Raw genomic sequence first — 54,765 nt, forward strand, 5'->3', positions numbered from 1 at the left:
CTTGCCGATCAGCGAGTCGTAGTAGGGCGGTACCGTGTAGCCGCCGTAGACGTGGGAGTCCACCCGCACGCCGTTGCCGCCGGGGGCGTGGAAGTAGCTGATGCGGCCGGGGCTGGGCACGAAGGTGACCGGATCCTCGGCGTTGACGCGCACTTCGATGGCATGGCCGAGGAAGGTGACGTCCTCCTGCTTCAGCCTGAGAGCGTTGTCGCCGGCGATGCGCAGCTGTTCCTTGACGATGTCGACGCCGGTGATCATTTCACTGACCGGGTGTTCCACCTGCACGCGGGTGTTCATCTCGATGAAGTAGAAGCGCTCGTCCTCGTAAAGGAATTCGAAGGTGCCGGCGCCGCGGTAGTTGATCTCCTTGCAGGCGTCCACGCAGCGTTTCGCCACTTCGTTCTTCAGATGCAGGGGGATGTCCGGGGCCGGCGCTTCCTCCACCACTTTCTGGTGGCGGCGCTGCAGGGAGCAGTCCCGGTCGCCCAGGTGAATGGCGTGGCCGGCGCCGTCGGACAGCACCTGGATTTCCACATGGCGCGGTCTCTGCAGAAACTTTTCCATGTAGACGGTGGCGTCGCCGAAGGCGTTCTTGGCTTCCGAGCGGGTCAGGGTGATGGCGTTGAGCAGCTGGTCGCGGCTTTCCACCACGCGCATGCCGCGCCCGCCGCCGCCGGAGGCCGCCTTGATGATCACCGGGTAGCCGATCTCCTCGGCCATCATCAGCGCCGCGTCGGCGTCGTCGCCCACCGAACCGCTGGAGCCGGGCACCGTCGGCACACCGGCTTTCTTCATCGCTTCAATGGCGGACACCTTGTTGCCCATCAGGCGGATGGTTTCCGCGCGCGGCCCGATGAAGATAAAGCCGGAGCGTTCGACGCTCTCGGCGAAGTCCGCGTTTTCCGCCAGGAAACCGTAGCCGGGATGGATGGCGTCGGCGTCGGTGACCTCCGCGGCGCTGATGATCGCCGGGATGTTCAGGTAGGAATTGGCCGACGGGGCCGGGCCGATGCAGACCGCCTCGTCCGCCAGGCGCACGTGCATCAGATCCCGGTCGGCCTTGGAATACACCGCCACGGTGCGAATGCCCATTTCCTTACAGGCGCGCAAAATCCGCAGGGCGATCTCGCCTCGGTTGGCAATCAGTACTTTTTCCAGCATGGGGAACCCCCGTTAAACGATGGAGAACAGGGGCTGGTCGAATTCCACCGGCTCGCCGTCCTCCACGAGAATGGCGTCGATGGTGCCGGATTTGTCCGCCTCGATCTGGTTCATCATCTTCATCGCCTCGACGATGCACAGCACATCGCCGGCTTTCACTTTCTGGCCCACCTCCACGAACGAGGCCGCGCCCGGGGACGGGGAGCGGTAGAAGGTGCCGACCATCGGCGAGCGCACCATATGGCCGCTGGGGGTGTCGTCCTGGGCCGGGGCTGCCGCTTCCGGAGCCGGGGCCGCCGGTGCGGGCGCGGGGGCCGAGGGCTGCGGGGCGTACACCGGCGCCGCGTGGCGGCTGCCACGGCTGATGCGCACGGATTCCTCGCCTTCCTGAATTTCCAGTTCTTCAATGCCGGACTCTTCCAGCAGTTCGATCAGCTTCTTGATTTTTCGAATGTCCATGCTCATTCCTGTGCCTGATCCAGTTTTTCCAGAGCGGCGGCCAGCGCCAGCCGGTAGCCGGTGGCGCCCAGGCCGCAAATGACGCCCTCGGCGATGTCGGAGAAGTAAGAGTGGTGCCGGAAGGTTTCACGGCGGTGCACGTTGGACAGGTGCACCTCGATGAACGGAATCCGCACCGCCAGCAGAGCGTCGCGCAGTGCCACGCTGGTGTGGGTGAACGCGGCCGGGTTGAACAGAATGAAATCGATGCCTTCCGCGGGGGCGCCGTGGATGCGTTCGATCAGTTCGTACTCGGCGTTGCTTTGCAGATGCTGCAGGTGGTGTCCGGCCTCGGCGGCCTGGTCCATCAGTGCCTGATCGATCTCCGCCAGGGTGGCGGCGCCGTACTGGTCCGGCTCGCGGCGGCCCAGCAGGTTCAGGTTGGGCCCATGCAGGACGAGGATGCTAGCCAAGGCGTATACCCCTGAATTTGTCGTTATCTGCGTTGAACGTGTGGCAAAAAGCCAGTTTGTCCGACTTTTCCCTATATTTGGGAGTCTAAGGGTATCTCATGAAGGAAAAAAGGACTTTACACCATTGGTTACAAGTAGGGTCGACTGGGCTCTCCAGCGGGGCGAGGTGCCGGGCAGGGCTGCCCAGGACACGCCACGAGTACCTCCCTGTAGGCTCGGATTTGGCCGTCCCTGGCCAAATACGGTCCTGGGCAGCCCTGCCCGGCACCTCGCTGGTGCGAAGAGGCCACCGCCACGGGTCGGAATAGGGCCTTGTGGGAGCGGGCCCTGCCCGCGAAAGGGTGGCTTCAGCCACCCGGCGGGATACCAGAGACGTTGTTGGCGCCCTCGTTCAAAGGTGTGGTGTTACCCGCCGCTCCAGGTGCTTGAGGAAACGCTCGCTGTCCATCTCGCCCAGCACGCGGGATTCGGGCACCTCTTCGCCGTCGGGGGCGAAGAACACGAAGCTGGGCAGGCCGAAGATGTCGTAGTCGGCCATGATGTTCTGGTTTTCCTGGTTGATCTCGGTGATGTCGACCCGGTAGAGGTCGTAGCCGGCCATGGCGTCGAGCACGCGCGGGTCGCTGAGGGTGGTGTCTTCCATGACCTTGCAGGCCACGCACCATTCGGCGAAGAAATCCACCAGCACCGGTTTGTCGGCGTCGGCGGAGCGGGCCAGGGCGTCGCGCAGGCCCTGGCGGCCGTCCACGTCGATCCAGGGGCCGTGCTGGCCGTCGTCCGCCGTGGCGGCGGTGTTGTCGCCGCCGGCCTGGCCGCTGCTTTCGGTTTGCGGCTGGGTGAGGGGTTTGAGCGGCTGCCAGGGGTCGCTGCCGCCGCCGGCGGCGCCCACCACCATGATCGCGCCGTACAGGGCCAGCACCAGGGCGAGGCCCCGTTTCAGACGCGAGCCGCCTTCGCGCACCGGTTCCAGGGCGCCCAGCTGCACGCCGTACACCGCCAGCAACAGGCCGTAGAAGGCCAGCGTCAGGGTGTCGCTGACAATGCGGTCGAGCAGCCAGATGGCCACGCCCAGCATGACGACGCCGAAGAAGCGTTTGATGTCTTCCATCCACTGGCCGGCGCGGGGCAGGAAATGGCCGCCGCCGGTGCCGAAGATGATCAACGGCACGCCCATGCCCAGGGCCAGGGCGAACAGCGAGGCGGCGCCGGTGACCGCGTCGCCGGTGCCGGCCACGTAGAGCAGGGCGCCGGCCAGGATCGGGGTGACGCAGGGGGACACCACCAGGGCGGAAATCACGCCCATCAGAACGGCGCCGCCCAGCCCGCCGCGGCCGTTGGGCCCGGCGTTGTTGAGCCGGTTGCGCAGCCGCTCCGGTAACTGAAGCTCATAGAGCCCGAACATGGACAGCGCCAGCAGCACGAAGATCACCACGCTGGTGAGGATGGCCGCCGGCTGCTGGAGCAGAAACTGCAGGTTGAGGCCGGCGCCGAACACCGCCACCAGCAGGCCGGCCAGGGTGTACGGCACCGCCACGCCGAGCACATAGGCGCAGCTGAGGATAAAGCCGCGGCGGGCGCTGGAATCGCTTTGCCCGGCGATGATGCCGGACAGGATCGGCACCATGGGGAACACGCAGGGGGTGAAGGCCAGCAGCAGGCCGCCGGCGAAGAACAGCGCCACGATCAGCCCCAGGTTGCGGTCGTGCATCCAGCTGTTGAAGGCGTTGGCGTCCTCGGAGAGCAGAATGCTGAAGAAGCCGTCCTCGCCGTCGCGGGGCTCGCCGGGTGCGGCGCCGTCGTTTGCCGAGACGTTGCCGGCCGCCGGCGCGTCGGCGGCCGGGGCGCGCTCCGGGCCGGGCGCGCTGAACGAGAAGGTGCGGACCTCCGGCGGGTAGCACAGCTTGTCCTCGATACAGCCCTGGTACTGCACTTCCAGCTCGGTGTCGGCCAGGGGCACGCTGTCCAGCGGCAGGCGCACGTCGAGCTGGCCGAAGAACACGTTGACGTCGCCGTAGATTTCGTCGGTCTTGGCCTCGCCAGGGGGCAGTTCCAGGTCGTCGAAGTCGTCCAGCAGGTTGCCGTTGGCGTCGCGCAGGGTGAAGTCGAGGCGGTGGCGGTAGAGGTAGACCCGGTCGAGCATGCTGAAGCTGACCAGCAGCTGCTGGCGGTCCCAGTCCGCGTCGGGTACCACCTGGATCGCTTCGTCCACGTTGGGCAGGCGGTCATCGCCGCCGCCGAACGGGCTGTCGCCGCCCCCCAGGGACAGCGCCGGGGCGGCCACGCTCAAAGCGAGCCCCACCACCGCGATCAGCATGCGCAGAGTCAACGTCATCTATTCCTCCCACTGGATACAGCCTTTCGATGCCGGACCGGAGGCCGGGTTCCCGAACGCGCCGGGAAAAACACCGCACAAGTATGCCCGAGCGCGGATTAGCACCGGGTTAAGCATTCTCGCCGTCCCGGCCCGGCGACGCAAAACTAAACGCCGCGGAGGTCGCCCTTCGCCGCTGCTTGACGTTACTCTGGTAGCCTCTTGGGACAAGACGACACTCGGGAACGATAATGACGGACGACAAATTCGGACAAAAGGTCGGGGACACCCTGCTGGACCCCAGGAACAATCGTATCTGGAAAGGCCTGCTGTGGCTGCTGGCGATCCTGCTGCTGGTGGATGTGGCGCTGGGCTGGTACTGGAGCTGGGAGCCGGACCTGTCGGAAGTGAACCGCCGTGACGGCGCGGTGGCCGGCGAGACCATGACCCGGGAAGTGATCCATGTGGCCAGCACCCTGCTCGACAAGCCCGGCGGCTACCTCAGCAACGACATGCTGCCGCACCGGCTGTGGCTGGATAACATGCCGTCCTGGGAGTTCGGCGTGCTGGTGCAGCTGCGCGACGTGACCCGGGTGATGCGCCGCGATATGAGCCGCTCCCAGTCGCAAAGCCAGGAAGACACCTTCCTGGCCATCGCCGAGCCGCAGTTCAACTTCGACGCGGAAAGCTGGGCGATGCCGGCCACCGAGAGCGAGTACCGGCGCGGCATTCGCGCGCTGGAGAATTACCTGGAAGCGCTTAAGCGCCAGGACGGCAGCGCCCAGTTCTATGCCCGCGCCGACAACCTCAACTACTGGCTCAATGAAGTGCAGAACCGGCTCGGCTCCCTGAGCCTGAGCCTCAGCCAGAGCGTCGGCCGCACCCAGCTCAACACCGACAACGACACCCCGGTGGGCGAGCTGGACAAGGAAGAGCGCTTCGTGAAGACCGGCTGGATGGAGATCGACAACGTTTTCTATGAAGCGCGCGGTGCCTCCTGGGCGCTGGTGCAGCTGATGCGCGCGGTGGAAGTGGACTTCGCCGACGTGCTGCGCCGCAAGAACGCCACCGTCAGCTTCCGGCAGATGGTGCGCGAGCTGGAAGCCACCCAGCAGACCCTGTGGAGCCCGGTGATTCTGAACGGCTCCGGCTTCGGGGTGTTCGCCAACCACTCGCTGGTGATGGCCAACTACATCACCCGCGCCAACGCTTCCCTGGTGGACCTGCGGAAGCTTCTTCAAGAAGGGTGATCAGGCCTTCACTCCTAAGAACCCAGCGAAGTTGTACCACTTAAAGAACATATCCACGTTATCCAGGCCGCTGCGGGCGAGAATCTTGATGTTCTCGTCCGGGCGGTAGGGAATCAGCACGTTCTCCAGCGCCTCCCGCTTCTTGGCGATCTCGGTTTCCGAGTAGCCGTTGCGCTTTTTCATGTCGTAGTAGAGCTTGATCCACAGCCGGTTGAGCAGGGCGTCGCTGCCCAGCACCTTTTCCACCAGGATCAGCACGCCGCCGGGGTTGAGGCCGTCCACCACCGAACGCAGCAGGCTTTCCCGATTAACCGGGCGCACGAACTGCAGGGTCAGGTTGAGCACCACCACGGAAGCGTTCTCGATCAGGATGCCGTCGTTCAGGTCGGCGTGTTCCAGCCGCAGGCGGCCGGACTGGTGCGGGCCGCTGAGGTTGTCGCGGGCCTTGTCCAGCATCGCCGCGGAATAGTCCACGCCCACCAGGGTGGCGCCGGGGTCCACGGTGCGGTCCAGGCTTTTCAGGGTGAGGCCGGTGGAGCAGCCCAGGTCGTAGACCCGCGAGCCGGGGGTGGCGAATTCGCCGGCCAGCTCGCCGATCATGCGTTGCAGTTCGCCGTACTGGGGGATGCTGCGATCCAGCATGTCGTCGAACACCCGGGCGGTGCTTTCGCCGAAATCAAAGTCGCTGATCGCCCGGTCCTGTTCGGCGAACAGCCGGTCCTTGCCGGAGGCAGGTTTGGAAGTGGGATCGTTGTTCGAAGTCATGGGTCCGCCTGACGCTGAAAACCGCCCCAAAGGATGAAGGGGCGGTTTTCAGCTGTCCATTTTTTTCGCGGACCGGTCAGGCAGCGGCGGACACCGCCGGCTCGGGCAGGGTGGCGCGCCAGTCGTCCAGCAGGTGGGTGTTGTCGTCCTGCCAGGGATGGAAATCCGGGCGCAGGTACTGGAACCAGGCCGGGATCGCCGCGCTCACCACGCCCCGGTAGCCGAACATCTTCCACAGGCCCTTGGCCAGCGTCAGCGGCTGGCGGTTAACGCCGTCCTGCTTCAGGAACTGCCAGGTGAAGTAGGCGCTGAAACCGATCAGATAGGCGGTGCCGGTAAAGAAGGTGCGCTGGCGGCGCCAGTAGCCGCCGTCCACGTCCTGATAGAGGTCGAAGGCCACCGCTTTGTGCTCGGTCTCCTCAATGGAGTGCCACACCCACAAATCCCGCACCGACGGGTCCATTTTCTCCACCATGTCGCCGCGCCGCAGAATGGTGTCGGCGAGAATCGCGGTGATGTGCTCCAGGCCGGCGGTGGCGGCCAATTGCTCCTCGGCGCTCAGGTGCTTGCGGCCACCGGCCAGCAGATGCCGGGTTACGCCCAGCGCTTTTTCCACCAGCGCCTCATAGCCCTTGCCGGACACCAGATCGTTGAACGCCTGGTGCTCCAGGGAGTGCATCGCCTCCTGGCCGATAAAGCCGGAAATGTCCTTCTGGCGCTGCGGGTCGTCGACCCGGTCGCGGAAGGCGCGCACCGCGTCCACGAAGAAGCGCTCGCCGTCCGGGAAGGTCACCGACAGCACGTTCATGAAATGGGTCAGCACCGGATCGTCGTCGAACCAGTAGCGGGTGTTCTCCAGGCCTTTGAAACGGAAGTTCATGCGGCGCGGCCGAATCGGCAAACGCTGAACGGCGCGGCGGGAACGGGAAAGCAGTTTCATGGCGACTCCGGGGTTTCTGCCATTGATTGATGTCAACAACTATGGTCCAGTCGTGCCTTCCCGTCTTGTTGTGGAGGGCCAACCTGTGGTCGTTTCAGGCCGGACCTGGTTCACCCCCGGTATTCCCGGCATCTATGTGGTGCTGCTGTGCGATGTCCTCCGCGATCTGGGGCATGACCCGGCGGCGCTGCTGAAGACGCTGGGCCTTAAGCGCGAGCAGCTGCTGGATTCGGAGTACCGGCTGCCCCTGGAGCAGGCGGACGCCGCCGCCGAAGCGGCGCTGGCGCTGGTCGGCGACGCCGGTCTCGGGTTCCGCTATGCCCGCGCCATGCGCATCACACTGCACGGGCCGGTGGGGCTGCTGGCGCTGTCCAGCCCCACCATGGACGACGGCCTGGAGGCGGCGCGCCGTTATCTGGGGCTGCGCGCGCCGTTTCTGAGCGTGGAGCGGGTGCCCCTGGCCGAGCGGCGCCAGGCGCTCGGCTTCCGCACCGACTTCAGCCCCGGCCCGATCCAAAGCTTCGTCATCGAGGCCATGGTGATCGGCTTCGTCTACATGCTGGAGCAGCTGCTGGAGGCGAGCCCGGAGGGCGCGGAAGTGCACTTCCAGGGCGCGCCGCCGCCGCACGCCGAGGCCCTGCGCAGGGCGGTGCCGGTGCCGGTCCACTACGGCCAGGCGCGGGACGCGCTGATCGTCTCCGAGGCGCTGCTGGCGGCGCGGCCGCGGCTGGCCGACCCGCAGGCGGAAGCCCTGGCCCGGGAGCAGTGCGAACTGGAATTCCGGCGCTGGCGCGCCAACCAGGAAGGGCCGTTGCCCGAGCGGGTGCGCGCGATACTGCGGGATCACGACGCGCCGCTGCCGGAGCTCGCCGAGATGGCCGAACAGCTGGCCACCTCGCCGCGCACGCTCAAGCGCCACCTGCAGCAGGCGGATCTCACCTATCGACAGTTGCAGGACGAAGCGCGCTACCGGCAAGCCTGCAAGCTGCTGGGGGAACGCGGCACGCGCATCAGCGAAGTCGCCTACGCACTGGGCTACAACGACGTGGCCAACTTCTCCCGCGCCTTCAAGCGCTGGAGCGGCAAAACGCCGAGGGAATATAGAGAGGGGATCTAGAGAAAGGCGGGATTTTTTTGGAACGATTTGTGCGAGCGGGCCCCGCCCGCGAAAGGGAGCGACGCTCCCGGCAGGATCCCAGAGGCCTTTAAAAACGGCACAAAACAGCGTCTCTGGTATCCCGCCGGGTGGCTAACGCCACCCTTTCGCGGGCGGGGCCCGCTCCAACAAGCGATTTCGAAAAGGGGTTACTTCTTCTCGAAGGCCGCGACGGACTTGAGGATTTCCTCTTTGGCGGCGGAGGCGTCGGCCCAGCCGTCCACTTTCACCCATTTGCCGGCTTCCAGCTCTTTGTAGTGCTCGAAGAAGTGCTTGATCTGCGCCAGCAGCAGCTCGGGCAGGTCGGTGACTTCCTTGACGTCGTCATAGAGCTTGGTGAGCTTGGTGTGGGGCACCGCCACCAGCTTGGCGTCCTTGCCGGCTTCGTCGGTCATGTTCAGGACGCCCACCGGGCGGCAGCGGATCACGGAGCCGGGCACCACCGGGTAGGGGGTGACCACCAGCACGTCCAGCGGATCGCCGTCTTCGGACAGAGTGTTGGGGATGTACCCGTAGTTGGCCGGATAGAACATGGGCGTGGCCATGAAACGGTCGACGAAGATGGCGTTGCTGTCTTTGTCGATCTCGTATTTGATCGGGTCGGCGTTGGCCGGGATCTCAATGGCAACGTAGATATCTTCGGGAACGTCTTTCCCGGCGGGTACCTTTGCAAAATCCATGGTCTGTCCTTTAAGCGATTGGGTCATCGGGCAGGGACCGTGGCGGTGCCCTGTTGAACGGGCGCGGATTATAGCAACCGCGCGCCCCGCCTGGCTAATCGCCGAAAGTCGTAGCGGACGGTGCCTCCCGGCGGCGTGGCGGGTACAATCGCCCCGCGTCAGTATGAGGAGCCCGACATCATGCATGTTCATGAAATTGCCCATCCACTGGTGAAGCACAAGCTGGGGCTGCTGCGTCAGAAGCACCTGAGCACCCGGAGCTTTCGCCAGCTCACCGCGGAAGTGGCCAGTCTTTTGACCTATGAGGCCACCAGCGACCTGTTACTGGAAAACTATCAGGTGGACACCTGGATGGGGCCGGTGCCGGCCCAGCGCATCAAGGGCAAGAAAGTGACCGTGGTGCCGATTCTGCGCGCCGGCATCGGCATGCTGGACGGCGTGTTGGAGCTGATCCCCAGTGCCAAGGTCAGCGTCGTGGGGCTCTACCGAGACGAGACCACCCTGGAGCCGGTGACCTATTTCGAGCGGCTGGCCCATGGCCTGGATGAGCGCCTTGCCCTGGTGATCGATCCGATGCTCGCCACCGGCGGCTCCATGGTCGCCACCATCGACATGCTCAAGAAGGCCGGCTGCAGCCAGATTCGCGCCCTGGTGCTGGTGGCGGCGCCGGAGGGCATCCGCCGTGTCCACGAGGCGCACCCGGATGTGACGCTCTACACCGCGTCCGTGGACAAAGGCCTCAACGAAGACGGCTACATCGTTCCCGGCCTGGGCGACGCCGGCGATAAGATCTTCGGCACCAAATGAATATCCTGATCGGCGCCCAGATGTTGTTCGTGGCGTTCGGCGCCATGGTGTTGATGCCGCTGCTCACCGGCCTGGACCCCAGCGTGGCGCTGTTCACCGCCGGGCTCGGCACCCTGCTGTTCCAGTGGATCACGCGGCGCTCGGTGCCGGTGTTCCTGGCGTCGTCGTTCGTGTTCGTGGCGCCCATCGCCCACGGCGTCGAGCAGTGGGGCATTCCCGCCACCATGGGCGCGCTGTTCTGTACCGCCGTGGTCTATGTGGTGCTGGGCGCCCTGGTGAAGTGGCGCGGCCCGGGCTTTCTGCACCGGCTGATGCCGCCGGTGGTCACCGGGCCGATCATCATGGTGATCGGCCTGAGCCTGGCGCCCACCGCGGTGAACTTCGCCATGGGGCTGACCGGCAACGGCGCCGAGCGGGTGTTTCCCTACGGCGAGGCCCTGCTGGTGTCGATGGTGGCGCTGCTCACCACCATGCTGGTGGCGACCCTGGCCCACGGGCTGTTCCGGCTGCTGCCGATCCTGTGCGGCGTGGTGGTCGGTTATCTGGCCGCGCTGGCCCTGGGCATGGTGGATTTCGGTGCCGTGCAACAGGCGAGCTGGCTGGCGGTGCCGGAGTTCGTGGCGCCCACCTTCCACTGGCCGGCGATTCTGTTCATGGTGCCGGTGGCGCTGGCCCCGGCCATCGAACACGTGGGCGACGTGCTGGCGATCAGCAACGTCACCGGCAAGGACTACATCAAGAAGCCGGGCCTGCACCGCACCCTCACCGGCGACGGCGTCGCCAGCATGGCCGCCGCCCTGTTCGGCGGCCCGCCCAACACCACCTATTCGGAAGTGACCGGCGCGGTGATGCTCACCAAGGTGTTCAACCCGGTGGTGATGACCTGGACCGCGGTGTTCGCCATCAGCCTGGCGTTCATCGGCAAGGTGGGCCTGCTGCTGCAGAGCATCCCCACGCCGGTGATGGGCGGCATTCTGATCCTGATGTTCGGCTCCATCGCCAGCGTCGGCATGAACACCCTGATCAAGGCGCGGGTGGATCTGCACGCCCAGCGCAACCTGGTGATCGTGGCGGTGACGCTGATCTTCGGCATCGGCGGCATGGTGATGGGCAACGGCGAATTCACCCTGCAGGGCATCAGCCTGTGCGGTCTGGTGGCGGTGATTCTGAATCAGATTCTGCCCGCCGCCCCGGCCACCGCCGACGACCTCCACGAAGAACAGGAATACGTCGACGACCTGCTCAACCACGCCCGGAAAGACCGCGACGTGTAGGCCCACTCCCACAGCCCGTCACAACTCGTCTTTCTTCACCCATTGCTTGGCCTGGGGCGGCTGGTAGTCGGCCATGCGTTCGAGCAGCGCGGCGGGCTGTGATTCCACGATCAGCATGCCCCGGTGGTGGGGGCGCAGGAATTGTTCTTCGGTGGCGTGATCCAGGAAGGTGCCCAGGCCGTCGTAGTAGCCGGCCACGTTGAGCAGCGCGCAGGGTTTGTGGTGCCAGCCCAGCTGCGCCCAGGTCCAGATCTCGAACAGCTCCTCCAGGGTGCCGACGCCGCCGGGCATGGCGACGAAGCCGTCCGCCAGCTCGGCCATGCGCGTCTTGCGTTCGTGCATGGAGCCGGTCACGTGCAGCTCGGTGAGGTCCGGGTGGGCCAGTTCTTTCTCCTGCAGCGCTTGCGGGATCACGCCGGTAACCCGGCCGCCCTCGGCCAGCACCGCGTCCGCCACCGCGCCCATGACGCCCACACTGGCGCCGCCGTAGACCAGCCCCATGCCGCGCGCCACCAGCTCTTTGGCGAATTCCCGCGCCGCCGCCACATAGTTATCGCGCCGCCCCGGACTGGACCCGCAATACACGCACAGATTACGCATCGGTTGTTTCTCCTTGGTGGATAAGGTCTCTACGAAGCCCGCTTTGTGGGAGCTTGCCTGCAAGCGAAAGGCCGGCCACGCCGGCCGGCAGGATACCAGAGGGGTGTATCGACGGTTACTGAAGACGTTTCTGGTATCCCGCCGGTGGCTTTTGCCACCTTTCGCGGGCCAGGCCCGCTCCCACAAGGCTCGCAGGGGCTATTCCGGACAGGCACCGGCCTGCCCGTGATCACGGATCTGCGCCATCACGCTCTTGGCGCGCAGGGTCATGAAGGTGCGGATGTCCACGCCGCCGTCGCGCAGCTGCTGGGCGGTCCAGGTGTTGCAGGTGCGCCCGAACCAGAAATGGCCCCGGGCGGGAAAGAAACGGCTGTCGCCGTACAGGCCCGGGTCCGCCGCCAGGGGCCGGCCGTCGGCGTCCAGTTTGAAATCCCCGGCCAAGGCGGCCTGCAACCGTTCCAGGCCCTCGGCGGACAGGCACAGTGCCTGCACGTCGCTGTTCGGCAGGTCCGCCGGGTGTTTGTCCAGCCCGACCACGTGCAGCACCGTGTCGGTGGGCCAGAACAGCGCCTTGCCCAGCAGCCAGAGGTTGTCTGTGCGGCGGTAGAAGTCGTTGTCGCCCCAGCCGATTTCGTACCACACCGGGTCATTGAACTGCTCGTCCAGGAACGCCAGCGGCGGCGCCAGCCGGTCCGCCGGCAGCACAATGCCGGTGTGCCAGCGGTGGCGCACCACCAGCACGGTGGCGGTCTCGTCGCCGGCGCGCGCGTCCTCCGGCGCCAGTGTGATCAGCAACGCTGTTACCAGGGCGGCCATCAATGTTTTCATGAGGCGATGTTAGCGATGCGCCGGGTGGTTGTAACCCGGCGCGCACCGGCTACCAAGGATGGGAGTGGTTATGCGGAGCGGACAAACGGTGCCCGGCGTCGGCCTGGTGCTGGTGGCATTGGCGGCGCTGTGTTGGGGCGTCTCCGGCGGCATCGCCGGGATACTGATCGAGCAGGGCTGGGACGCCTCGGTGGTGTCGTTGTACAGAGCGGCGGTCGGGCTGGTGCTGGTGGGTGTTTACCTCGCCATTCGCCCCGGCGGCGGCGGTATCCGGCATCCCCGCCTGTGGCTGTGGGCGGTCCTGGCCGGCCTGGGGGTGGCGGGCAACTTCAGCTTCTACTTTCTCAGTATCGCCGAAGGTGGCGTCGCGGTGGCGGCCACGCTGATGTACTCGGCGCCGGTGTTCGTCTACCTGGTGGCGTTCGGCTTCAAGCTGGAGCGGCCCACGCCGGTCAAAGGGCTGGCCATCGCCCTGGTGATGCTCGGCATCGTGCTGCTCACCCGGCTGTACAACGTGGATGTCGGCAAGGTGACGGCGGCGGGTATCGGCTTCGGGCTGCTGGCGGGGGTGTCCTACAGCGTTTTTATCTACGGCTTCAAATACGCCGCCGGCCACGGCAGCCCGCAGGCGGTGCTTACCATCGCGTTGGGTTGTGCCGGCGTGATTCTGCTCGGCGCCAGTGATACCACGCAGGCGGTGGCGGTGTTGAACGCCCCGCAGTGGTGGCTGTTTGCCCTGCTCGGGGTGCTCGGCGCCGGGCTGTCGTTCGCGTTTTATGTGGTGGGTCTGAAGCGCACCGCGCCCACCCTGGCGGCGATCGTCGCCATGGTCGAGCCGGTCACCGCGTCCTTGTTCGGTGTTCTGGTGCTGGGGGAAACCCTGGCGCCGCTGCAGATTCTGGGTCTGGTTCTGATCCTGGTGACGGTCACCGGACTGAGCCTCTACTCGAACCGGCGCCGTTGAGGCGCGGGCCGTCGGACCTGGCTTAGCGGCGGCGCGCCTTCATGGCCCAGCCGACGATCACCACCGGGGCCGCCAGGCCCACCCAGGACACCCAGTCGAACACGCCGTTGCCGAGCAGGGCGGCCAGCAGGCCGACCAGGCTCAACAGCGCGATCAGTGTCGGTGTGGCGAAAATCTGCCAGGGCGTCTTGCGGGCGTTGCCCCGTTGCGTGTCCATCAGGGCTTGCCTCCGGCGGGCTGCGCCGGCACGGCGCCGCCGTTTTGTGCGCGGGCGCCGGCCGGGCTGGCGCGCCGGCGCGCCACCCACAGGTAGAGGCCGGTGATCAGCACCACGATGGTGATCACATCCAGCACCGCCCAGAGAATTTTCAGCGGCAGGCCGCCGTAGTCGCCGAAGTGCAGCGGGCCGGACAGCGACAGGGTTTTGTTGTACCAGGGCATTTCGCGCATGTCGGCGAATTCACCGCTGCGGGCGTCCACCAGAGCCGGGGTGATGATGTGTTCTGTCAGCGAGGTGTTGCCGTGCAGGAAGATCGCGAAGTGGTGGTCGGTGGACCAGCCGCCGCCGGGGAAGGCGACGAACTGCAGCGTCATGTCCGGCGCCGCCTCTTCGGCCTGGGCCACGGCGCGGTCCAGCGACGCCATTTCATCCGGGGTGGGCACGGCGGCGTCTTTGTAGCCCTCGGTGAGGTCGGCCAGGGCCTGGGTGCGCCAGGTGTCCACGATTGGGGTGGAGAGCGTGTTGATCACGCCGGTGAGCCCCACCACGGTGAGCCAGGCCACGGTGACCACGCCCAGCAGATTGTGATAATCGAGCCATTTGATGCGCTTGGAGCGTTCGGTACGCAGGGTGCCGAAATCCAGCTTGCGCATGAACGGCGCGTACAGCACCACGCCGGACACGATGGCGATAAACAACAAAAAGCCCATCGCCCCCAGGAACAGCATGCCGGGCAGGCCCAGGAACATGTCCGTGTGCAGCTTCAGGATGAAGTCCATCACGCCGCCTTCGTGGTGGCCGGGGACCAGCTCGCCGCTGGTGCGGTCGAAGGAGGCGAAATGCATCTCGCCGTCGGAGGCGTCCGGCGTCGGCCCGCTGGTGACGTTCACCACCGGCCGGTCGGTGTCGAAGCTCATGAACAGCGGCACGTGATCGGGCCGGTTTTCCAGCGCCGCGTCCAGCATGTGGTCCAGCGACAGCAGCGGGCCGTCCGGATTCGCCGGTTGCCAGGTGCTGTCGTCCAATGCCGCGTCGATCTCGTCGTGGAAGATCAGCGGCAGGCCGGTCAGGCACAGCATCAGTATGAAGGCCGTGCAGATCAGGCTGGTCCATTTGTGTACCGCCGACCAGGCGCGGATGGTGCTCTGTTGCATGTTTGACTGCCTGAGCGCCCCGGTTTGATACCGGGGCGCCTGAGTTGTCGTTTAAAAGTCCAGGGTGGCGGACACCAGCACGGTGCGCGGTGCACCGATGGTCAGGTAGCCGGCGCCCGGGAAGCCGCCGGCGGAGGCCCAGTAGTCTTCGCCGGTGACGTTCTCCACCCGGCCGCGCAGGGTCAGGAACTTGCTGTCGCCGAGGGCGATCAGGTAGCGCGCGCCCAGGTCCAGACGGGTCCAGCTGTCCACCTTCTGCTCGTTGGCTTCGTCCGCGTACTGCGAGCTGGTGTAGATCACGCGGCCGTCCACGGCCAGGTCCGGCAGCTGCGGTACCCGGTATTCCAGGTTCAGGTTGGCTTGGGTGTCCGGCGAGCCGATGGCGTCGTTGCCGTCCACGTCCGCGTCCAGGAAGCTGACACCGCCCAGCACCGTCAGGTTCCGGGTGGCGTTGCCGTAGGCCATCAGCTCCACGCCGGTGTTTTCCTGGTCGTCGATTACTTCATAAACGTTGGCGGCGTTGAGGCCGGCGATCGGTTTTTCGCTGCGATACACCGACACACTGCCGCCCAAGCCGCCGCCATCATACTTCATGCCGACCTCGGCTTGTTCGGTGGTGTAGGGATCCAGCCTCTCGTTGGGGTTCACGGCACCATTGCCAAGGCCGGCGCTGTCGCCTTTTTGCAGGCCTTCAATGTAGTTCGCGTAGGCGGACAGTGAGGGCGTGAGCTTGTACAGAACCCCTACGGTCGGCGTGATCTCGTCTTCGTCGTAGCTGGTGTCTGCGTTGCGCACGCCAGTGTCGTAGTCGTAATCGTCGGTTTTCAGCTTCTGGTAACGCGCGCCGAGAGTGACCAGCAGACGCTCATCAAACATGGAAAGTTGGTCGGCCACCGCCAGGCTTTGGAAGCGGGTTCGCGCCGTCAGTTCGGGGTTATCAAGATCGCCGCCGAAGAATGTATTTGCCGGGCGGGGCACTGTTACCGGGTCATAGATATTGCCAGCCACCCCGCCGAACGAAAGCCCATAGGCATTGTCGGATTCGAGCTCATAGGTGGAGCCGGAAACGCTGACCTTATGGCCAATGTTGCCGGTGTCGAAGGCGAAGCGAACACCGGTCTCGCCGGTGATCACAGTGTCTTCCCGTGCGGTATCAAAGCGGCCCGCGGTGTAGTCGCCTTCAGCATTGGCAACATCGGGATTTGCGAAACTTGAATTTTCCTCACCCCGGCGCGCGCCCACGGCGGCCCAGCCGGTTATGTTGTCCGCGAAGTCATACTCGGCGCGGAGTGTGCCGAAGACGTCGTTGGAGTCCGAATAGGTCCAGGGCTGGCCGATGGATTCATCCGCGTCGGGTGCATCGGTGATCGGCACGCCGGGAAGAAAGGTAATGTTAGGCTGGCCGCCGTCGATGCGGTGCTTCTGGAAGCCCAGATCGGCGGACACCCGGAAGTTCTCTTCACGGAAGTCCATGCCGAGGTGGGCCATGGACAGCTCCGCTTCCTCGCCGTCCACGGCGGTGTCGCCGTCGCGGCGGGCCACGTTCAGACGAATGCCGAAGCGGCCGTCGTCGGAGCGGTTGGCCATATCGGCGGCGGCATAGGCCTGGCCGCCGCTCTGGGTGCCCAGGGTCACCTGGTTGAGTGCCCGGTTCGGCGCCCGCTTGGGCACGATGTTGACGGCGCCGCCCAGGCCGCTGCCGCCCGGCGCCGCGCCCTTCAGGAAGGTGTTGGCGCCACGGAACACCTGCACCCGCTCAATGAAATTCGATGCCAGATACTGGCGCGGCAGCAGACCGTACAGGCCGTTATAGGTAATGTCGTCGGAGTAAATCGGCAGGCCGCGCACCAGGTACACCTGCTGGTAGTTGCCGAAACCGCGCGCCACCCGAACCGCCGGATCGTTGAGCAGTACCTCGCCGACGCTGGCGGCTTGCTGATCCTCGATCAGCTGTTCGGTGTAGTTGGTGACGTTGTAGGGCGTGTCCATCACATCCTGAGCGCCCAGGATGCCGATGCTGCCGCCTTCCGCCACCTGGCCGCCGGCGTAGGCCGGGCTCAGGCCGCCCTCGGAGGCATCGGCGCTGGATTGCACCTCCACCGGGGCCAGGGTGTTGCCGCCGCTGCCTTCGTCGTCGCTGGTTTGCGCGTAGGCGCTGGGAAAGGCGCCGCTGGCGAGAATGGCGAGGGAAAGCGCGGAAAGCCGGAAAGCAGGATGTCGCATGGTGAGCCCCGAATTCGAGTTATGGGTAGTTCCGGGGCGGAATTCTACCCAAAATGAGAATTGCTTGCATTCTCTATCGGGGAGGGGAGAGAGGGCGCGGGAGCGGGCCACGCCCGCTCCCGCAAAGGCGCTTACACCTCGAAGGCGTCGTTGAGCTTCTTCGGCACGGCCACCAGCTTGAGCTGCGCGAACTGGGGCAGGCCGTTCTTGTAGGGCGGGTAGGATTCGCCGCCGATCAGCGGCTCCAGGTAGGCGCGGCCGGAGGGGGTGATGCCGAAGCCGTCCTTGCTGATGAACTTGCGCGGCATCTTCTTTTCCACGTTGGCCACTTTGCTGAGCGGCGCCTCGCCGATGGTCCAGGCGTACTTTTTTGTGTCCTTGCGGACAATCGTGGGCATCACCGCGTTCTTGCCGGCGACGGCGAATTCCACGGCGGCGCGGCCCACGGCGTAGGCCTGGTCCACGTCGGTCTTGGAAGCGATATGACGGGCCGCGCGCTGCAGGTAGTCGCTCACCGCCCAGTGGTATTTATAGCCCAGCTCGCTCTTCACCATCTGCGCCAGCACCGGGGCCACGCCGCCGAGCTGCTTGTGGCCGAAGGCGTCGGTGGTGCCGGCGTCGGCCAGGAAGGTGCCGTCGGCGGTGCGCGCGCCTTCGGAGACCACGATCACGCAGTAGCCCACTTTCTTGACGGTGTCGTCGACTTTCTTCAGGAACGCCTTCCGGTCAAAGGCGATTTCCGGGAACAGGATGATGTGCGGGGCGTCGTCCGGGTTGTCTTTGGCGAGGCCGGCGCTGGCGGCGATCCAGCCGGCGTGGCGGCCCATCACTTCCATCACGAACACCTTGGTGGAGGTGGCGCACATGCTGGCCACGTCCAGAGACGCTTCGCGGCAGCTCACGGCGGTGTATTTGGCCACCGAGCCGAAGCCCGGGCTGACGTCGGTGATCGGCAGGTCGTTGTCCACGGTTTTGGGCACGTGGATGGCCTGGATCGGGTAGCCCATTTTTTCCGACAGCTGGGAAATCTTCAGGCAGGTGTCGGCGGAGTCGCCGCCGCCGTTGTAGAAGAAGTAGCCGATGTTGTGGGCCTTGAACACTTCGATCAGCCGCTCGTACTCGCGGCGTGAACTTTCCAGGTCCTTGAGCTTGTAGCGGCAGGAGCCGAAGGCGCCGCCGGGGGTGTGCTTGAGCGCTTCGATGGCGCTTTTGCTTTCTTTGCCGGTGTCGATCAGGTCTTCGGTGAGGGCGCCGATGATGCCGTTGCGGCCGGCGTAGACCTTGCCGATGGTCTGCTTGTTCTCCCGGGCGGTTTCGATCACCCCGGCGGCGGATGCGTTGATCACGGCGGTGACACCACCGGACTGAGCGTAGAAAGCGTTTTTGCGCGCCATTGCGGACCTCCTGCTTGAATTGGCGCGCATTTTAGCCTGCCTGGGGCGTCACTAACAGGCTGCCAGGGCATGGTGTCGAGCGCGGCGCTCTGGAACAATACGCGCCGGGAGGAACCATGAACGCTTTATTGAACGTATTCGCCCGCCTGTGCGTATTCCGCCGCGGGCCGGAAGACATGCCCTACGCGCCGCCCCTGGTGGGCATTCTGCTGGCGCTGTGGATGGTGATCCAGTTGCTCAGTGCCGCGCTCCAGGACGGGCTGTCGGTGGCGCAGATGGTGGGCGTGCAGCTGCTGGCCATGGGGCTGTTGCTGGGGTCCAGCGCCCTGGTCCTGGCGTTCAAAAACCTGCTGGGCCGCTGGACGCAGACCGCCATCGCCCTGATCGGCGTGGACATCGCGCTGTCGCTGCTGGCCCTGCCGATGCTGCTGATCGGCCACGCCGCCGGCGGCACGCCGTCGATACTGGAGGGCGTCTATCTGCTGCTGGTGAGCTGGCAGCTGGCGGTGCAGGCGTTTATTTTCCACCGCGCCTTCGCCATCGGCCCGTTGCTGGGTCTGGCGATGGCGTTCGGGCTGTTGATTCTCACCTTTATGCTGGTGGGCGCCCTGATGCCGGAAGTGCTGCAGGCCAGCCAGGCGGCGTAACGGCTCAGGTGCGGGTCAGGCAGCGCAGCGCCATGGCCGCCGCGGCGGTGCGGTTTTCCACCCCCAGTTTGCGGAACACCTGCTCCAGGTGCTTGTTCACGGTGCGCGGGCTCAGCGACAGGATCTGGCCGATCTCCCGGTTGGTCTTGCCCTGGGCGATCCACAGCAGCACCTGGGATTCCCGCCGGGTGAGCCGTAGCTGCTGGCGCAGCAGTTCGCTTTCCTCCTCGCCGTCGCGCTGCAGCAGCCGGAACAGCGGCTCCCCGGAGCCGGTGTCGCCCAGGTAGCGCAGGCGCAGCTCGCCGTGGTCGCTGTCCAGGGCGGACTGGTCGCCGGGTTCCGGGCGGCGCGCCAGCCAGCGGCGGATGTGTGCCGCCAGTTGGGCGAGACGCTCGTCACGCTGGCCGCCGGCCTCCGCGAGCAGGTGTTCCGCCCGGGGCGTGGCCCAGCGCCAGTGGCCCTGGCGGTCGGTGGAGAACGACGCCTGGCCGAGCCGGTCCAGGGCGGTGTGGGCGCCCTGGGTTATGCGCGCGTTGTGCAGGTGCACGCGGATGCGGGCGATCAGCTCGTCCGGGCGCACCGGCTTGGTGACGTAGTCCACGCCGCCGGCTTCCAGGCCGCGCACCACATCCTCCGCGTCGGTGAGGCCGGTCATGAAGATCACCGGCACCGCCGCCAGTTCCGGGTGCCGTTTCAGGCGGCGGCAGGTTTCGAAGCCGTCCATGTTGGGCATCACGGCGTCCATCAGGACCAGGTCAGGTACCATTTTTTCCGCGATGCCGAGGGCTTGTTCGCCTTCCAGGGCGACCAGGGCGGTGAGCCCGGCCTGGTCCAGGGCGTGGTGGATCATGCCCAGGGAATCCGGAGAGTCGTCCACCACCAGAATCACGTCCTTACGGACCGAAGGGGTCATGGGGTCTGCTCCAGCAATTTGATCAGGGCCTGGAAATCGAAGCGTTCCAGGGGCGCTTGCAGGGTGCCGACCAGGGAAGGCGGCAGCCGCCGGTCCTGCTCGGCGCGCTGCAGGGCGTCGCGGAGGCCGGCCAGGTGGCCGATCTCCGCCAGGGCCAGCAGTTCATCGCGCAGGCCTTCGTCCAGGCGGATCTGGGACACCGGAATGCGCCGCGTCTCGCGCAGGTCGCCGTCCAGATGATGGCGCCAGGTCAGGTCCAGGTGGCGCGCCAGGGTGTCCAGCAGGCCGCCCAGTTTGAACGGTTTGATCAGGTAGTCATCGTGCAGGCCGGCGGGGGCGTCGGTCTGGCTCTCGCGGGCGTTGGCGGACAGCATCACCAGGCTGCCCCGGTAGCCGTTGGCGCGCAGCGCGGCGGCGGTTTGCCAGCCGTCCAGGCCGGGCATGGCGATGTCCAGCAGGATCAGGTCCGGGTTGCTTTGCCGGGCCATGTCCAGGCCGGTCTGGCCGTCCGGCGCTTCGGTGACCTGGAACCCCAGCGGCGTCAGCAGGTCGCTGACCAGGCCCCGGTGGGAGGGGTCGTCGTCCACCACCAACAGTGATTTGGGCGGCCCCTGGTAGCCCACCACCGGGCGCTGGCTGTCCCGGTCCGCGTCCGCGTGGGCAACGCTGGACAGCATCACCCAGAGTCGGAATTCACTGCCCTGGCCCGGCGTGCTGCTGACCTGCAGATCGCCGCCCATGATATCCACCAACAGCTTGGTGATGGTGAGCCCCAGGCCGGTGCCGTGCACCGCCGGCATGCCCGGTTTGCGGACCCGCTCGAAGGGCCGGAAGATGCGCTGCTGGTCTTCCTCGGCGATGCCCACGCCGGTGTCGCGGATGGTGAACTCGGCGACCTGGTTGCGGTAGCGGATATGCAGCACCACCCGGCCCTGGCTGGTGAATTTGATGGCGTTGGACAACAGGTTGATCAGCACCTGGCGCAGGCGCTTCTCATCGGTGGTCACCCATTCGGGGATGCGCCCCTGGCTGTGGAACTCAAAGCCGATGCCTTTTTCTTCCGCCTGCAACTGGAACATGGTGACCAGCTCGTCGATCAGTGAACGCACCCTGACCCGGTTGCGGTACAGCTCCAGGCGGCCGGCTTCGATCTTGGAGATTTCCAGCAGCCCTTCGATCAGATCGGAAAGATGGCCGGTGCTGCGGCGGATGGCCGCCACCGCGCCGCGCCGGTTTTCCGGTATCGAAGGGTCGTTCTCAAGCAGCTGGGCGTAGCCGAAGGCGGCGTTGAGCGGCGAGCGCAGCTCATGGCTGAGCCCGGTGAGGTAGCGGCTCTTGGCCTGGTTGGCGGCCTCCGCCAGTTCCTTGGCTTTCTGCAGTTTGCGGTCGGTCTTTTCGTGGGCTTTGATTTCCGCCATCAGCATGCGGGTCTGGCGGTGGGATTCTTCCTGGGCGACCACGCGGCTTTCGTGGGCCAGCACGAACAGCCAGGCCACCACGCCGCTGATAATGATCAGGATCGCGAACACCTTGGCCAGGGTGGTGGCCATCAGGTCGCGCACCTGCGGATCGGTGATCGCCACCTGGGTGTAGACCAGCGTCAGCAGCCCGGCCATCACCAGCGTGACCAGGGTCAGCAGCCCGACGAAATGCCCCAGGCGCGAGCGCAACTGAACCAGGATGGGGCGGGGCAGAATGCCGCCGAGCCAGTCCATCAGCTGTTCCTGAAAGCGGGCGTGGTGCTTGCAGGCGTCGTTGCAGCGCGCGTCCAGGGAGCAGCACAAAGAACAGATCGGGCCGTTGTAGGCCGGGCAGAACGCCATGTCCTCATCGTCGAAGCGATGCTCGCAGATGCAGCAGGGGCGGCCGCGGGTGGCGGTGGCCGGCTCCGGGGTGCGGGCGATGTAGTAGCGGCCGTCGGTGAGCAGCGCGATCAGCGGCGACGCCACGAACGCGGTGAGCAGCGCCAGGAAGGAGGCCAGCGCCTCGGCGTCGCCGCCCCAGAACCCGCTGCGCGCCACCAGCCCCACCAGGGTCGCCATCACCATGGCGCCGAAGCCCACCGGGTTGATGTCGTAGAGATAGGCCCGTTTGAATTCGATGCCCTTGGGGCTCAGCCCCAGCGGCTTGTTGATCACCAGGTCGGCGACCAGGGCGCCGATCCACGCCACCGCCACCATGGCGTAGCTGCCGAGGATGGATTCGAACGCCCGGTAGATGCCGATCTCCATCAACACCAGGGCGATCATCACGTTGAACACCAGCCACACCACCCGGCCCGGGTGGCTGTGGGTGAGGCGGGAAAAGAAGTTGGACCAGGCGATGGAGCCGGCGTAGGCGTTGGTCACGTTGATCTTCAGTTGCGACAGCACCACGAAAATACCCGCCAACGCCATGAGCGTGGCCGGGTGCGCGGTGATATGGCTGAACGCCACCAGATACATGTGCATGGGTTCCTGGGCCTGGCTGTGTGGCAGCCCGTGGGAGAACGCCAGCACCGCCAGGAAGGAACCGGCCAGCGCCTTGAGCCCGCCGACGATAATCCAGCCCGGGCCGCCGGCCAGCATCGCCAGCCACCAGCGCCGGCGCTGTTTGCGCTCCGGCCCCGGCTCCGGCATGAAGCGCAGGAAATCCACCTGCTCGCCGATCTGCGCCACCAGGGAAAACATCACCGTGGCGGCGGCGCCGAACAGCACCAGATTGAAGGCGCCGTCGCCGCCCATGGCGCCGTCGAAGCCCTGCCAGCGGCTCAGTGACTCCGGGTCCTGAAACAGGATGAACACGAACGGCGCCAGCTGCAGCACCACCCAGACCGGCTGGGTCCACAGCTGGAAGCGGCTGATGTAGGTGATGCCGTGGGTCACCAGCGGTATCGCCACCAGAGAGCTGACCACATAGCCCAGCGTCAGCGGCAGGCCGAACAGCACCTCCAGGGCCATGGCCATGATCGCCGCTTCCAGGGCGAAAAAAATAAAGGTGAAGGAGGCGTAGATCAGCGAGGTGAGGGTGGAGCCCAGATAACCGAAGCCGGCGCCGCGGGTGAGCAGATCAATGTCGACGCCGTAGCGGGCCGCGTAGTAACTCACCGGCAGGCCGAGCAGGAAAATCACCGCGCTGACCACGGCGATCGCCGCCACCGCGTTGGTGAAACCGTAGTTCAGCGTAATAGCGCCGCCGATAGCTTCCAGCGCCAGAAAGGAAATGGCCCCGAGCGCGGTGTTCGCCACCCGTCCTGCTGACCAGCGGCGCGCCGCCTTGCCGGTGAAGCGCAGGGCGAAGTCTTCCAGGGTCTGGTTGGCGACCCACTTATTGTAGTTGCGCCGCACCCGGAAGATGCGTTGTTCGATGGCCATGCCTGATCGTCCGCAATACCCGAAAGCCGGGCCAAGAAGAAAGCACGATTCGTGCCGTACCCCCGAAGCGTGGATACCCCAAGGGCGCAGCCTAGGGCCGGCGCCGGCGGCGCGGAATGCGTCAAATGACGTAGGGGCATGGCGTATTCGCCGAATGGGAGCGAGCCGGCCGCCTTCCCATACTCGTTAGCGAGGGTCGACGGAGCCATCGGGCTCCCGGGGATCCATGCATTTCGCTAACGAGGGGTTAACCATGAAGACACCGAAGCATTCCTTGCCGTCGCGTCCGCGCCGCCGTCTGCTGGCCGGGCTGCTGGCGTTGCCGGCGGTACTGGCGTTAAGCACGCCGTCGTTCGCCGCGCCGCCCACGTCCGAGGTCAACACCTCCGGCCTGGCGGTCACCGAAGACACCGTCAAGGTGGGCATCCTGCATTCCATCACCGGCACCATGGCGATCAGTGAGATCGGTTCGGTGCAGGCGGAGAAGCTGGCCATCGAGCAGATCAACGCCCAGGGCGGCGTGCTCGGCCGGCAGATCGAATACGTTCAGGAAGACGGCGCCAGCGACTGGCCCACCTTCGCCGAGAAAGCGCGCAAGCTGCTGCGCCAGGACGACGTGGCGGCGATCTTCGGCTGCTGGACCTCCGCCTCACGCAAGGCGGTGCTGCCGGTGATCGAGCAGTTCAACGGCATGCTCTATTACCCGACCTTCTATGAAGGTCTCGAGCAGTCACCCAACGTGATCTACACCGGCCAGGAAGCCACCCAGCAGATTCTCGCCGGCATCGACTGGGCGGTGAAGGAGAAGGGCGCCAAGACCTTCTACCTGCTCGGTTCCGACTATATCTGGCCGCGTACTTCCAACAAGATCGCGCGTATTCACATCGAGAAGAAAGGTCTGAAGGTGGTGGGCGAGGAGTACTACCCGCTCGGCCACACCCAGTTCAACTCTGTGATCAACAAGATCAAGTTGCGTAAACCGGATGTGATCTTCGCCTCCGTGGTGGGCGGCTCCAACGTGGCCTTCTACAAGCAGATGAAAGCCGCCGGTGTCGATCTCACCGAAGAGGATCCGCTGCTGCTGACCATCTCCGTCACCGAGGATGAAATCCGCGGTATCGGCGGCGAGAACGTGGAAGGCGTGTACGCCTCCATGAAGTACTTCCAGAGCCTGGACAACCCCAACAACAAGGAATTCGTGGCCGCGTTCAAGGAACGCTGGGGCGACGACATGGTGATCGGCGACGTGACCCAGGCCGCCTATCTGGGCCCGTGGCTGTGGAAGGCAGCGGTGGAAAAAGCCGGCTCCTTCGACGTGGACAAGATTCGTGAAGCCTCCCCGGGCATTGAGTTCAAGAAAGCGCCGGAAGGCTATGTGCGCATCCATGAAAACCATCACCTGTGGTCGAAGACCCGCATCGGCGTGGCGCAGACCAACGGCCAGTACAAGGTGGTCCATGAAACCAAGGACCTGATGGAGCCGGATCCCTTCCCTGAAGGTTACAAGTAACCGTCCGTACCCGGCGCCCCCGGTGGGCGTCGGGATTTTTTAACCGCAGGGGAGCATTGCCATGTTTGCTGATTATTCCTCAACGGAATTGATGTCCATCTTTGCCATGCAGGGGTTCGCCGGTTTGTCCCTGTTTTCCGTGTTCGTTCTCATGGCAATGGGCCTGGCGATTATTTTCGGCCAGATGGGCGTGATCAACATGGCCCACGGGGAGTTCATGATCCTGGGGGCCTATACCACCTACCTGACTTCGCAGTTTTTCCAGAACCTGATGCCGGAGCTGTTCGCCGCTTCGTTCTTCTTCGCCATGGTGCTGGCATTCCTGGTCTCCGGTGCACTCGGCGCCTTTGTCGAATGGGCCATGGTCCGGCATCTGTACCGGCGGCCTCTGGATACGCTGCTGGCCACCTGGGGGCTGAGCCTGATTCTTCAGCAGGCCTACCGGTCGATCTTCGGCGCCCGGGAAGTGGGCGTGGACCTGCCCGACTGGATGATGGGCGCGTTTAACGTCACGGACTTTGTACAACTGCCGATCAACGGCCTGTTCGTGATGGTGATCGCTCTGTCCATTGCATTGGCGGTGTATCTGCTTATGTACCGCTCCGGCTGGGGCAAGAAAGTGCGCGCGGTGGTGCAGAACCGGCCCATGGCGGAAGCGGTGGGCATCAACACCGCCGGCGTCGACCGGGCCACCTTCGCGCTGGGTTGCGGTATCGCTGGCGTCGCCGGCAGTGCCTTCACCATGATCGGCTCCACCGGGCCGTCGTCCGGCCAGGCCTACATCGTCGATACCTTCCTGGTGGTGGTGTTCGGCGGCGCGCAAAGCCTGGTCGGCACCATTATTTCCGCCTTCGGTATCTCCCAGGCCCAATCCACCATGGAGTTCTTCCTGAGCGGTTCCATGGCCAAGGTACTCACCCTGCTGGTGGTGGTGGGCATTCTCATGTTGCGTCCGGAAGGCCTGATGGCCTTGAAGGTCCGTCGCTAGGAGTCCGTGATGAAAACCAACTCTCCCCTTCAATGGCTGACGTCCCGGGAAGGGATCTACTACCTGCTGCTGGCCTTGCTGCTGGTGGTGGTGCTGCCGCTGCTGCTCGATCCCTTCCGACTCAACATGGTGGGCAAGTATCTCACCTACGCCTTCGCCGCCATCGGCCTGGTGATGTGCTGGGGCAAGGCCGGCATTCTCAGCCTCGGCCAGGGCGTGTTCTTCGGCCTGGGTGGCTACTGCATGGCCATGTTTCTGAAACTGGAGGCGTCCACGCCGGAGGCCACCAAGAACCAGTCCACGCCGGGCATTCCGGATTTCATGGACTGGAACCAGATCACCGAGCTTCCGGGGTTCTGGCAGCCGTTCCACAGCTTCTCGTTCACCCTGATCGCGGTGATCGCGGTGCCGGTCTTACTCGCCTTCATCATCGGCGTGGCCATGTTCAAGCGGCGCGTGGGCGGCGTTTACTTCGCCATTATCACCCAGGCCATCGCCGCCATTCTGACCATTCTTATCATCGGCCAGCAGGGGCTCACCGGCGGCGTCAACGGCATCACCGACCTGCAAACCCTGATGGGCTGGAATATCCGCACCGACATGGCCAAGACCACGCTCTACTTCGTCTGCGTCGGGCTGCTGTTCCTCAGCCTGCTGGTCGCGCGCCATGTGCAGAACGCCAAGCTGGGGCGGATTCTGGTGGCGATGCGCGACCAGGAAAACCGGGTGCGCTTCTCCGGTTACGACGTGGCCTCGTTCAAGGTGTTCGTGTTCTGCCTGGCGGCGGGCCTGGCGGGCATCGGCGGGGCGCTGTTCACCCTGCAGGTGGGCTTCATGTCGCCGTCGTTCGTGGGCATCGTGCCGTCCATCGAGATGGTGGTGTTCTGCGCGCTGGGCGGCCGTTACTCCCTGCTTGGCGGTGTCTACGGCGCCTTGCTGGTGAACGCGGCCAAGAGCGGCTTCTCCGAATCCTTCCCGGAACTCTGGCCCTACGCCATGGGGGCGCTGTTTATCGGTGTGGTGCTGGCTTTCCCCAACGGTCTGGCCGGCCTCTATGAGCGCTACATCATGCCGCTGGAAAAACGCCTGCCGGTGATCGGCAAGTACCTGGACAAGGACAAGCCCGCACCGCAGGCGCCGCCGGTGGTGTCCGATCAACTCAGCGCGGAGAAACCCTGATGAATGCGCAAAAGGAAAACTTCCTGCTCGCCGTGGAAGGTCTGACGGTGTCGTTCGACGGCTTCAAGGCGGTGGACGACCTGTCCTTCTATCTCGACCCCAAGGAGATCCGCGTGATCATCGGCCCCAACGGCGCCGGCAAAACCACGGTGCTCGACCTGATCTGCGGTAAAACCCGCGCCACCGCGGGCTCGATACGCTTCGGCGGCAAGGAGCTCACCAAGATGAAGGAGCACCAGATCGTGCACGCCGGGGTGGGCCGCAAGTTCCAGAACCCTTCGGTGTTCGAGGACCTGACCGTGTTCGAGAACCTGGAGGTCTCCTACCCGCAGGGCCACACGGTGATGGGGGCGCTGGCGTTCAAACGGGACGCGGCGGTGGTCGAAGCGGTGGAAAGCATCGCTGAAACCATCTTCCTGAGCGACCAGCTCAACGAGCCCGCCGGGCTGCTCAGCCACGGCCAGAAGCAGTGGCTGGAAATCGGCATGTTGCTGATTCAGAAGCCGGATCTGCTGATGCTCGATGAGCCGGTGGCGGGCATGTCGGTGGCGGAACGCAAGAAGACCGCCGAGCTGCTGCGTGTGATTACCCGCGATCATACGGTGCTGGTGATCGAGCACGACATGCAGTTCGTCGGCGACATCGCCGACCGGGTCACCGTCATGCACCAGGGCAAGGTGCTCTCCGAAGGGTCCATCGAACACGTCAAGCAGGACCCGAAAGTCATCGAAGTCTACCTGGGGCACTGATCATGCTGAAAGTATCGAATCACTCCGTGGCCTACGGCCAGAGCACCATCATCCGCGACCTGAATCTGGACGTGAACGACAACGAGATCGTCGCGGTGGTGGGGCGCAACGGCATGGGCAAGACCACGCTGATGAAATCCCTGATCGGCATGACCCCCAGCCGTGCCGGCAGCGTGTCCCTGAACCACACCGACCTCAGCGCCATGAAAAGCTTTCAGCGGGTGCGCGCCGGGCTCGGTTTCGTGCCCCAGGGGCGAATGATTTTCCCCGCCCTCACGGTGCGCGAGAACATCGAGACCGGCCTGGCGGCGGTGGGCGAGAAGAAAGTGCCGCGCGACCTCTATGAGCTGTTTCCGGTGCTGGAAGAAATGCAGCACCGGCGCGGCGGCAACCTGTCCGGCGGTCAGCAGCAGCAACTGGCGATCGCACGGGCACTGGCCACGCGCCCCAAGGTGCTGCTGCTGGACGAGCCCACCGAAGGCATCCAGCCCTCCATCATCCAGGAGATGGCGCGCACCCTGAAACGTATCCGCGACGAACGCGGCCTGTCCATCGTGGTGTCCGAGCAGGTGCTCAGCTTCGTGATGGAGATCGCCGACCGGATTCTGGTGATCGAGAAAGGCGACATCGTTCACCAGGAAGACAAAGAGGACGCCGACCAGAACAAGATCGCCAGCTATCTGGCGGTCTGAATCCGCTCAACGAAAGCGAGGAGCAACGTTATGCGACACGGTGATATTTCCAGCAGCAGCGATACCGTCGGGGTGGCGGTGGTCAACTACAAGATGCCGCGCCTGCACAGCCGCGCCGAGGTGCTCGATAACGCCCGCGCCATCGCCGAGATGATCAAAGGCATGAAGGTGGGCCTGCCGGGCATGGACCTGGTGGTGTTCCCCGAATACAGCACCATGGGCATCATGTACGACCCGGACGAGATGATGGACACCGCCGCCACCGTGCCCGGCGACGAGACCGCGATCTTTTCCGCCGCCTGCCGGGAAGCGAAGACCTGGGGCGTATTCTCCCTCACCGGCGAACGCCACGAGGAACACCCACACAAATCCCCCTACAACACTCTGATTCTGATCAACGACCAGGGCGAAGTGGTGCAGAAGTACCGCAAGTGCATCCCCTGGTGCCCGATTGAAGGCTGGTACCCCGGCGACACCACCTACGTCACCGAAGGCCCCAAGGGCATGAAACTCAGCCTGATCATCTGCGATGACGGCAACTACCCGGAAATCTGGCGCGACTGCGCCATGAAGGGCGCCGAGCTGATCGTGCGCTGCCAGGGCTATATGTACCCGGCCAAGGAGCAGCAGGTGATGATGTCCAAAAGCATGGCCTGGGCCAATAACTGCTATGTGGCGGTGGCCAACGCGGCCGGCTTCGACGGCGTCTACTCCTACTTCGGCCATTCCGCGATTATCGGCTTCGACGGCCGCACGCTCGGCGAGTGCGGCGAAGAGGAAATGGGCATTCAGTACGCCCAGCTCTCGATCAGTCAGATCCGCGACGCGCGCGCCAACGACCAGTCCCAGAACCATCTGTTCAAGCTGCTGCACCGGGGCTACACCGGCATCCACGATTCCGGCGACGGCGACAAGGGCATCGCGGACTGCCCGTTCGAGTTCTACCGCACCTGGGTCATGGACGCCCAGAAGGCCCAGCAAAACGTGGAAGCCATGACCCGCTCCACGGTGGGCGTGGCGGACTGTCCGGTGAAGGACCTGCCGGTGGACGGTAAAGAGAAGAATGCCTGAGTCCGCCATGCCCTTTATCAACGACCGTCTGCAGGAAAACCAGGAGCGGCTGGCCCGGGAGGAACGGGCCAGCCGGCCGGAGCGGGCACCGCGCTTTGTGTTCGAGCCGGAGGCGGTGATGGCGCGCCTGCGCGCCCGCATCGTCGGTCAGGCGCCGGTGCTCGACGCCATGGAAGACATGCTGCGGGTGGTCAAGGCGGACATCGGCGACCCGCATCGGCCGCTGGCGGTGAATCTGTTCATGGGCCCCACCGGGGTGGGTAAAACCGAAACCGTGCGGCTGATCAGCGAAGCGATTCACGGCCGCGCGGACGGCTTCTGCCGCATCGATATGAACACCCTGGCCCAGGAGCACTACGCCGCCGCACTCACCGGCGCGCCGCCGGGCTATGTGGGCAGCAAGGAAGGCCACACCCTGTTCGACGTGGATCTGATCCAGGGCAGTTTCAGCAAGCCCGGTATCGTGCTGTTCGACGAGCTGGAAAAGGCCAGCACCGAAGTGATCCGCTCGTTGCTCAATGTGCTGGAAAGCGGCCGGCTGCTGCTGTCCGGCGGTACCCGCAGCATCGATTTCCGCAACACCCTGATTTTCATGACCAGCAATGTGGGCGCCCGCGAGGCCGGCGATTACCGCGCCCGTTTCCAGCAGGGCTGGCGGCACTGGCTGGGGCTGTCGCCGCGCCACGAGGACCGGGTCCTGGAGCGCGCTCTGCATCGCCGTTTCGACCCGGAGTTCATCAACCGCGTTGACCGGGTACTGCCGTTTCAGCGGCTTGATGCCGCCTGGCTGGACACCCTGCTGGACATCGAGCTGGGCAAACTCAACCAGCGTCTGGCGCGGCGCGACGCCCGTCTGGAGCTGGACAACAGCGCGCGCCAGTTTCTCTGCCGCGCCCACGACGACCGCTTCGGCGCCCGGGATCTGGCCCGCCGCCTGCGCGCCGAGCTGGAACCGGCGCTCGCCCGGGCCCTGCTGGAACGCCCCGCCGACGACACCTTTCTGGCGCTGCTCGACGGCGACCGGCTGAGCGTGGTGCCGGTGAACCGTTGAGCCGGGCAATACGTCATCTGACGTAGTCGCCGGGGCCTTTTCGCGAATGGTGAGCGGTGCGCCGATCACCGATATTGAAACCCACGGAATCACGCTTGCCCGAAAAACTGGAGGAACCGACACCATGGCTGAGACCATCATTAAAATCGATCTCGACACTTCGCCCTACGACAACGATATGGTGCACAACCGCTGGCATCCCGACATTCCCATGGCGGCAATGGTGAAGCCCGGCGACGACTTCATCGTTGAATGCCACGACTGGACCGGCGGCCAGATCCATAACGACGACAACGCCGAGGACGTGCGCGACGTGGACCTCACCCAGGTGCACTTCCTGTCCGGCCCGGTGGGCGTGGAAGGCGCCGAGCCCGGCGATCTGCTGGTGGTGGATATCCTCGATATCGGCACCTTCGAGGAGAGCCAGTGGGGTTTCAACGGCTTCTTTTCCAAGCAGAACGGCGGCGGCTTTCTCACCGAGCATTTCCCGGAAGCGCAGAAAACCATCTGGGACTTCAACGGCATGTTCACCAAGTCCCGGCACATCCCCGGCGTGGAGTTCGCCGGCCTGATTCACCCGGGCCTGATCGGCTGCCTGCCCTCCAAGGACATGCTCAACGAGTGGAACAGCCGCGAAAAAGAACTCTACGACACCGAGCCGGATCGCGTGCCCGGTTTGGTCAACCTGCCGTTCGCCGACACCGCCCATATGGGCAAGCTCAAGGGCAGCGAGAAAGCGGCGGCCGCCGCCGAGGGCGCGCGCACCGTGCCGCCCCGCGAGCACGGCGGTAACTGCGACATCAAGGATCTGTCGCGCGGTTCGCAAATCTACTTCCCGGTGTATGTGAAAGACGCCGGCCTGTCCGTGGGCGACCTGCACTTCAGCCAGGGCGACGGCGAGATCACCTTCTGCGGCGCCATCGAAATGGCCGGCTGGATTCACATGCGCGTCAACCTGATCAAAGGCGGCATGGAGAAGTACGCGATCAAGAACCCGATCTTCAAACCCAGCAAGATCGCGCCCAAGTACGACGACTACCTGATCTTCGAAGGCATCTCCGTGGACGAACAGGGCAAGCAGCACTACCTGGACGTGCACATCGCCTACCGCCAGGCCTGCCTGAACGCCATCGAATACCTGAAGAAGTTCGGCTATACCGGCGCCCAGGCCTACTCGCTGCTCGGCTGCGCGCCGGTGCAGGGCCACATCAGCGGGGTGGTGGACGTGCCCAACGCCTGCGCCACATTATGGCTGCCCACCGACATCTTCGACTTCGATCTCAAGCCCGGTGTCGACGGCCCGCAACACAGCGTCGCCGGCAGCACCGACGTGCCGCTGGCCAAGGATAAATAGGGGAGGGCGCCACCATGCCGTTGTACGACTATAAATGCACCGAGCACGGCCTGTTCCACGAGCTGGTGCCGGTGCAGGCGTCCGGGGAAACCTGCCCCTGCCCCACCTGCGGCGTGCTGTCCGCGCGGGTGATCCTGGTCGCCCCGGAGGTACTGGACATGGCCCCGGAACGGCGCTCGGCCTTCGAGCGCAACGAACGGGCCCGCCACGAACCCCGGCGCGGCAACCAGCACTCGGAAAAGGAGCAGGGCTGCTGCCACCACGAACGCCACAAACCCAAGGTCTTCTACACCGCCGAAGGCAATAAGATGTTTCCGTCGGCGCGGCCCTGGATGATCAGCCACTGATTCAGTTAACAGTTAATAGTTAATAGTTAACAGCGACGCGGGCCGGCTATGCGCAGGTCCGAGAGCAAAGAGGCCGCGCTCGGGGTTTGGGCGCGGCCTCTTGCGTTTCGGGCTCCACGGGCTTTGCCCGCGTCGCTGTTAACTATTCACTGTTAACCATTAACTAAAAAAGCACCATCCCGAGGCTTTCGGCGACGCAGGCGGGTTTGTCGCTGCCTTCCAGTTCGATGGTGACTTCGTTGCAGAGCAGGTAGCGGCCTTCGCCTTTGGCGGCCACGGATTTCATCACGAAGCGGCCGCGCACGCGGCCGCCGGCGGGGACCGGGGTCAGAAAGCGGCAGCTGTTGAGGCCGTAATTGAGGCCCGCCTTGGCGCCTTCCACGGTGTAGATCTCGTCCTTGAACATTGGGATCAGTGACAGGGTCAGGTAGCCGTGGGCGATGGGGCCGCCCATGGGCGATTCCTTCTTGGCGCGCTCCACGTCCACGTGAATCCACTGGTGGTCGCCGGTGGCTTCGGCGAACTGGTTAATGCGCTCCTGGCTCACCGTCATCCATTCGGTGACGCCCAGTTCCTTGCCTTCCCAGCTTTTCAGCTCTTCGGGGCCGTTGATTGTCAGCATTGGTCTCTCCTCGAACGATTCAAAAAAAGAGATAGCTTCAGGCTTCACGCGGCAGGCTTCAAGCTCAAAAACAGCGGCGCCGGCGGCCGGCCGGCTTGTGGCCTGAGGCCGATGTTGTATCCTGCGTTCAGAGTTTCTTCGAGGTCTTCCATGCACATCCATATTCTCGGCGTCTGCGGCACCTTCATGGGGTCGCTGGCGCAGCTGGTCCGGGCCCAGGGGCACCGGGTCACCGGCTCCGACCAGAACGTCTACCCGCCGATGAGCGATCAGCTCAGCGCCGCCGGCATCGAGCTGATCCAGGGCTATGACCCCGCTCAGCTGGAGCCGGCCCCGGACCTGGTGGTGATCGGCAACGCACTGAGCCGGGGCAACCCGGCGGTGGAGCATGTGCTGGACCAGGGCATGCCCTATACCTCCGGCGCCCAGCTGCTCGCCGAGGTGGTGCTGCCCGGCCGCTGGGTGCTGGCGGTGGCGGGCACCCACGGCAAGACCACCACCGCCTCCATGCTGGCCTGGATTCTGGAAGACGCGGGCCTCGATCCCGGCTATCTGATCGGCGGCGTGCCCGGTAACTTCGGCGTCTCCGCGCGGCTCGGCGGCACGCCGTTTTTCGTGGTCGAAGCGGACGAGTACGACACCGCCTTTTTCGACAAGCGCAGCAAGTTCGTGCACTACCGGCCGCGCACCGTGGTGCTCAACAATCTCGAGTTCGACCACGCGGATATCTTTCCGGACCTGGCCGCCATCCAGACCCAGTTTCACCATCTGCTGCGCACCGTGCCGTCCCTGGGCCGGGTGATTCTGCCCCACGGCGAAGCCGCCCTGGAGGAAACCCTGGCGCGGGGCTGCTGGAGCGAGGTGGAGCGGTTCGGCGAGCAGGCCGACCCGGGCTACCGGCTGGAACGTCCGGACGGCTCCCGCTTCACGGTGACGGAAAAGGGGACAGACATCGCCGTGGTGGACTGGTCGCTCACCGGCCGCCATAACGTCAATAACGCCATGGCGGCGCTGTTGGCGGCGCGCCATGTGGGCGTCACCCTGGAAGACGGTGCCGCCGCCCTGGGCCGCTTCCAGGGCGTGAAGCGCCGCATGGAGCTGCGCGGCGAGGTGGACGGCGTGCGCGTCTACGACGACTTCGCCCACCACCCCACGGCCATCGCCACCACCCTGGACGGCCTGCGCCGTCGGGTGGGCGACGAGCAGGTGCTGGCGGTGATCGAGCCGCGCTCCAACACCATGCGCCTGGGCCGCCACCGTGAGGCCCTGGCGGCCAGTGCCCGGGACGCGGATCAGGTTATCTGGTATCAGCCGCCGGGGCTGGAATGGTCCCTGGACGCGGTGGTCGCCGAGTCGCCGGTGCCGGCGCGGGTGGAAACCGACCTGGACGCCCTGGTGGCGTCGGTGGCGGCCCAGCCCGGGCCCCTCAATGTGGTGGTGATGAGTAACGGCGGCTTCGGCGGCGTGCACGAAAAACTGCTGGCGGCGCTGCGACAGCGTTTGCCTCAAGGGAGTGAAACCCATGACGGATAGCACACGCCAGCGTGTCACCCTGGCGTTTACCGGGGCCTCCGGCGCCCCTTACGGGTTGCGGTTACTGCAGTGTCTGCTGAGAGCGGACTGCGAGGTGTTCGTGATCCTGTCCAAGGCGGCGCGGGTGGTGATCGGCATGGAGACCGATCTCAGCCTGCCCGCCGGCACCGGCAAGGCGGAAACCGTGTTGCGCGAGTACGCCGGCACTGACCAGGGCGCGCTCACCGTGTGCGGCCTGGAGCAGTGGACCGCGCCGGTGGCCTCGGGCTCCGGCGCGCCGGCGTCGATGGTGGTGTGCCCCTGTTCCACCGGCACCCTGTCGGCGATCGCCAGTGGCGCCAGTGACAATCTGATCGAGCGTGCCGCGGACGTGGCCCTCAAGGAGCGCCGCCAGCTGATTCTGGTGCCCCGGGAGAGCCCGTTCTCGGCGATTCATCTGGAAAACATGCTCAAGCTGGCCCGTCTGGGCGTCACCATCCTGCCGGCGGCGCCCGGGTTCTATCACCGCCCGCAAAGCGTCGACGATCTGATCGACTTCGTGGTGGCGCGGATTCTCGACCAGCTCGGCGTCGAGCAGACCCTGGTCAAGCGCTGGGGCGAGTGACCCCGGCGGCTCACAGAGAGTAACGCAACGGCAGGTTCACCCTGATCGGCTCGGAACCCAGCTCCGTGGGCGGTTCCGGGAAACGCAGCCGGCGCACCAGTTCCAGGGATTGCTGATCCAGAATACGGCTGTTCGAACTGCTGGTCAGCGTGACCTCCAGGGCACGACCGTTGCTGTCCACCAGGAAGCTTACTTCCACCACCCCCTGCTGGCGGCGCATCCGCGCCCGAGCCGGGTATTCCTTGTTGTATTCGATGGTGTCGCGGACCTTGCCCAGGTAGCGATCCAGCAGGTTGTCGTGGTCGCCGCTTTTACGCACGCCCTCGCCGGGGTCACCGGCCATGCCTTTCTGGCCTTGGGGCTGCTGCTGGGACTGGTCGGCGGTGCGGGTTTCGGTGTCCTGCTGCTGTGCGGGCGTCGCCGGTTCGGTTTCCGGCTCCGGCTCCGGCTCTGGTTCGGGCTCAGGCTCAGGCTCAGGTTCCGGCTTGGGCTCCGGTTTGGGTTCAGGCTTCGGCTTCGGTTTTGGCTTGGGTTCGGGTTTCGGTTCCGGCTTGGGCTTGGGTTTCGGCTCAGGCTTGGGTTCCGGCTTCGGCTCGGGCTTGGGTTCCGGGGCCGGCTCGGGGGCCGTGGCCACCGGGCTGTCGCTGGGCTTTTTCGCCAGGTTCAGGGTCACCGCCTGCTGTTGGCCCTCCTTGGCGGGGCGGCCACCGGCCAGGGTCATGCTGCCCACGCCCACCAGCAACACGGCATGGGCGGCGAGGGCCAGGCTCCAGGCGAGAATCACGCGGGGTTTGGGCATCACGGTGTGTTCTTACTCCGGGTTACCAGGCGTACTTCTTCCACGCCGGCGTCGCGCAGGGTTTCCAGGCTGTTACGCAGCGTGCTGAGCGCGGTGTCGGCGTCGGCCATCAGGCGCACCGGCTGGGGACCGTCGGTATCGGTGGGCGGTGCGGCGTCCACCGCGGTGGTGTCCTCGGCCGCCGCGGCGGCGCGGCGGTGCTCGCGGATCAGGTCCGCCATCCGCTCGGGGTCCACCGGCTCGCCCTGGTGCAGCAGCCGGCCTTTCTTGTCCAGCACCAGCATGAACTGCTCCAGGTTCTCCTCGGTGTCGGCGCTGGCGCTGTCCGGCGCCTCCACGTCCCCTTCCGGTCGCGGCGCCAGCTGGCCCGCCACCATGAAGAAGATCAGCAGCAGAAAGACCACATTGATCAGCGGCAGTACCGGCTCCAGGGGCGGCCGGCGGCCGCTGTCCGGAGACTCCAGATTCATGGCATCAGCTCCAGCTGCACGTCCTCAATGCCGGCGGCGCGGGCCGCGTCCAGGGTGGCCAGGGCGGCTTGCAGCGGCGCGTCCGCTTCGCCGGTGATCAGCACCGTGGCGTCCCGCCCTTGCAGGCGTTCCGCCAGGGCCGACACCGCATAGCGTTCCCCCTCCATCTCCACCTGGCCGTCGGCGGTGACGGTCAGCGTCAGCCAGTCCTGATCCTGGCGCTGCTCGCTGGCCTCGCTGGGCAGCACATTGACCGGCAGATCCTTCCAGTCGCCAAAGCGGCTGGCGAGCATGAAGAAGATCAGCAGAATGAACACCACATCAATCAGTGGTGTCAGGCTGATGGTCGGGGAGCGATGGCGTTCCGGTTCCAGGTGCATGGATCAGCCGCCGACGGCGACCCGGCGCGGGGCCTGATCGCGGGCCGGTGCTTCGCTGTCCCGGGTTTGTCCGGCGCCTTGCCGGCGCACCTGCACCTTCAGGCGGGCCAGGCGGTCCTGCATTTTTTCACGGCACAGCTCAATGGTGCGGTCGGCCCAATGGAAGGCCGCCAGCGCGGGGATCGCCACGGTAAGACCGGCGGCGGTGGTGAGCAGCGCTTCCCAGATACCGCCGGACAGAATCGACGGGTCCACCTGGGAACCGGCGGCTTCCAGGGCCTGGAAGGCGCCGATCATGCCGAACACGGTGCCCAGCAGGCCGATCAACGGCGACAGCGCACTGATCACTTCCAGGGTGCGCAGGCCGCCGCGCATGTCTTCCAGCGCCTCGCGGCCGCGCCGCAGGCTGTCCTCTTCCCAGCTGTCCGCGTCCATGGCGCGGTTGTGCCAGGCGCTCAACACCACCTGATCCACCGGCGAACGCCCGGCGTCGCCGACCACCGGCGTATCGCCGCGCTCCAGACTTTCCAGCAGGGCGTCGGCCTGTTTGCTGGCCACCGGTCGCAGGCGGGCGAACTGGAGCATCTTGGTGAGCAGCGTGGCGAGCGCCACCACCGACAGCACCGCCAAAAGCCACATGGCGACACCGCCGGCGACGAACCACTCGGGGAGTTGAAGCTGCAAGGAAGACATCATGTCCGAACTCCTGTTGGCGGGCGCATACCGCCATCACGGGAAAAAGGGCAGAAAAAGGGCGATATCGCCAGAGAGCCGGAGTCTAGCATCTCGCGGCCTGAATGCAAGTCATTCCTATTTACATTTCAGGCGGCGGGTCCGGTGGGACCCGCGCTTGTGGGAGCTTGCCTTGCAAGCGAAAGGCCGGCTTTGCCGGCCGGCAAAGGTTGCCCCGCAGGATTCCAGAGTCCTTAGCGCTGGATCAACGTGTAGTTGAAGTCGGACTCGATCGGCTCGCCGTCGGCGTTCAGCATTTCCACCGCGTTGGTGGCTTTCTGCAGAAAACGGAACTGCTCGGCCGGATCGGTGGGATTAAGGATGAACAGCGGGTAGGACTTGCCGTCCACGGATTGCCGCTCGGCGATCCAGTTGCCGCGGTCCACGTCACTGCCGCCGGCCTTGGCGCCGTCCAGAAACTTCTGGCGCAGTTCAAAGCGTGACGGCTGATCCGCCTCATCCCGGTACAGCGTCAGGGTGGTCTGGATCCCGGAGCAGTCCGCGCAGGGCAGCACGCCCTGGTACACCGTTTTGCTGGCTTTGGGATCCGGTTGTGGTTCGGGAGCGGTCTGGCAGCCGGCCAGTGCGAACAGCGCGCCAAGCGTGAGAACAGAAAGGGCTTTTTTCATATTTGGTCTCCCTGACATCAATTAAGTGGTGTCAGTATAGACCGCGCTCCGTGAACCGGTTCACAGCTTTAACAGTGTTTAACCGTGAAGAACGGCTCAGTCCCGGCGGCGTGCCAGGTAGCGTTGCACCCCTTCCGCGATCAGGAAGACCACCCCCAGAGCGATTAGAAAGTACAGCAGAATCATGTTTCCCCAGACCAGTGAGTCAGCCGAAAGCTTGATGCCAAGCCATTTTTTGCATTTGAGAATAGGGCAGCCGGGGCCCTTAAAACAGTAACTTACTGTTAACGCTTGTAAGAATAACGGCCTATGCAATTAGCGTCATTGGACTTTGGTGGAAAGTGGACCCGGGTCACAGTTCGCGGGGGTGCGGGGTGCCCGGGTCCGACAGGGGGAGGGTGGGGAAGGGTTCAGCCGAGCAGTTCCAGCGGGCCGGTGCGTTCGATGCCGCGCTGATAGGCCGGGCGGGCTTCCACGCGCTGGATAAAGTCGCGGATGTGCGGCAGGGCGTCCAGGTTGGCGCGGGCGCCGGCGGCTTGCAGCGGGAAACTCATCTGCACGTCGGCGGCGGTCAGTGCCTCGCCGGCGAACCAGGTGTGGCTGGCGAGGTGGCTTTCCACCAGGCGCAGCTGCTCTTCAATGCGCGGCTGCACGAAGCCGCCCACCATGCCGCCGCTGATTTTCTTGGCGATCGGCTTGGCGAAGAACGGCATCGGCGCCTTGGGCACCTTGCTGAAGATCAGCTTCATGACCATCAGCGGCATCAGCGAGCCTTCCGCGTAGTGCAGCCAGTATTGGTAGTTCAGCCAGTTGGGGTCGTCCACGGCGGGCTTGAGGCGGCCGCCGCCGTGCTTTTCCACCAGGTACTCGATAATGGCGCCGGATTCCGCCACCACGGTGTCGCCGTCGGTGATCACCGGCGACTTGCCCAGCGGATGCACCCGGCGCAGCGGCTCGGGGGCCAGCATGGTGTTGGGGTCGCGTTTGTAGTGCTCGATCTCGTAGGGAACGCCGAGTTCCTCGAGCAGCCAGACGATGCGTTGCGAGCGGGATTTTTCCAGATGGTGGACGATGATCATTGAGCTTCCCCGATACGGTAAGGGTGATGAATGCAGCGCAGAGCATAGCATCGGGCGGCCTGCTTTACCGTCAAGGTGGGGCGCTCCGGCCGTCAGCCCCCGGCGCTGGGAGTGCCGGCTTCGTTCCGGGTCACCGCCGCGGCCTGGGCGCCGGGCAGGCGGTGCACCGCTTCCAGCACGTCGTCGAGCACCGCCTGGCTTTTCCAGGCCGACGGTGTGTTAACGATGGCGGACACCGCCCAGGTGGTGTTGTTGCTGTCGCGGGTGAAGCCGGCCACCGCGCGCACATTGGTGAGCGAGCCGGTTTTGATGTGGCCTTCGCCGCGCAGGCCGGTGTCACGCAGCCGGTTGTGCATGGTGCCGTCCATGGCCACCAGCGGCAGGGACGCGATCAGCTCGGCGGCGAACGGGCTGCGCCAGGCCTGCTGCAGCATCTTGATCTGTTCCATGGGGCTCATACGCGCGTCGCGGGACAGGCCGGCGCCGTTGTCCAGCACCACCGCGCGTGGATCCATGCCTTTCAGCGCCATCCAGTCCTTGATGGTGCGCTCGGCGGCGGCCAGGTCGTCGCGGTCTTCCGCCAGCCGGTGTTCGGCGCCGATGGTCAGGTAGAGCTGGCGCGCCATCACGTTGCTGCTCCACTTGTTGATGTCGCGGACCATGGTGACCAGGTCCGGCGATGAGGTGGTGGCGAGCAGGTCGACGCCCGCCGGCAGGCGGTCGAAACGGGTGGCGCCGGTGATGGTGCCGCCCAGCTGTTTCCACAGGCCGCGAATAATGGCGGCGGTGTAGGTTTCCTGGCTCATCAGCGACAGATAGTTGCCGGCCCGGCAGCCCGGCGGCAGCGAGCCGGAGACCGTGACGGTGATACGGCCGTTGTCCTGGTAGCTGGGTTCCACCTTGAGACGGCGGCCGGAGGGGCAGCGGCCGCCGCTGGTCAGGGTGATCTGGTTGTCCAGGGTGATGGCGTCGGCGACCGGGTCCACCCAGGCGCTGACGCCGTCCTTGCGGGCGGCGAACTGAAAGTGGAACACGTTCAGGTTGGTGAGCAGCGCGTGGGGCTCCACCAGGAAAGGGGCGTGGGGGTTGTCGCCGTCGTCGTCGAAATGCGGCTGGCCGTGGGGCAGCCGGAAGTAGGAATCGTCCAGCACCAGGTCGCCCTGGACCTGACGGATGCCGTAGGCGCGCAGGTCGCGCAGCAGCTGCCAGAGGCGCTCCTCGGTGAGCTTGGGGTCACCGGCGCCGACCAGAAACAGGTCGCCCTCCAGCACGTCGCCGTTCAATTCCCCGTTGGTGTAAACGCGGGTGTGCCATTTGAAGCTGGGGCCGAGCAGCTCCAGCGCCGCGTAGGTGGTCAGCAGCTTCATGGTGGAGCCCGGGTTCATCACCCGGTCCGCGTTGACGAAGCGCGCCTCGCCCGGGCCGTCCAGGGGCACGGCGGCGAGGGCCAGGGCTTCATCCGGCAGTTGCAGCGCTTCCATGCGCTCCATGATCCGGTCCGGCCAGTCTTCGGCGCCGGCGGGGGCGGTCAGGAGGGTGGCGGCGACAACAATCGACAGAACACGAACGGCAAGCCGCATAAGTCCGGAACTCTCCCTGTTTAGGGTCCAACGGGTTAGTGAACACTAGCGTAAAGGAAAAGCCGGGGGCGGTCAGGAGGGCGATGGTGGGGTAATTGTAAATTCTTCCAGCGCGCCACGGGGCGGGGTTCGCCGCCGGGGTTTGCTATAGTGGCGGCGCCGTTTGCCCACCTGCCCAAAGAGGAAACCTGGATGTCGAAATTGTTGCTTAACCTGCGCCGGGTGCCCGACGACGAGCGCGATGACATTTGTGCGCTGCTGGATCAGCACGGCATCCCCCATTACCAGACCGAACCCAGCGTCTGGGGCGTCTCCGCCGGCGGCATCTGGCTGAGCGACGATCAGGATTGGGAGCGGGCCCGGCCGTTGCTGGCGGACTATCAGCGGCGCCGTCTCGAGCAGCAGCGCGCCGCCTTCGAACAGGCGCACCGGCGCGGCGAACCCACCACTGTGTGGCGCAACCTGCGCGCCCGGCCGCTGCGGGCGCTGGCGTTTCTGATCGCCGCCATCGCGGTGCTGCTAATCACAGTGGTGCCGTTCGTGACGCTGGGTTGACCCGCCTTGTGCGAGCGGGCCCTGCCCGCGAAAGGGAGCAAAGCTCCCGGCAGGATCCCAGAGACCTGTCTAACGGCAGCTCCCTCAGCCTCTCTGGGATCCTGCCGGGTGGCTGGACGCCACCCTTTCGCGGGCGAGGCCCGCTCCTACAAGTTGGTTAGAGCTCGCGGGCCAGGTTCTCCGGATCGCCGACGTCGATGCCCTTGTGCTGCAGGTCGGCGTGGTAGGAGCTGCGCACCATGGGGCCGGAGGCCACCGAGGTGAAGCCCATCTTGCGGCCTTCCACGGCGAACATCTTGAAGTCGTCCGGGTGCACATAGCGCTCCACCGGCGCGTGGAATTTGCTGGGCTGCAGGTACTGGCCGATGGTGATCATGTCGACGCCGTGGTCGCGCAGGTCGCGCAGCGTTTCCAGCACCTGATCGTTGGTCTCGCCCAGGCCCACCATGATGCCGGACTTGGTGGGCACGTCCGGACGCCGCTCGCCGAAGCGCCGCAGCAGGTCCAGGGAATGCTGGTAGCGGGCGCCGGGCCGGGCTTTTTTGTACAGGTGCGGCACCGTCTCGATGTTGTGGTTGAACACGTCCGGCGGAGTGGCGTCGAGAATGTCCAGGGCGTCGTCCAGGCAGGGCCGGAAATCCGGGGTCAGGATTTCCACCTTGGTGTCCGGGCTCAGGGCGCGCACTTCGCGGATGCACTCGGCGAAGTGGGCGGCGCCGCCGTCGGGCAGGTCGTCCCGGTCCACCGAGGTGATCACCACGTACTTGAGCCCCAGGTCGGCCACCGATTCCGCCAGATGCTTGGGCTCATCCGGGTCCAGCCCGTTGGGGCGGCCGAAGCCCACGTCGCAGAACGAGCAGCGCCGCGTGCAGATGTCGCCCATGATCATGAAGGTGGCGGTGCCGCCGCCGAAGCATTCCGGCAGGTTGGGGCAGGCCGCTTCCTCGCACACGGTGTGCAGCTTCTGCTTGCGCAGCATCGATTTGATGCGCTGGATCTCGCCGTTGGCGGGCACCCGAACGCGGATCCAGTCCGGTTTGCGCTCGCGGGCCGGGCGGACTTCATTGACCAGCGGAATGGTGCGGACCTTGTCGGCGCCGCGTAGTTTGTCGCCGACTTTAACCTTCGCTTTCACCGGGCGGTCGGCCTGGGCTTCGCTCATGGGAACGTCTCTCGAAGTTATCTGCCTTGTGGGCTCTGCAATGGAGTGTACCAGTCCGGCGGCGGGGCTGTCCGGGGGGTGAGCCCCAGCCGGCGCGACAGAATGGTAACCAGATCCTGCTCCAGCGCCTGGCGGGACACCGTCACGCCTTCGGCGGCCAGGCTGGTGACCGGCTGCCCGGCGTAGCCGCAGGGGTTGATGCGTCGCCAGGGCGCCGGGTCCGGCTCGCGGTTGAGCGACAGGCCGTGGTAGCTGCCGCGCTGGCGGATGCGCAGCCCCAGCGAGGCGATCTTGGCGCCGGCCACATAGACGCCGGGGGCGCCGGGCCGGTTCTCCGCGTCCAGACCCTGGTCGCGCAGGTATTCCACCACGCTGTCCTCAATGGCGGTGACCACGGCGCGGGCGCCCAGGCCCAGCCGGCGCACGTCCAGCAGCAGGTAGACCACCGTCTGCCCGGGGCCGTGGTAGGTCACCTGGCCGCCCCGGTCACTGTGCACCACCGGGATGTCGCCGGGGTCGAGGATGTGCTCCGGTTTGCCGGCCTGGCCCAGGGTATAAACCGGCGGGTGCTCCAGCACCCAGAGTTCGTCGCCGGTGTGCGCGTCGCGCTGCTCGGTGAAATCCTTCATTGCCTGCCAGCAGGACGGGTAGTCCACTCTGGGGAAATGACGCACTGTGACCGGCGTGGTGGGCATGGCGGGCGCCGGCTCAGAGGGTGATTTTGACGTGCGGGCAGGCATCCAGATCCCGGTAGATGCTTTCCACCTGTTCGCGGTGGCGCAGCGTCACGCTGGCGGTGATCGACACGAAGTTGCCCTTGGTGCTGGGGCGGCTGCTCAGGTGGGCGTGGCGGTCGAAATCCGCCACATGCTGCTCCAGGATGTCCGCCACCGCGTCTTCCAGGGGCGCATCGGCGGCGCCCATGACCTTGAGCTGCATGTCGTGGGGAAAGTCCCACAGGTCTTCGCGGATCGCCATGGTCGGTCTCTCTTTCGTTCAGTGTCTCAATCCAGGCCGCAAAGGCGGCGCTTGAACTGAATATAGTGGCGCGACAGCGTTTTCCAAGTGGCACCGGGCCGGCCGTCGCCCACCGGGCGGTCGTTCAGGCGAGTGATCGGCACCACATCCTTGGTGGAGCTGCTCACCCAGATTTCGTCCGCGTCGTGGAGCCGCGCTTCGGGAATCTCCCGCTCCGCCACCGGGATGCCGTGCTCGCGGCACAGCTCCACCACCAGATCGCGGGTGATGCCGCCCAGAATGCGGGTGCTGTGCGGCGGCGTGCTCACCTCGCCGTTATGCACCGTGAACACGTTGCTGGCGGCGCCTTCGGTGACCAGACCCTCGCGCAGCAGCACCGCTTCCACGGCGCCGGACGCCACCGCCTGCTGGCGCAGCAGGATATTGGGCAGCAGCGAAATCGACTTGATGTCGCAGCGCGCCCAGCGGGTATCCGCCAGGGTGATGGCCGCCGCGCCCCGGGTCTGGTGCAGGCTGTCGGCGGAGGGCACCGGGATCGGCGCGCTGGTAAGAAACACGGTGGGCGCCACCGGCGGGTCCGGAAAGGCGTGGTCGCGCTTGTCGGCCACGCCGCGGGTGATCTGCAGATACACGGACAGATTGCCGCCGCCATTGGCGGCCACCATCTCCTCGCAGAGCCGCCGCCATCCGGCCCGGTCGTGGGGGTTGGCGATGGACACCTCCGCCAGCGACCGTTCCAGGCGCTGCAGGTGAGCGTCGAGGCGGAACAGCACGCCGTTGAAGGCGGGGATCACCTCGTAGACGCCGTCGGCGAACAGAAAGCCCCGGTCCATGGGCGAAATACGGGCCCGCTCCGGGTCCATGAATTCGCCGTTAAGGTAGACCTTGCCGTTCGCCATGAGCGGCCTCTAGCTGAACAATCCTTTAAAGAACAATACGACGTGGTCCCAGATCTTGGCAAAGAAGCCGGCTTCTTCCACGTTTTCCAGCGCCACCAGCGGGCGCTGCGCCACGGTCTCGTCGGCCAGCGTGACCGTCAGGGTGCCGTACTGTTCGCCTTCGCGGATCGGCGCGCGCAGCTCCGGCCGGATCGACATGGACGCCTTCAGCTGATCCTGGCTGTCCTTGGGCACGGTGAGAATCAGGTCCTCTTCCAGGCCCAGACGCACCTGGTTGGCGGCGCCCATCCATACCGCCGGTGTGTCGAGCACGTCGCCGGCGCCGTAGCCTTCATAGGTCTCGTAGAAGCGGAAGCCGTAGCTCAGCAGCTTCTGGGATTCGCGCGCCCGTGCCGCCTCGGAATCGGTGCCCATCACCACCGCGATCAGGCGCATGCCGTCCTGCTTGGCGGAGGACACCAGGCAGTAGCCGGCTTCCTCGGTGTGGCCGGTTTTCAGGCCGTCGACGCTGTCGTCCCGCCACAGCAGCAGGTTGCGGTTGTGCTGGGTGATGCCGTTGTAGGTGAATTCCTTCTGGGCGTAGAGATCATAGTGTTCCGGGAAGTCACGGATAATCGCCCGCGCCAGAATCGCCAGGTCGTGGGCGGTGGTGTAGTGGTTCTCCGCCGGCCAGCCGGTGGCGTTCATGAAGTGGGTGTCGTCCATGCCCAGCTCGCGGGCCTGGTTGTTCATCAGGTCGGCGAAGGCTTCCTCGGAGCCGGCCACGTACTCGGCCAGGGCGACGCTGGCGTCATTGCCGGATTGGATCACCACGCCTTTCAGCAAATCCTGCACCGATACCCGGGTGCCTTCCTGAATGAACATGCGCGAGCCGCCCATGCGCCACGCCTTAACGCTGATCGGCACCATCTCCTGCTCGGCGATATTGCCGGCGGCGATCTCCTTTTCCACCAGATAGGCGGTCATCATTTTGGTGAGACTGGCCGGCGGCAGCTCCTGCTCGGCGTTGTGCTCGACGATCACCTGGCCGCTTTTGGCGTCCATCAGCAGGTAGCCGCGCGCGTCCACGTCGGGGGCGCGGGGTATCAGGCCGTTGGCGGCGCTCAGCGGTGCCAGGGTGAGCAGGGAGAGACAGATGAACACCCGGAACAGCAGGGTTTGCGGGGAGAGGTATTGAGTCATCATTTCAGCCTTACGGGCGGATCAGTTCACGGGGATGGGTGGGGTAAAGCCCGCCTGGCGTATCGCCTGGCGGGCCCGGTCGCGGGCCTCGTTGCTGGCAAACGGGCCCAGCCATACTTTGTACAGCGCACTGCTTTCCGGCTGCCGCACGGACACCGGCAGTTTCAGTTCGTCGCGCAGGGCGCGCTCCAGGTTGCGGGCGCTGTCCAGGGCCTGGAAGGCGCCCGCCTGCAGATACAGTTCGTCGCCCTCGGCGGCCTTGGCCGTATCCGGCGGCGGGCTGTCGACGGCGGCGCGCACGGCGGTGGGCACCGTGCCCTCGCGGTTGGGTTTGACCTTCTCGCGCACGGTCAGGGCTTCCACCCGCACGCGGCCGGTGCCCTTGCCCTCGATGCCGAGCCGCGCCGCCGCCGCCCAGGACAGATCGATAATGCGCTCGGAATGGAACGGGCCACGGTCGTTGACGCGCACCACCAGGCTTTTGCCGTTGTCCAGGTTGGTGACCCGGGCGTAGGTGGGCAGCGGCAGGGTCCGGTGGGCGGCGGTGAAGCGGTACATATCGAACGGCTCACCGCTGGAGGTGCGGTAGCCGTGGAACTTGCGCCCGTACCAGGAGGCCAGGCCCTCTTCTTCATAGCCGGCGGCGGATTCCATTACCTGGTAGGTCTTGCCCCAGACGCTGTAGGTCTTGGGGTTGCCGTAGGCGCTGAGCGGCTCCTCTTTCGGCACCGGCTCGGGCTGGCTCTCCACGTCCGGGCGCTGCTCGGGGCCGGAATCCACCTTGTGCTCGTAGCGGTCGGAGCCGGGCGCGCCGTCGGCCGGTTTCGGCGTCTGGGCGGGGGGCTCGGTGGGCGCCGGCGCGGTGGCGCAGGCGCCCAGGGCGAGAGCCGTGGTGACAATAAAAAGCGCTCTAATCACAGAGATTGGGCCTCCAGGGCATCGGCTATACGGTGCGACAGTTGCAACACCGCCATGGCGTACAGTTCGCTGTGGTTATAACGGGTAATGACATAAAAGTTGTCGCTTACCAGCCAGAACTCGTGGCCATCGTCGCCGATCAGGTCGAGCATCGCCACGGAGGTCTCGGCCGGCAGGTCGAAACAGTAGTCGCTGCTCAGGCTATCACCCTCGCAGGATACTGCCACTACGCCGTTCTTCCGGGCCTGCGCCAGCGTAAAGCCCGGCTTGTAACCCTTTTTCACCAGCGCGTCGTAGTCGTCGCCGTCAACGCGGGCGCGGGCGGCCACCGGCAGGCCGGGCTGCCACTTGTGCGCGGCGAAGTAGCTGGCCACGCTGCCAATGGCGTCCGCCGGGCTGTTGACCAGGTCGATCACGTCATCGCCGTCGAAATCCACGGCGTAGGCCTGGTAGCTGGTGGGAATAAACTGCGGGAAGCCCATGGCGCCGGCATAGGAGCCGGTGATGGTGCTGGCGTCGATGTGCGCGTCGCGCTCCATTTCGAACAGCGCCACCAGCTGCTTGCGGAAAAACGATGCCCGTGGCGGGTAATCGAAGCCCAGGGTGGCCAGGGCGTCGAGCACCCGGTAGCTGCCTTTGTTGCGGCCGTAGCTGGTCTCCACGCCGATAATGGCGAGGATGATCTCGCGGGGCACGTCGTATTTCTGCTCGGCGCGGGTCAGGGTGTCGGCGTGTTCGCGGGCGAACCGCACCCCCTGTTCCACCCGTGAATCCGTCAGGAAGATGCGGCTGTACTCGGCCCAGGTGAGGGATTTTTCCGCCGGCCGGGCAATGGCTTCAAGAATGCTGTCCTGGCGTTTGGCGTCGGCCAGCAGGCTGCGTACGCGGTCTTTATCAAAGCCCCGTTCGCCGAGCGCCTCGATCACCGCGCCGGCTTCCGGGTGTTCCGCGTAATTGCTGGTTTTGGTGGTCTCGGCCAGGGCGGCACCGTTGAGCAGGACGCCCGCCAGGGTCGCCCGCAGTACAACCGACAATCCTTTTTTCACCAACTCTCTCCTTTAATACGTCATCAGACGGCGATGGGTGTGAATCGACATCAGCATGCCGAAGCTGGCCATCAGGGTTACGATCGAGGTGCCACCATAGCTCACCAGGGGTAAGGGTACGCCCACCACCGGTAAGAGTCCGGACACCATGCCGACGTTCACAAAAATATAAATAAAAAACGTCATTGTCAGCGCCGCCGCCAGCAGCCTCGAGAAGGTCTCCTGGGCCTGCCAGCTGATAAAAAAGCCGCGCCCGACGATCACCAGATAGATCGAGATCAGCAGCACAAAGCCGATCAAGCCGAACTCCTCGCCGAGCACGGCGAGAATGAAGTCGGTGGACGATTCGGGCAGAAAATCCAGCCGCGACTGGGTGCCGTCCAGCCAGCCCTTGCCGGTGACGCCGCCGGAGCCGATGGCGGTCTTCGACTGGATAATGTTCCAGCCGGCGCCGCGCGGGTCCGCCTCCGGGTTGAGGAAGGTGTCCACCCGGCTGCGCTGGTAGTCGTGCAGGACGAAGAAATACATCAGCGGCGCGGCGATCACCAGCACCAGCACCGCCAGGCTGATCAGCCGCCAGGACAGGCCGGCCATGAACAGCACCACCAGGCCGGCGGCGGCGATCAGGATCGAGGTGCCCAGGTCAGGCTGCACCGCGATCATCACCACCGGCAGGAAAATCAGCCCCAGCGCCGCCAGCACGTCCAGCTTGTTGGGCGGCAGGTTCCGTTCGCTGAAGAACCACGCCACCATCGCCGGCACCGCCAGTTTCATCAGCTCGGCGGGCTGGAAACGGCCGATGCCCGGCAACGTCAGCCAGCGGGTGGCGCCCTTGGCCTCGGTGCCCACCAGCACCACCAGGGCCAGCAGGATCACGCCGATGGCGTAGATCACCGGGGTCCAGAAGCGGTAACTGCGCGGCGGGATCTGCGCCAGCACCAGCAGCACCAGAAAGCCCGCGCCCAACCGGATCGACTGGCGCACCACCAGGTTCAGGTCTCCGCCGCCGGCGCTGTAGAGCACGGCGAGCCCGCCCAGCACCAGAAGCAGCAGTGCCGTCAGCAACGGCGCGTCCAGGTGCAGGCGCGCCGACAGCTTGGTGCCGAGACCGCCGCCCAGGGGCATCTGCCGTTGGTATTCCCGTACGCTCATGGGGCGCCTCCCTGGGTCGTGCCGGCGGTTTGCGTTTGCGGGGTGCGGTTCAGCGGCGGCGGCACCGCCAGCTCGCCGTTGTCATTGAGCAGCCAGGCGTCCATCACCTGGCGCGCCACCGGGCCGGCGGTGGAGCCGCCGTGGCGGCCGTTTTCCACCAGCACCGCCACCGCGATGGCGGGCTCTTCCACCGGCGCGAAGGCGATGATCAGGGCGTGGTCGAGCAGCCGCTCGGCCAGTTCGTCCTCGTTGTAGGTCTCCTCCTGGCCCACCGAGAACACCTGGGAGGTGCCGGTCTTGGCGCCCATCCGGTAGGGCGCCCCTTCGGCCATGACCTTGGCGGTGCCGCGCTCGCCATGGACCACCTCGGCCATGGTGTCCTCCATGCGCTGCCAGTTTTCCGAGTTGCGCAGCGTGACGTCCGGCCGCGGCGGCACGCGCAGGGCGTCGGCGGCCAGGGTGGGCGTCACCTGCTTGCCGTGATGGGCGAGGATCGCGGTGGCGGTGGCCAGCTGCAACGGCGTGGCGAGCATGAAGCCCTGACCGATGCTGGCGTTGATGGTATCGCCGTGGTACCAGGTGGCGCCGCGCGCCGCGCGCTTCCACTCCTTGGACGGCAGCAGTCCGGAGGACTCGTTGAACAGGTCGATGCCGGTGGGCTGGCCCAGCGAAAAGTCGCTGAGGAAATCGTGCATGCGGGAAATGCCCAGCTTGAAGCCCAGGTCATAGAAGTAGGTGTCGCAGGATTGCACCACCGCCTTGTTCATATCCACATGGCCGTGGCCCCAGCGCTTCCAGTCCCGGTAACGGTGCGGGTTGTCCTCCAGCTGGTAGTAGCCGGGATCGAAAATGGTGCGCTGCCAGTCGGTGACCCCGGCGTTCAGGCCCGCCAGCCCGATAAAGGGCTTCACCGTGGAGCCGGGCGGGTAGCGGCCCTGCAGCGCCCGGTTGAACAGGGGGTTGTCCAGGTCTTCCCGGTAGCGGGCGTAGTCCTGGTGGGAGATGCCGTTGACGAACAGGTTGGGGTCGAACACCGGGCGGCTGACGAACGCCAGCACACTGCCGTCACGGGGGTCGATGGCCACCACCGCCCCGCGCCGGTCGCCGAGGGCTTCGTCGGCGGCGCGCTGCACGTCCATATCCAGGGTCAGGCGCAGGTTTTCACCGGGCACCGGCGGCTTCTGCTCCAGCACGCGCAGTATCCGACCGCGGGCGTTGGTTTCCACCTGGCGGTAACCCACCTCGCCGTGCAGGCGGTTCTCGTAGTAGCGCTCCACACCGCTGCGTCCGTAGTAGTGGGTGCCGGCGTAATCGCCCTGCTCGGTGAGGGTCATGCCGTCCAGGTCTTCCGCGTTGAGCCGGTTCACGTAGCCCAGCACGTGGGAAAACAGCTTGCCGTGGGGGTAGTGGCGCACCGGGTTGGCGGCCACGCGCACGCCCGGCAGCCGGTGCTGGTTCACCGTGATACGGGCGATTTCGTCCTCGCTCAGGCGCCCGCGCAGCGGGATCGGGTCCCAGGGCCGGCGCGGCCCCTGCAGACGCTTGTTGAAGCGTTCGATGTCGTCGCTTTCCAGCGGCACCAGCTGGTGGATCTCGCGCAGGGTGCGCTGCAGGTCGGGAATCTGCTCGACGATCACCTCCACGGTGAAGTCCGGCCGGTTGGCGGCCAGAATCTCGCCGTTGCGGTCGGTGATCAGGCCGCGCGGCGGCGGCACCGCCTGGGTCTGAACCCGGTTTTCATCGCTGAGCGTGGTATAGCGGCTGTGCTGGAAAATCTGCAGCCAGGCCATGCGCCCCACCAGCCCCACAGTCAGCAGGGTGACCAGAATGGCGCTCACCAGCAGCCGAAAGCTGAAAATCCGCTGCTCGTGGTGGTGGTCTTTTAAGGTCAGAGGTCGGCGCATTGGGCCCTGATAGTCGGTGGTTCAGCGATGATACGGATGGCCGGCGAGCAGCGTCCAGCCGCGATACAACTGCTCGGCGAGCAGAACCCGCACCAGCGGATGCGGCAGGGTCAGCGGTGACAGAGACCAGCGCTCATGGGCGGCGGCGGACACCCGCGGGCAGAGACCGTCCGGCCCGCCCACCAGCACCACCAGATCCTGGCCCAGATCCTTCAGGGTACCCAGGCGCTCGCTGAGCTGCTCGGTGGAGAGCGCGCGGCCGCCCACTTCGAGCGCCACCTGATGAGCACCGGGGTATTTCGTCAGCCGCTTCTCCAGCGCTTCGCCTTCGGCGCGCACCAGAGCGGCGGTGTCCCCCTTGCTTCTCTTAGGCAGCGGAATCTCCTCGAGTTCCAGGCGCATGTCCGGCGGCATCCTTTTTTGATACTCGCCGAAGCCCTGGACCACCCAGGAGGGCATTTTGCCGCCGACAGCCAGAAGATGAATACGCAAACAACACACCCGCCGCGCAAGTGAATGGCAAAGGGTCAGTCGCTTTGCGGCGACCGGTCCGGATGGTGCGCCGGATTCTGCCAGAGGCGCTCCAGATCATAAAACTCCCGGGTCGCCGGCAGCATCAGATGCACCACCACGTCGCCCAGATCCACCAGGATCCACTCCGCGCCGCGCTCGCCCTCGGTGCCCAGGGGCTTATAGCCGGACTTCTTGGCCTTTTCCATCACCGAATCCGCCAGGGCTTTGACGTGGCGGCTGGAGGTGCCGCTGGCGATCACCATGTCGTCGGCGACGCTGGTGACGGCGCGCACATCCAGGCTGGTAATGTTCTTGGCTTTCATTTCTTCCAGAGCGTCGATTACCAGATCCAGCAAAGGGGGTTGAGAACTCATGGGGCCTCGTTGTGTGCGTGACGGGTTGGGTGAACGGTGTCGGCATTATACAGGCCCAGGCGTCGGATATGGGCCAGCACCGCCGGTGTCAGGTGATAATCGGCGCCATCGTGCTGCAGAGCACGGCGGATATCGGTGGCGGCCACCGCCATTTCCGGGCGGCGCAGCATCAGGCGCCGCCCCGCCGGCCGCCGGCGCAGCAGCGCCGCCGGCGCCGCCGGGAAGGCGCGCTGCACCGACAGCGGCGCCGGCGGGCTGTGCGGGCGTGGCACCACCGCCAGATGGCAGAGGGCGGGAAATTCCCGCCAACGGTGCCAGCGGTGCAGACCGGCGAAGCTGTCCGCGCCCACCACGAACACCAGGGGGCGCGCGCCGATCAGCCGTTTGTAGTGCTTCAGGGTGGCCAGCGTGTAGGACGGCCCGCTGGGGTGTCGCAGCTCCCAGTCGTCGGCGACCAGCTGTTTGTGCCCGGCGCAGGCGCGGCGCACCATGGCCAGCCGCTGCTCGCCGGTGGCCAGGGGCTGGGGCCGGTGTGGCGGCACCGCGTTGGGCAACAGATGCACCGGCGCATCGCCGAGCGCCCGGGATACCGCCAGGGCGGCCCGCAGATGGGCACGGTGAATCGGGTCGAAAGTACCGCCGAACAGGATCAAAGGAAGGTCGGACGCGGTATCACGTCCGAACATGCCCGTCCCCGAGCACCACCCACTTCTGGCTGGTGAGCCCTTCCAGGCCCACCGGCCCGCGGGCGTGGAGCTTGTCCGTGGAGATGCCGATCTCCGCGCCCAGGCCGTACTCGAAGCCGTCGGCGAAACGGGTGGAGGCGTTGACCATCACCGAGCTGGAATCCACCTCGGCGAGAAACCGCCGCGCCAGGGTGTAGTTTTCGGTGATGATCGACTCGGTGTGCCCGGAACTGTAGCGGTGGATGTGCTCCAGCGCCTCGTCCAGGCCGTCCACCAGCTTGATCGCCAGCACCGGCGCCAGGTATTCCTCGGCCCAGTCGGTTTCGGTGGCTTCGCCGATGCCGTCGAGCAGCGCCCGGCTGCGCTCGCAGCCGCGCAGCTCCACGCCGGCGGCCTGATACTGGGCGGCCAGCTCCGGCAGCACCCGCTCGGCGATGCCGGCGTGCACCAGCAGCGTTTCCATGGTGTTGCAGGTGCCGTAGCGCTGGGTCTTGGCGTTGTAGGCCACCTTGATCGCCTTGCCGGCGTCCGCCTGGGCGTCGATGTAGACGTGGCAGTTGCCGTCCAGATGCTTGATCACCGGCACCCGGGCGTCGTTGCTGATGCGTTCGATCAGCCCCTTGCCGCCGCGCGGCACGATCACGTCCACCCACTCGGGGTGGGTGATCAGCTCGCCCACGGCGGCCCGGTCGGTGGTCTCAATCACCTGCACGGCGGTTTCCGGCAGGCCGGCTTCGCGCAGGCCGATGCGCAGGCACTCGGCGATCGCCTGGTTGGAATCGATCGCCTCGGAGCCGCCGCGCAGAATCGCCGCGTTGCCGGATTTCAGGCACAGCGCCGCCGCGTCGATAGTGACGTTGGGGCGGGACTCGTAAATGATGCCGATCACGCCCAGCGGCACGCGCATCTTGCCCACCTGGATGCCCGAGGGCCGATAGTTCAGGTCGGTGATGCCGCCCACCGGGTCGGCCAGGGCGATCACCTGCTCCAGCCCCTCTACCATGCCGTCGAAGCGCTCCGGGGTCAGTTCCAGGCGGTCCAGCAGCGCCGCGTCCAGGCCGCTGTCCCGGCCGCGCGCCAGATCACGCTGGTTGGCGTCGAGAATGGCGCTGCGGTGCGCGCGCAGCGCGCCGGCGATGGCGCTCAGGGCGGCGTTTTTGTCGCCGGCGGTGGCCCGGGCCATGGCCCGGGACGCGCCGCGGGCCTGTTCGCCCACGGTCGCCATGTACTGCTGGATATCCATGTTCTCTGCGATGCCCATTGTTTGACCGGAAAAGAATCGGAAGGCGCCTAGTATAGGCGCTTCGCGGCCCCGGGCGAAACCGGCGCCTGCAGGCTGGTGGGCGCGGGCCTGTTGGCGGAGGGGAGCGGGTTGCGGCGGCGGCTCTGGAAGCAATTGTGGGAGCGGGCCCCGCCCGCGAAAGGGAGCGCAGCTCCCGGCAGAATTCCAGAAACGCTGGCTCTTCCGGTGTCTGGCGCTCCGTATCCGAGACGCGGTGCAATGGTGGTGCCTTCCGGGATCGCTCAAGCCGTCCCTGGCCGCTCTCATTTGGCCATCCATGGCCAAATAGGTCCCTCCAGGCACCACCATTGCACCGCTCACTTGGCAGCGTCACTGCCACGGGTCGACTCCACCCTTTCAGAGAAAGCGCCCGGGCCTTTCAATTTTCCAAGGAGCGCCGGGATCGGGTGGGCCCGTCCAGGACCGTGTTTGGCCAGGGATGGCCAAACGTCGAGCCTACAGGGATGTACTCGTGGCGTGTCCTGGACGGGCCCACCCGATCCCGGTGCGGGCTTTCTGGAGAGAAAGGTCTCTGGAATCCCGCCGGGTGGCTAAAGCCACCCTTTCGCGGGCGGGGCCCGCTCCCACAGCCCGCTCCCACAGGGCCCGCTGCCGCAAAGTCAGGAAACGGACGCTTCGAGGACCCGCACCATGGGGGTGCCGCGGGTGCGGGGGATGGGCAGGGCGGTGTAGAAATCCGCCGGGTCGTGGACGGTGAGGGCGTCGAAGCCCTGGTTCAGGAAGTGGCGCTCGGTGTCGGCGTCGGAGCGGAAGTGGAACGCCACCTGGCTGCGCGATATCGCGCCCAGCAACCCGCCCAGGGTTTTCAGCGTGCGGTGGAAGCGCATGTTGGCGTACAGCGGGTAGTTGTCGCTCAGATACACGCCGCGCGGGAAACGACGCAGGCCGGCGGCCAGCCGGCCCCAGAACGGCGTCACGGTGTCCAGGCTGAAGTAGTTGATCAGCCCTTCGGTGATCACCGCCACCGGCCGCGCCGGGTCCAGGCCGTCGAGCAGGGCGGCGACGCTGTCCGGGCCGTCCTCGGCGAGAATGTTCACCGGCACCACGCGGTGGGTGGCGCTTAAGAAGCCCTTGGCGGCCAGCAGGCGGCGTTTGCGGTCGGCCATGTCGGGCAGGTCCGCCTCCACATAGGTGATCGACGGAAAGCGTTGCCGGAAGCGGCAGCCGCGCGGT

The 54,765-nt window shown here is 65.8% G+C and carries 55 protein-coding genes (2 of these 55 only partly in view); 18 read left to right on the plus strand and 37 right to left on the minus strand.

Annotated elements, in window-relative coordinates; translation table 11 throughout:
- The 4 genes from accC to dsbD form a co-directional block, all read right to left on the minus strand.
- Positions 1 to 1,161, minus strand: the 5' portion of a protein-coding gene (gene accC / locus ACMG4O_RS06150) for an acetyl-CoA carboxylase biotin carboxylase subunit (protein WP_370185839.1). 183 nt of this gene lie to the left of the window's left edge; 1,161 of the gene's 1,344 nt are visible here — the first part of the coding sequence; its start codon is at positions 1,159 to 1,161; its stop codon lies off the left edge, out of view.
- A gap of 12 nt (positions 1,162 to 1,173) precedes the next feature.
- Positions 1,174 to 1,620, minus strand: coding sequence for an acetyl-CoA carboxylase biotin carboxyl carrier protein (gene accB / locus ACMG4O_RS06155; RefSeq protein ID WP_142947271.1), 447 nt, complete (start codon positions 1,618 to 1,620; stop codon positions 1,174 to 1,176).
- Positions 1,621 to 1,622: 2 nt separating this feature from the next.
- Positions 1,623 to 2,072, minus strand: coding sequence for a type II 3-dehydroquinate dehydratase (gene aroQ / locus ACMG4O_RS06160; RefSeq protein WP_142947270.1), 450 nt, complete (start codon positions 2,070 to 2,072; stop codon positions 1,623 to 1,625).
- A gap of 391 nt (positions 2,073 to 2,463) precedes the next feature.
- A complete protein-coding gene (gene dsbD, locus ACMG4O_RS06165; RefSeq protein WP_414434648.1) occupies positions 2,464 to 4,404 on the minus strand; it encodes a protein-disulfide reductase DsbD in 1,941 nt (646 codons plus the stop codon).
- Positions 4,405 to 4,634: 230 nt separating this feature from the next.
- On the opposite strand from dsbD, the gene ACMG4O_RS06170 reads away from it, so the two are divergent.
- A complete protein-coding gene (locus ACMG4O_RS06170; protein ID WP_142949609.1) occupies positions 4,635 to 5,633 on the plus strand; it encodes a DUF2333 family protein in 999 nt (332 codons plus the stop codon).
- Here the strand turns inward: ACMG4O_RS06170 and cmoA are convergent, their stop codons facing one another.
- Positions 5,634 to 6,398, minus strand: coding sequence for a carboxy-S-adenosyl-L-methionine synthase CmoA (gene cmoA / locus ACMG4O_RS06175; RefSeq protein WP_414434649.1), 765 nt, complete (start codon positions 6,396 to 6,398; stop codon positions 5,634 to 5,636).
- A 76-nt stretch (positions 6,399 to 6,474) separates the two neighbouring features.
- Entirely contained in the window at positions 6,475 to 7,338 is an 864-nt protein-coding gene (locus ACMG4O_RS06180) for a metal-dependent hydrolase (protein ID WP_214013298.1), read from the minus strand.
- 85 nt (positions 7,339 to 7,423) lie between these two features.
- Between ACMG4O_RS06180 and ACMG4O_RS06185 the strand changes: the two genes are divergently transcribed.
- Positions 7,424 to 8,455: an AraC family transcriptional regulator gene (locus ACMG4O_RS06185; RefSeq protein WP_370212027.1), complete on the plus strand. Its 1,032-nt coding sequence runs from the start codon at positions 7,424 to 7,426 to the stop codon at positions 8,453 to 8,455.
- Between the two features lie 188 nt (positions 8,456 to 8,643).
- Here ACMG4O_RS06185 and ppa read toward each other — a convergent pair whose 3' ends face one another.
- Entirely contained in the window at positions 8,644 to 9,174 is a 531-nt protein-coding gene (gene ppa, locus ACMG4O_RS06190) for an inorganic diphosphatase (protein ID WP_414434650.1), read from the minus strand.
- A gap of 180 nt (positions 9,175 to 9,354) precedes the next feature.
- Here ppa and upp point away from each other — a divergent pair, with 180 nt between their 5' ends.
- A complete protein-coding gene (gene upp, locus ACMG4O_RS06195) occupies positions 9,355 to 9,981 on the plus strand; it encodes a uracil phosphoribosyltransferase (protein WP_414434651.1) in 627 nt (208 codons plus the stop codon).
- A complete protein-coding gene (locus ACMG4O_RS06200; RefSeq protein ID WP_414434652.1) occupies positions 9,978 to 11,255 on the plus strand; it encodes a uracil-xanthine permease family protein in 1,278 nt (425 codons plus the stop codon). The genes upp and ACMG4O_RS06200 overlap by 4 nt, the downstream gene beginning before the upstream one ends.
- 18 nt (positions 11,256 to 11,273) lie before the next feature.
- Here ACMG4O_RS06200 and ACMG4O_RS06205 read toward each other — a convergent pair whose 3' ends face one another.
- Together ACMG4O_RS06205 and ACMG4O_RS06210 are read right to left on the minus strand one after the other, a co-directional pair.
- The gene (locus tag ACMG4O_RS06205; protein WP_414434653.1) at positions 11,274 to 11,855 is read right to left on the minus strand and encodes a TIGR00730 family Rossman fold protein; all 582 of its coding nucleotides are present in this window, start codon (positions 11,853 to 11,855) and stop codon (positions 11,274 to 11,276) included.
- Positions 11,856 to 12,053: 198 nt separating this feature from the next.
- Positions 12,054 to 12,683, minus strand: coding sequence for a DUF2459 domain-containing protein (locus ACMG4O_RS06210; RefSeq protein WP_414434654.1), 630 nt, complete (start codon positions 12,681 to 12,683; stop codon positions 12,054 to 12,056).
- A 70-nt stretch (positions 12,684 to 12,753) separates the two neighbouring features.
- Here ACMG4O_RS06210 and ACMG4O_RS06215 point away from each other — a divergent pair, with 70 nt between their 5' ends.
- Positions 12,754 to 13,647, plus strand: coding sequence for an EamA family transporter (locus ACMG4O_RS06215; RefSeq protein ID WP_414434655.1), 894 nt, complete (start codon positions 12,754 to 12,756; stop codon positions 13,645 to 13,647).
- A 22-nt stretch (positions 13,648 to 13,669) separates the two neighbouring features.
- Here the strand turns inward: ACMG4O_RS06215 and ACMG4O_RS06220 are convergent, their stop codons facing one another.
- The 4 genes from ACMG4O_RS06220 to ACMG4O_RS06235 all read right to left on the minus strand — a co-directional run bounded on the left by ACMG4O_RS06220 (position 13,670) and on the right by ACMG4O_RS06235 (position 18,638).
- Positions 13,670 to 13,864, minus strand: a complete 195-nt coding sequence (locus ACMG4O_RS06220) for a hypothetical protein (protein WP_370202917.1) — start codon at positions 13,862 to 13,864, stop codon at positions 13,670 to 13,672.
- Positions 13,864 to 15,021, minus strand: a complete 1,158-nt coding sequence (locus tag ACMG4O_RS06225) for a PepSY-associated TM helix domain-containing protein (RefSeq protein WP_414434656.1) — start codon at positions 15,019 to 15,021, stop codon at positions 13,864 to 13,866. Before ACMG4O_RS06225 ends, ACMG4O_RS06220 begins: the two co-directional genes overlap by 1 nt.
- A 51-nt stretch (positions 15,022 to 15,072) precedes the next feature.
- On the minus strand, positions 15,073 to 17,244 hold the full coding sequence (locus ACMG4O_RS06230) for a TonB-dependent receptor (RefSeq protein WP_414434657.1): 2,172 nt from the start codon (positions 17,242 to 17,244) through the stop codon (positions 15,073 to 15,075).
- Between the two features lie 131 nt (positions 17,245 to 17,375).
- Positions 17,376 to 18,638, minus strand: a complete 1,263-nt coding sequence (locus ACMG4O_RS06235; RefSeq protein ID WP_414434658.1) for a 6-phosphofructokinase — start codon at positions 18,636 to 18,638, stop codon at positions 17,376 to 17,378.
- Positions 18,639 to 18,754: 116 nt separating this feature from the next.
- Here ACMG4O_RS06235 and ACMG4O_RS06240 point away from each other — a divergent pair, with 116 nt between their 5' ends.
- Positions 18,755 to 19,285: a hypothetical protein gene (locus ACMG4O_RS06240; protein WP_067607063.1), complete on the plus strand. Its 531-nt coding sequence runs from the start codon at positions 18,755 to 18,757 to the stop codon at positions 19,283 to 19,285.
- 4 nt (positions 19,286 to 19,289) lie between these two features.
- Here ACMG4O_RS06240 and ACMG4O_RS06245 read toward each other — a convergent pair whose 3' ends face one another.
- Both ACMG4O_RS06245 and ACMG4O_RS06250 read right to left on the minus strand, forming a co-directional pair.
- Positions 19,290 to 20,198, minus strand: coding sequence for a response regulator (locus ACMG4O_RS06245; protein ID WP_414434659.1), 909 nt, complete (start codon positions 20,196 to 20,198; stop codon positions 19,290 to 19,292).
- Complete coding sequence (locus tag ACMG4O_RS06250; protein WP_142949596.1) at positions 20,195 to 23,551, minus strand: ATP-binding protein; 3,357 nt, start codon at positions 23,549 to 23,551, stop codon at positions 20,195 to 20,197. Before ACMG4O_RS06250 ends, ACMG4O_RS06245 begins: the two co-directional genes overlap by 4 nt.
- A 253-nt stretch (positions 23,552 to 23,804) precedes the next feature.
- On the opposite strand from ACMG4O_RS06250, the gene urtA reads away from it, so the two are divergent.
- The 9 genes from urtA (at position 23,805) to ACMG4O_RS06295 (ending at position 32,492) form a co-directional block, all read left to right on the plus strand.
- Positions 23,805 to 25,061, plus strand: coding sequence for an urea ABC transporter substrate-binding protein (gene urtA / locus ACMG4O_RS06255; protein ID WP_142949595.1), 1,257 nt, complete (start codon positions 23,805 to 23,807; stop codon positions 25,059 to 25,061).
- Positions 25,062 to 25,122: 61 nt separating this feature from the next.
- Complete coding sequence (urtB, locus tag ACMG4O_RS06260; protein WP_142949594.1) at positions 25,123 to 26,049, plus strand: urea ABC transporter permease subunit UrtB; 927 nt, start codon at positions 25,123 to 25,125, stop codon at positions 26,047 to 26,049.
- Between the two features lie 9 nt (positions 26,050 to 26,058).
- Positions 26,059 to 27,228 carry an urea ABC transporter permease subunit UrtC gene (gene urtC, locus ACMG4O_RS06265; RefSeq protein ID WP_142949593.1) on the plus strand — a complete coding sequence of 390 codons (1,170 nt, stop codon included), beginning with the start codon at positions 26,059 to 26,061 and terminating at the stop codon, positions 27,226 to 27,228.
- Positions 27,228 to 27,977: an urea ABC transporter ATP-binding protein UrtD gene (gene urtD, locus ACMG4O_RS06270; RefSeq protein ID WP_142949592.1), complete on the plus strand. Its 750-nt coding sequence runs from the start codon at positions 27,228 to 27,230 to the stop codon at positions 27,975 to 27,977. Before urtC ends, urtD begins: the two co-directional genes overlap by 1 nt.
- A gap of 2 nt (positions 27,978 to 27,979) precedes the next feature.
- Positions 27,980 to 28,669: an urea ABC transporter ATP-binding subunit UrtE gene (gene urtE / locus ACMG4O_RS06275; RefSeq protein ID WP_142949591.1), complete on the plus strand. Its 690-nt coding sequence runs from the start codon at positions 27,980 to 27,982 to the stop codon at positions 28,667 to 28,669.
- 30 nt (positions 28,670 to 28,699) lie between these two features.
- Positions 28,700 to 29,740 (plus strand): aliphatic amidase, encoded by a 1,041-nt coding sequence (locus ACMG4O_RS06280; RefSeq protein WP_414434660.1) that lies wholly within the window; start codon positions 28,700 to 28,702, stop codon positions 29,738 to 29,740.
- Positions 29,733 to 30,791, plus strand: a complete 1,059-nt coding sequence (locus ACMG4O_RS06285) for an AAA family ATPase (protein WP_414434661.1) — start codon at positions 29,733 to 29,735, stop codon at positions 30,789 to 30,791. Before ACMG4O_RS06280 ends, ACMG4O_RS06285 begins: the two co-directional genes overlap by 8 nt.
- Before the next feature lie 124 nt (positions 30,792 to 30,915).
- A complete protein-coding gene (gene fmdA / locus ACMG4O_RS06290) occupies positions 30,916 to 32,145 on the plus strand; it encodes a formamidase (RefSeq protein WP_142949589.1) in 1,230 nt (409 codons plus the stop codon).
- A 14-nt stretch (positions 32,146 to 32,159) separates the two neighbouring features.
- A complete protein-coding gene (locus ACMG4O_RS06295; protein ID WP_194855988.1) occupies positions 32,160 to 32,492 on the plus strand; it encodes a zinc ribbon domain-containing protein in 333 nt (110 codons plus the stop codon).
- A 163-nt stretch (positions 32,493 to 32,655) separates the two neighbouring features.
- Here the strand turns inward: ACMG4O_RS06295 and ACMG4O_RS06300 are convergent, their stop codons facing one another.
- A complete protein-coding gene (locus tag ACMG4O_RS06300; RefSeq protein WP_194855989.1) occupies positions 32,656 to 33,114 on the minus strand; it encodes a MaoC family dehydratase in 459 nt (152 codons plus the stop codon).
- 150 nt (positions 33,115 to 33,264) lie between these two features.
- Between ACMG4O_RS06300 and mpl the strand changes: the two genes are divergently transcribed.
- Entirely contained in the window at positions 33,265 to 34,647 is a 1,383-nt protein-coding gene (gene mpl, locus ACMG4O_RS06305; RefSeq protein ID WP_414434662.1) for a UDP-N-acetylmuramate:L-alanyl-gamma-D-glutamyl-meso-diaminopimelate ligase, read from the plus strand.
- Positions 34,637 to 35,251 carry a flavin prenyltransferase UbiX gene (locus ACMG4O_RS06310; protein ID WP_370183395.1) on the plus strand — a complete coding sequence of 205 codons (615 nt, stop codon included), beginning with the start codon at positions 34,637 to 34,639 and terminating at the stop codon, positions 35,249 to 35,251. Before mpl ends, ACMG4O_RS06310 begins: the two co-directional genes overlap by 11 nt.
- A 10-nt stretch (positions 35,252 to 35,261) precedes the next feature.
- Here the strand turns inward: ACMG4O_RS06310 and ACMG4O_RS06315 are convergent, their stop codons facing one another.
- From ACMG4O_RS06315 to dacB, 7 genes are all read right to left on the minus strand, one after another.
- Positions 35,262 to 36,050 (minus strand): energy transducer TonB, encoded by a 789-nt coding sequence (locus ACMG4O_RS06315; protein WP_414434663.1) that lies wholly within the window; start codon positions 36,048 to 36,050, stop codon positions 35,262 to 35,264.
- Positions 36,050 to 36,520, minus strand: a complete 471-nt coding sequence (locus ACMG4O_RS06320; RefSeq protein WP_414434664.1) for an ExbD/TolR family protein — start codon at positions 36,518 to 36,520, stop codon at positions 36,050 to 36,052. Before ACMG4O_RS06320 ends, ACMG4O_RS06315 begins: the two co-directional genes overlap by 1 nt.
- Positions 36,517 to 36,900, minus strand: coding sequence for an ExbD/TolR family protein (locus tag ACMG4O_RS06325; RefSeq protein ID WP_414434665.1), 384 nt, complete (start codon positions 36,898 to 36,900; stop codon positions 36,517 to 36,519). The genes ACMG4O_RS06320 and ACMG4O_RS06325 overlap by 4 nt, the downstream gene beginning before the upstream one ends.
- A 3-nt stretch (positions 36,901 to 36,903) precedes the next feature.
- Positions 36,904 to 37,596 (minus strand): MotA/TolQ/ExbB proton channel family protein, encoded by a 693-nt coding sequence (locus ACMG4O_RS06330; RefSeq protein WP_255442589.1) that lies wholly within the window; start codon positions 37,594 to 37,596, stop codon positions 36,904 to 36,906.
- 230 nt (positions 37,597 to 37,826) lie between these two features.
- Positions 37,827 to 38,261, minus strand: a complete 435-nt coding sequence (locus ACMG4O_RS06335; RefSeq protein WP_414434666.1) for a copper resistance protein NlpE — start codon at positions 38,259 to 38,261, stop codon at positions 37,827 to 37,829.
- 410 nt (positions 38,262 to 38,671) lie between these two features.
- Positions 38,672 to 39,340, minus strand: a complete 669-nt coding sequence (locus ACMG4O_RS06340) for a glutathione S-transferase family protein (protein WP_414434667.1) — start codon at positions 39,338 to 39,340, stop codon at positions 38,672 to 38,674.
- Between the two features lie 92 nt (positions 39,341 to 39,432).
- On the minus strand, positions 39,433 to 40,920 hold the full coding sequence (dacB, locus tag ACMG4O_RS06345; protein ID WP_414434668.1) for a D-alanyl-D-alanine carboxypeptidase/D-alanyl-D-alanine-endopeptidase: 1,488 nt from the start codon (positions 40,918 to 40,920) through the stop codon (positions 39,433 to 39,435).
- Between the two features lie 192 nt (positions 40,921 to 41,112).
- On the opposite strand from dacB, the gene ACMG4O_RS06350 reads away from it, so the two are divergent.
- Positions 41,113 to 41,475 carry a DUF6164 family protein gene (locus tag ACMG4O_RS06350; RefSeq protein ID WP_414434669.1) on the plus strand — a complete coding sequence of 121 codons (363 nt, stop codon included), beginning with the start codon at positions 41,113 to 41,115 and terminating at the stop codon, positions 41,473 to 41,475.
- A gap of 157 nt (positions 41,476 to 41,632) precedes the next feature.
- Here ACMG4O_RS06350 and lipA read toward each other — a convergent pair whose 3' ends face one another.
- The 14 genes from lipA to ACMG4O_RS06420 form a co-directional block, all read right to left on the minus strand.
- The gene (gene lipA, locus ACMG4O_RS06355) at positions 41,633 to 42,637 is read right to left on the minus strand and encodes a lipoyl synthase (RefSeq protein WP_335629437.1); all 1,005 of its coding nucleotides are present in this window, start codon (positions 42,635 to 42,637) and stop codon (positions 41,633 to 41,635) included.
- 17 nt (positions 42,638 to 42,654) lie between these two features.
- Entirely contained in the window at positions 42,655 to 43,332 is a 678-nt protein-coding gene (lipB, locus tag ACMG4O_RS06360) for a lipoyl(octanoyl) transferase LipB (protein WP_370201829.1), read from the minus strand.
- A 13-nt stretch (positions 43,333 to 43,345) separates the two neighbouring features.
- Positions 43,346 to 43,615 carry a YbeD family protein gene (locus ACMG4O_RS06365; RefSeq protein ID WP_142949575.1) on the minus strand — a complete coding sequence of 90 codons (270 nt, stop codon included), beginning with the start codon at positions 43,613 to 43,615 and terminating at the stop codon, positions 43,346 to 43,348.
- 26 nt (positions 43,616 to 43,641) lie between these two features.
- On the minus strand, positions 43,642 to 44,514 hold the full coding sequence (locus ACMG4O_RS06370; protein WP_414434670.1) for a D-amino acid aminotransferase: 873 nt from the start codon (positions 44,512 to 44,514) through the stop codon (positions 43,642 to 43,644).
- A 9-nt stretch (positions 44,515 to 44,523) separates the two neighbouring features.
- Complete coding sequence (locus ACMG4O_RS06375) at positions 44,524 to 45,699, minus strand: D-alanyl-D-alanine carboxypeptidase family protein (protein ID WP_414434671.1); 1,176 nt, start codon at positions 45,697 to 45,699, stop codon at positions 44,524 to 44,526.
- An 18-nt stretch (positions 45,700 to 45,717) separates the two neighbouring features.
- Positions 45,718 to 46,614 (minus strand): septal ring lytic transglycosylase RlpA family protein, encoded by an 897-nt coding sequence (locus tag ACMG4O_RS06380; protein WP_414434672.1) that lies wholly within the window; start codon positions 46,612 to 46,614, stop codon positions 45,718 to 45,720.
- Positions 46,611 to 47,660, minus strand: a complete 1,050-nt coding sequence (gene mltB / locus ACMG4O_RS06385) for a lytic murein transglycosylase B (protein ID WP_414434673.1) — start codon at positions 47,658 to 47,660, stop codon at positions 46,611 to 46,613. Before mltB ends, ACMG4O_RS06380 begins: the two co-directional genes overlap by 4 nt.
- 12 nt (positions 47,661 to 47,672) lie before the next feature.
- Complete coding sequence (gene rodA / locus ACMG4O_RS06390; protein ID WP_142949572.1) at positions 47,673 to 48,812, minus strand: rod shape-determining protein RodA; 1,140 nt, start codon at positions 48,810 to 48,812, stop codon at positions 47,673 to 47,675.
- A complete protein-coding gene (gene mrdA / locus ACMG4O_RS06395; RefSeq protein ID WP_414434674.1) occupies positions 48,809 to 50,716 on the minus strand; it encodes a penicillin-binding protein 2 in 1,908 nt (635 codons plus the stop codon). The genes rodA and mrdA overlap by 4 nt, the downstream gene beginning before the upstream one ends.
- 21 nt (positions 50,717 to 50,737) lie before the next feature.
- The gene (gene rlmH, locus ACMG4O_RS06400) at positions 50,738 to 51,208 is read right to left on the minus strand and encodes a 23S rRNA (pseudouridine(1915)-N(3))-methyltransferase RlmH (protein WP_067606308.1); all 471 of its coding nucleotides are present in this window, start codon (positions 51,206 to 51,208) and stop codon (positions 50,738 to 50,740) included.
- Between the two features lie 35 nt (positions 51,209 to 51,243).
- Positions 51,244 to 51,603: a ribosome silencing factor gene (gene rsfS / locus ACMG4O_RS06405; RefSeq protein ID WP_067606306.1), complete on the minus strand. Its 360-nt coding sequence runs from the start codon at positions 51,601 to 51,603 to the stop codon at positions 51,244 to 51,246.
- A complete protein-coding gene (gene nadD, locus ACMG4O_RS06410) occupies positions 51,600 to 52,289 on the minus strand; it encodes a nicotinate (nicotinamide) nucleotide adenylyltransferase (RefSeq protein WP_335629440.1) in 690 nt (229 codons plus the stop codon). Before nadD ends, rsfS begins: the two co-directional genes overlap by 4 nt.
- The gene (locus tag ACMG4O_RS06415) at positions 52,276 to 53,532 is read right to left on the minus strand and encodes a glutamate-5-semialdehyde dehydrogenase (RefSeq protein WP_142949615.1); all 1,257 of its coding nucleotides are present in this window, start codon (positions 53,530 to 53,532) and stop codon (positions 52,276 to 52,278) included. Before ACMG4O_RS06415 ends, nadD begins: the two co-directional genes overlap by 14 nt.
- A 659-nt stretch (positions 53,533 to 54,191) precedes the next feature.
- Positions 54,192 to 54,765, minus strand: partial view of a class I SAM-dependent methyltransferase gene (locus ACMG4O_RS06420; RefSeq protein ID WP_414434675.1) — the 3' portion only. The gene runs 281 nt beyond the window's last position; only the last 574 of its 855 coding nucleotides appear in the window; the start codon falls outside the window, past its right edge — the gene reads right to left on this strand; it ends in the stop codon at positions 54,192 to 54,194.

It is taken from the genome of Alloalcanivorax venustensis (genome assembly GCF_047495515.1).
Taxonomy (GTDB): Bacteria; Pseudomonadota; Gammaproteobacteria; order Pseudomonadales; family Alcanivoracaceae; genus Alloalcanivorax; species Alloalcanivorax venustensis.

Bases quoted from the DNA above. Each gene is read 5' to 3' on its own strand.
- lipB (WP_370201829.1), bottom strand. From the start codon at position 43,332: ATGCCCACCACGCCGGTCACAGTGCGTCATTTCCCCAGAGTGGACTAC.
- ACMG4O_RS06325 (WP_414434665.1), bottom strand. From the start codon at position 36,900: ATGCACCTGGAACCGGAACGCCATCGCTCCCCGACCATCAGCCTGACA.
- urtC (WP_142949593.1), top strand. From the start codon at position 26,059: ATGAAAACCAACTCTCCCCTTCAATGGCTGACGTCCCGGGAAGGGATC.
- dacB (WP_414434668.1), bottom strand. From the start codon at position 40,920: ATGCGGCTTGCCGTTCGTGTTCTGTCGATTGTTGTCGCCGCCACCCTC.
- ACMG4O_RS06200 (WP_414434652.1), top strand. From the start codon at position 9,978: ATGAATATCCTGATCGGCGCCCAGATGTTGTTCGTGGCGTTCGGCGCC.
- ACMG4O_RS06245 (WP_414434659.1), bottom strand. From the start codon at position 20,198: ATGACCCCTTCGGTCCGTAAGGACGTGATTCTGGTGGTGGACGACTCT.
- ACMG4O_RS06415 (WP_142949615.1), bottom strand. From the start codon at position 53,532: ATGGATATCCAGCAGTACATGGCGACCGTGGGCGAACAGGCCCGCGGC.
- rsfS (WP_067606306.1), bottom strand. From the start codon at position 51,603: ATGAGTTCTCAACCCCCTTTGCTGGATCTGGTAATCGACGCTCTGGAA.
- urtA (WP_142949595.1), top strand. From the start codon at position 23,805: ATGAAGACACCGAAGCATTCCTTGCCGTCGCGTCCGCGCCGCCGTCTG.
- urtB (WP_142949594.1), top strand. From the start codon at position 25,123: ATGTTTGCTGATTATTCCTCAACGGAATTGATGTCCATCTTTGCCATG.
- ACMG4O_RS06280 (WP_414434660.1), top strand. From the start codon at position 28,700: ATGCGACACGGTGATATTTCCAGCAGCAGCGATACCGTCGGGGTGGCG.
- ACMG4O_RS06225 (WP_414434656.1), bottom strand. From the start codon at position 15,021: ATGCAACAGAGCACCATCCGCGCCTGGTCGGCGGTACACAAATGGACC.
- ACMG4O_RS06230 (WP_414434657.1), bottom strand. From the start codon at position 17,244: ATGCGACATCCTGCTTTCCGGCTTTCCGCGCTTTCCCTCGCCATTCTC.
- ACMG4O_RS06215 (WP_414434655.1), top strand. From the start codon at position 12,754: ATGCGGAGCGGACAAACGGTGCCCGGCGTCGGCCTGGTGCTGGTGGCA.
- rodA (WP_142949572.1), bottom strand. From the start codon at position 48,812: ATGAGCGTACGGGAATACCAACGGCAGATGCCCCTGGGCGGCGGTCTC.
- ACMG4O_RS06285 (WP_414434661.1), top strand. From the start codon at position 29,733: ATGCCTGAGTCCGCCATGCCCTTTATCAACGACCGTCTGCAGGAAAAC.
- accB (WP_142947271.1), bottom strand. From the start codon at position 1,620: ATGGACATTCGAAAAATCAAGAAGCTGATCGAACTGCTGGAAGAGTCC.
- ACMG4O_RS06180 (WP_214013298.1), bottom strand. From the start codon at position 7,338: ATGAAACTGCTTTCCCGTTCCCGCCGCGCCGTTCAGCGTTTGCCGATT.
- ACMG4O_RS06320 (WP_414434664.1), bottom strand. From the start codon at position 36,520: ATGAATCTGGAGTCTCCGGACAGCGGCCGCCGGCCGCCCCTGGAGCCG.
- ACMG4O_RS06205 (WP_414434653.1), bottom strand. From the start codon at position 11,855: ATGCGTAATCTGTGCGTGTATTGCGGGTCCAGTCCGGGGCGGCGCGAT.
- ACMG4O_RS06235 (WP_414434658.1), bottom strand. From the start codon at position 18,638: ATGGCGCGCAAAAACGCTTTCTACGCTCAGTCCGGTGGTGTCACCGCC.
- lipA (WP_335629437.1), bottom strand. From the start codon at position 42,637: ATGAGCGAAGCCCAGGCCGACCGCCCGGTGAAAGCGAAGGTTAAAGTC.
- ACMG4O_RS06170 (WP_142949609.1), top strand. From the start codon at position 4,635: ATGACGGACGACAAATTCGGACAAAAGGTCGGGGACACCCTGCTGGAC.
- ACMG4O_RS06310 (WP_370183395.1), top strand. From the start codon at position 34,637: ATGACGGATAGCACACGCCAGCGTGTCACCCTGGCGTTTACCGGGGCC.
- ACMG4O_RS06330 (WP_255442589.1), bottom strand. From the start codon at position 37,596: ATGATGTCTTCCTTGCAGCTTCAACTCCCCGAGTGGTTCGTCGCCGGC.
- ACMG4O_RS06335 (WP_414434666.1), bottom strand. From the start codon at position 38,261: ATGAAAAAAGCCCTTTCTGTTCTCACGCTTGGCGCGCTGTTCGCACTG.
- nadD (WP_335629440.1), bottom strand. From the start codon at position 52,289: ATGTTCGGACGTGATACCGCGTCCGACCTTCCTTTGATCCTGTTCGGC.
- ACMG4O_RS06210 (WP_414434654.1), bottom strand. From the start codon at position 12,683: ATGAAAACATTGATGGCCGCCCTGGTAACAGCGTTGCTGATCACACTG.
- ACMG4O_RS06295 (WP_194855988.1), top strand. From the start codon at position 32,160: ATGCCGTTGTACGACTATAAATGCACCGAGCACGGCCTGTTCCACGAG.
- mpl (WP_414434662.1), top strand. From the start codon at position 33,265: ATGCACATCCATATTCTCGGCGTCTGCGGCACCTTCATGGGGTCGCTG.
- ACMG4O_RS06340 (WP_414434667.1), bottom strand. From the start codon at position 39,340: ATGATCATCGTCCACCATCTGGAAAAATCCCGCTCGCAACGCATCGTC.
- ACMG4O_RS06315 (WP_414434663.1), bottom strand. From the start codon at position 36,050: ATGCCCAAACCCCGCGTGATTCTCGCCTGGAGCCTGGCCCTCGCCGCC.
- ACMG4O_RS06370 (WP_414434670.1), bottom strand. From the start codon at position 44,514: ATGGCGAACGGCAAGGTCTACCTTAACGGCGAATTCATGGACCCGGAG.
- ACMG4O_RS06300 (WP_194855989.1), bottom strand. From the start codon at position 33,114: ATGCTGACAATCAACGGCCCCGAAGAGCTGAAAAGCTGGGAAGGCAAG.
- cmoA (WP_414434649.1), bottom strand. From the start codon at position 6,398: ATGACTTCGAACAACGATCCCACTTCCAAACCTGCCTCCGGCAAGGAC.
- dsbD (WP_414434648.1), bottom strand. From the start codon at position 4,404: ATGACGTTGACTCTGCGCATGCTGATCGCGGTGGTGGGGCTCGCTTTG.
- urtD (WP_142949592.1), top strand. From the start codon at position 27,228: ATGAATGCGCAAAAGGAAAACTTCCTGCTCGCCGTGGAAGGTCTGACG.
- ACMG4O_RS06375 (WP_414434671.1), bottom strand. From the start codon at position 45,699: ATGATGACTCAATACCTCTCCCCGCAAACCCTGCTGTTCCGGGTGTTC.
- fmdA (WP_142949589.1), top strand. From the start codon at position 30,916: ATGGCTGAGACCATCATTAAAATCGATCTCGACACTTCGCCCTACGAC.
- ACMG4O_RS06240 (WP_067607063.1), top strand. From the start codon at position 18,755: ATGAACGCTTTATTGAACGTATTCGCCCGCCTGTGCGTATTCCGCCGC.
- upp (WP_414434651.1), top strand. From the start codon at position 9,355: ATGCATGTTCATGAAATTGCCCATCCACTGGTGAAGCACAAGCTGGGG.
- ACMG4O_RS06220 (WP_370202917.1), bottom strand. From the start codon at position 13,864: ATGGACACGCAACGGGGCAACGCCCGCAAGACGCCCTGGCAGATTTTC.
- urtE (WP_142949591.1), top strand. From the start codon at position 27,980: ATGCTGAAAGTATCGAATCACTCCGTGGCCTACGGCCAGAGCACCATC.
- ACMG4O_RS06350 (WP_414434669.1), top strand. From the start codon at position 41,113: ATGTCGAAATTGTTGCTTAACCTGCGCCGGGTGCCCGACGACGAGCGC.
- mrdA (WP_414434674.1), bottom strand. From the start codon at position 50,716: ATGCGCCGACCTCTGACCTTAAAAGACCACCACCACGAGCAGCGGATT.
- ppa (WP_414434650.1), bottom strand. From the start codon at position 9,174: ATGGATTTTGCAAAGGTACCCGCCGGGAAAGACGTTCCCGAAGATATC.
- ACMG4O_RS06250 (WP_142949596.1), bottom strand. From the start codon at position 23,551: ATGGCCATCGAACAACGCATCTTCCGGGTGCGGCGCAACTACAATAAG.
- ACMG4O_RS06365 (WP_142949575.1), bottom strand. From the start codon at position 43,615: ATGGCGATCCGCGAAGACCTGTGGGACTTTCCCCACGACATGCAGCTC.